This window comes from Gordonia sp. NPDC003376, assembly GCF_053589235.1.
The window spans coordinates 1-55,558 of record NZ_JBSFRM010000019.1 but is presented as its reverse complement, the minus strand read 5'-3'; the positions used below and the strand labels follow the sequence as shown (position 1 = coordinate 55,558).

Here is a 55,558-nt window from a genome sequence, read left to right as displayed (position 1 = left end):
CGTCGGCCAACCGAGGTTTCGATACGCCTTGTCGCTGCGCTCCTGGTCGGGGTGTGGGTGGTCGAGCCGGGACCGAGCCCCTGGGGCGAGGACCCGTGCCGAGGCCTGGTGAGATTGCAGTGTCGGTGACCAACCTCAGGGGTGGTCAGTTGTCGACGTCGGCCAACCGAGGTTTCGACACGCCTTGTCGCTGCGCTCCTCGTCGGCTCAACCATCGTGCACACTCGACCTGTGTGACGAGGGCACAACCGAACTGGGCGAGACGGGGGACCTCAGTTCACCTCGTCGGATCGGATCACCCGGCTGCGCACCGATAACAGCTCCACCTCGGGGCGTCCGGCGGCGAACCGCTCGATCGCCTCGAGGACCTCCACCACGTGTGCCCGATCACCGGATACCACGGCCACCCCGATTCCGGTGCGGCGGTGCACATCCCGATGAGAGACCTCCGATACCGACACCGAGAACCGCTGTTTCATCTCGGCGACGATGGGTCGAACCACCGACCGTTTCTGCTTGAGCGAGTGCACATCTCCGAGGAGATAGTCGAACTCTGCGAAACCGATCCACATCCCCGTGCTGACCCCGTGCCGATCAGTCATGCGATCAGCCGACATCTCCCATCAGGGCGGCGACGTGATCGGTGACGTACCGCGACAACGACCGCGGTGGGCGGTGGTAGTTGCCGGTCTCGATCGGATGTTTGGGCAACGTCACCTGGGGTCGGGCCACCTCGTGATAGTCGATGGTGGAGAGCAGATGCGAGATCATGTTGAGCCGCGCGTGCTTCTTGATGTCGGATTCGACGACGTACCACGGACTCGCCGAGGTGTCGGTGTGGACCATCATCTCGTCCTTGGCCCGCGAGTACTCCTCCCAGCGGTACACCGATTCGAGATCCATCGGGCTGAGCTTCCACTGCCGGACGGGATCGGTCATCCGTGACCGGAATCGGCGGAGCTGCTCGTCGTCGGACACCGAGAACCAGTACTTGCGCAACAGGATCCCGTCGTCGATGAGCATCTGCTCGAAGATGGGTGTCTGCCGCAGGAACCGGGTGTGCTCCTCCGGGGTGCAGAAGCCCATCACCTTCTCGACTCCGGCACGGTTGTACCAGGACCGATCGAACAAGACGATCTCGCCGGGTGCCGGAAGATGCGCGACATAGCGCTGGTAATACCACTGACCCCGTTCGCGATCGGTGGGTGCGGGAAGGGCGGCGACCCGGGCGACACGCGGGCTCAGGTACTCGCTGATCCGCTTGATCGTGCCGCCTTTGCCCGCGGCGTCGCGACCCTCGAAGACCACCACGACGCGGGCGCCCGTCTCGCGCACCCACTCCTGCAGCTTCACCAGTTCGGTCTGGAGTCGGAACAACTCGGCCTCATAGACCTTGTTGCTGATCTTCCGTTCCTTGTCCTTACCGGACTTGTCCTTACCGGACTTGTCCTTACCGGACTTGTCCTTACCGGACTTGCCCCCGCTCGAGGTGCCGCTGCCCGGCTTGTCCTTCTTTGCCATGGGCGAAAGCTTATGCCCCCTCGGGCCTGCGCGCGGCGGGGCGGGACGGGTGTGTCACGAAAGGTGTGTCACGACACGGCGAGTGCCGACACCGCGTCGAGCTCGGCGCGGAGCTCGGCGACCGATGCGTCGATGCGGCCGCGCGAGAACTCGTTGATCGCCAGACCCTCCACCACGTCCCACCGGCCGTCGACCGCACGTGCCGGCACCGAGCAGACCAGGCCCTCCGGGATGCCGTAGGCGCCGGTCGACGGCATTGCGACCGAGGTCCAGTCGCCGTCGGGGGTGCCGAGCACCCAGTCGTGGACATGGTCGATGGTCGCGTTGGCCGCGGAGGCCGCCGACGACGCCCCGCGCGCCTCGATGATGGCGGTACCGCGCTTGGCGACGGTCGGGATGAAGTCGTCGACCAGCCAGGTCCGGTCGGCGGCGATCTCGGCGCCCTGGGTGTCGCCGACGATCGCATGGAAGATGTCGGGGTACTGGGTGGCCGAATGGTTGCCCCAGATCGACACCCTACTGATCCGGCCGACCGGGGTACCGGTGCGCCGGGCCAGCTGTGCGATCGCACGGTTGTGGTCGAGCCGGGTCAGTGCGGTGAAGCGCTCGGCCGGGATGTCGGGGGCGTTCGCCGCGGCGACCGCGGCATTCGTGTTGGCCGGGTTGCCCACCACGATCACCCGCAGGTCGTCGGCGGCCACCTCGTTGAGGATCGAACCCTGGTTCGCGAAGATCGCCGAGTTGGCGGCGAGCAGATCTGCGCGTTCCATCCCCTTGGTGCGAGGTTTGGCGCCGATCAGCAGCGCGAAGTCGGTGCCGTCGAACGCGGCGCGGGCGTCGTCGAAGATGTCGACCGACTCCAGCAGTGGGAACGCGCCGTCCTCGAGCTCCATCGCGGTGCCCTCGGCGGCGGCCACCGCCTGCGGGAGCTCGAGGAGCCGCAGACGCACCGGGCGGTCGTGGCCGAGCATGGCCCCGGCGGCGATCCGGAACAGCGAGGCATAGCCGATACTGCCGGCGGCGCCGGTCACGGTCACGGTGGCGGGAGTGAGGGTCATCGAGGACTCCTGTCTCGATCGGGGGACGGGATCGGATGGGCAGGGGATGGACGAGAACGGGGATGGACGAGAACGGGGATGGACGAGAACGGGGGTCGTCGGTGACGGTGCGCGTGCGGTGGGTGGACCCGTCAGTGGACCTCGGACAGGACCACGGTGGACCGGGCGGACTCGAGGGTGAGAGACGTGCCCTCGCGATGCCACCGGATGGGTGCGGAGGCGAAGTCGGCGAGCCAGCTGTCGGCGCGGTCGTGCGGGGGCGGGCAGGCCATCATCGTCGAGGCCAGTGCACCGAAGACCATCGTGGTCGCGTCGACGGTGACCTCGCCGATGTGCCGGTTGCAGCCGGCGGTCATGGCCACGCGACCGGACTCGGGGAAGACGATCTCGAGTGGTCCGTCACCGGGAATCGCCACCCCCGTGACCTCGGTGGAGCGGTAGGTCGTGCCGATCGGAGGCGGTGTCGGTGCGGTGGCATCGGGGGAGCCCGACGGGTCGTCGGTGAGGACGACGGCGGCGACGGCGACACCGACCGCCACCAGGATCACAGCCATCAGCGCGGTGGCCGCCACGGTCGAAGGAGTTCCCTTCTCGGTCACGGACACCACCGTAACCGAGCGTCCCGGGTGGCCGCATGCCGGGAATAGGCGATGATGATGGCGATGGTCGCGATCATGGCACGAACCGAGTATCAGACCCCGCAGCATCGCATCGCCGGGATCGGCGCGATGCTGCTCGCCGTCGCCGCCCTGGTGGTGCTGGTCGTGTTGAGTGCGGTGGGCGTACCCGGCACCACCGCGGCTGTCACGGTCGGGGTGTTGCTGTCGGGGTCGATGCTCGCCGGGGCTGCTGCCAGGGCCATCAAGCGCCCGGCCGTGGTCTTGGGCGTCGATGACACCGACGTGTACGTGGGTGACGAGCGCTCGGGCATCGTCAGCCGTCCCCTCGACAGCGTGGTGTCGGCCTCACTGGGTACGGCGTCCGCCACGACGACGGTGGGCGGCGGCACGGGGGGAAGCGGATCGTCGCAGGATCTGCTGATCCGTGGGATGCGGTGTGCCGACCTCGTCTTCGCCACACCGGAACCGGAGGCCTGGCGCGTCGCGGTGGCGGTCGGCGACCCGGCCGCCGAGGCGGTGCTCGACGTACTGCGCGCGGCGGCCCCGCGCCGGGCGAAGTCCACCGGAACACCGTCACCGGCGAAGGATTCCTCGGCGGTCGGTGCCACCGAGCCCGAGGCCGCCACGACCGCCACGACGGTCGTCGAGGGCGACGACGTGGATCGAATGGCCGAGGCGGGAAGTGAGGACGCGTCCCGGCGCCTGTGGGAGGAGGCGACGCGTCGCCACGACGGGGTGCTCGGCGAGTACGGAACGTATGAACTCGACCCGGCGATGCTGTTGACCTATCCGGCGGTCATCGACGTCACCCGCACCGCGGTGCAGGACTTCCTGGTCGCGCTGGAGGAGGCCGGCGCACTGCGGACCGATGCCTACCCCGGTGACCGTGCGCGGGCCGACGCATACCGGCAGGCCGTGACCACACTGCGGCGCGCATGGGCGGTGTGTGAGTCGGAGGGCAGGCGGCTCGGTGCCACCTATCTCGACGACCCAGACCGTGATTCGCTGCGGACCGCGCTCAAGCTGTTCCGGCATGCCGAGGGTGGCAGCACCCGGGAGGAGCAGGCCGCCTACATCGGGCGGGTGCGCGACATCGTGGGCGGCCTCGTCGATCGCGGAGCGATACATCCGACGGCGGGTGCGCTCGAACAACTGGAGACGGTGTCGCGCAGGATGATCGAGGCGCCGCGCGAGCGGTGATGCGGACGCTTCGCCCGGCGTCACGTCCCGGCGCGGTCAGTGCACTCCGTCACGCAGGAAGACACCCGTCGGGCTGTATGTGCCCTCGGACCCGTCGGATCTCCCCACCGCGACCTGGATCACGGGGTCGCCGTCCCGTTGGAACGTGGTGGTCATCTGGATGTCCACTGCCGACCGGTCGATCTCCTCGACGTCGCCCCGCCGCATCGCCTGGTCACGCACCTCGTCGAACACGGCAGGCGTGACGTCGGTGAAGGCGAACAGGTCACGGGGAGACCAGGATCGTAGGTCGACGGTCGGGAAGGCGCCCGGCACCACCGACACGTCGCCGCTGGTGCGATCGGTGACGAATTCGGCGAGCACGCCGCCGCTGCTCTGGATGTCACCCGCGTACATCGTCGGGGTCATCGATCCGAGACCTCGGATCTCCAGACGATTGAGCGCCGGCCGGTCGAGCGGGACCCCCGCATCGACGAGTGCCGTGCGCAACACGCCGAAAGCCGCCTCGAAGTCGCCCGGGTCGAAGAACGACGCCACCTTGCCGGCCGGGGTCGCCTGGATGTCGTGTGTCTCGGTGATCTGTTCGGGATTGCGATAGGAGGCGGTGATCAGCACGTCCTTGCCGGTGTCCGGACGATCGACGACCATGTCCTCGAAGACCACATCTCCCGCGAACGCGGTGGTGCGCTCGGTCATCGTGGCGGCCATCCGGGACAGGTCGGTGGTCGCGATCACCGATGTCGCGAATGTGTCGCCGCGCCGTTTGGTGGTGGGGGAACGGCGCTGGTCGACCTCCCCGCCGTCCCGAACGGTCAGGGTGATCGATTGACCGGTCGTCGGATCGTAGATCTCTGCGCGATCGGAGCCGGACGCGTCGAAGGTCATGCTGAGGACGTTGGCCTGGGCATCGGGTCCGGCCTCGCCGATGGCGCGCACCAGGCGATCGCGGCGCCGGCCGAGTACCGCCATCCCCTCGTTGCCGGCGGACCCGGTGCCCGCGCCGCCGGTCGACGACGTCGAGGTGCTGGTCGGGGTGTCGATCCGCCACACCGTTTCGGGGATTCCGAACAACACCACGGCACCGACCACGATGGCGATCAGTGGGGGGAGAAATGCCGACCACCCGGGACCGGCCGCCAGATCCGGGGGCATACCGGTCCGCGACGGCAGATCCTCGGCGGGCAGCAGGGTGCGCGGGTTCTGCACCGTCGTCTGGAATCGGACACGGGTCATCGCGGTGAGCCAGCGGGTGTCGTAGGCCGTGTCGTCAGGTGGCGTGATCCGCGCCGACACCAGCGTCGGCTGTGCGTCGTCGACGCCGAGGGTGGAGCGGTTCAACGCGGTGACCCGCATCGGGACACCGGAACGGGGGCCTCCGGTGGAGAAGACCGGCAGGCCGCTGGTCCGTCCGGCGCGGGGCAGGATCACCAGGCCGCCGACGATCAGCGGGATGCCCAGCAGCATCGCGATCCACCAGACGCTGAACGCGCCGAATCCGATCCCGGCAGCGATCAGGACACCCGCGATCACGGCGCGCAGGGCACGGGTCATCACGATCCTCATCTCGGGTGGCCGACCGGGTATGCCAGATGTTAGCGGCGGGGACACCCGGTGCGCAGCAGCCGCGTACCGTGGAGGCGATTCGGTCCCGGAACCAAACTGTCAGGAGAAGCGCTCGGTGGGAAAGCTGACCAACAGCATGTGGCGGTTGCTGGGAGCCCAGAGCTCGCGCAACCAGTCGAAGTCGATCGGCCTCATCAAGGACGCGGGAACCCATACCGACTGGGCAGCCGGACTCGACGAGGCCGACTTCCGGTCCGAGGCGGAGAAGCTCGACATCGGTTCCGATGCCGGTGACCGCGCGAAGTTCCTGGCGCTTGCCCGCGAGGCGGCCGACCGCAGTCTCGGTCTGCGCCCGTTCGACGTCCAGCTGCAGGGCGCCCTTCGAATGCTCGAAGGTGACGTGGTCGAGATGGCCACCGGCGAGGGCAAGACGCTCGTCGGCGCGATCGCGGCCGTCGGTCACGTCCTCGAAGGCCACCAGGTGCACGTCATCTCGGTCAACGACTATCTCGCGACCCGCGATGCCGAGTGGATGGCACCGCTGTTCGCGGCGTTCGGGATCACCGTGTCGGCGGTGTCGGAGAATTCCACGCGCGCCGAGCGTAACCGCGCCTACGTCGGTGACGTCACCTATGGCTCGGTCAACGAGATCGGCTTCGACGTGCTGCGTGACCAGCTGGTGTTGTCGGAGGACCAACTCGTCTCGCCGACACCGGATGTCGCGATCATCGACGAGGCCGATTCGGTCCTCGTCGACGAGGCGCTGATCCCGCTGGTGCTCGCCGGGTCGACCGACGCCGAGGTCCCCGACCAGGCCATCCACGACGTGGTGTCGCGGATGAAGAACAAGCATTTCGACGTCGACGTCGACGGTCGCAACGTCTCGCTCACCGACGAGGGCGCGGCCTTCGTCGAGGAGGAGCTCGGCGGGATCAACCTCTACGACGAGGAACACGTCGGCACCACCCTGGTGCATGTCAATGTCGCGATGCACGCCCACCACCTGCTCGAACGCGACGTGCACTACATCGTCCGCGACGGTGGCGTACACCTGATCAACGCCTCCCGCGGGCGCGTCGCCCAGTTGCAGCGCTGGCCCGACGGCATGCAGGCGGCCGTCGAGCTCAAGGAGGGACTCGCCCAGACCGACGGCGGCGAGATGATCGACACCATCACCGTGCAGGCACTGATCGGCCGATACCCCGTCGTGTGCGGCATGACCGGCACCGCGATCGCGGCCGGCGAGCAGCTCCGACAGTTCTACGAGCTGCGTGTCTCGCAGATCCCGCCGAACACCCCCAACGTCCGCCAGGACCTGACCGACCGCGTCTACGACACCAAGGCCAACAAGGTCGAAGCCGTCGTCGCCTACGTCAAGGAGGTGCACGAGACCGGGCAGCCGGTGCTGATCGGCACCCACGACGTCGCCGAGTCGGAGGAACTCGCCTACTTCCTGGAGAAGGCGGACGTGCCCTGCGTCGTCCTCAACGCGAAGAACGACGCCGAGGAGGCCAAGATCATCGCCGAGGCCGGCGCGAAGAACGCGGTCACCGTCTCCACCCAGATGGCCGGTCGCGGCACCGACATCCGGCTCGGCGGCTCCGCGGACGACGAGACCGCCCGCGAGGAGATCCTCGAACTCGGCGGGCTCTGCGTCGTGGGCACGGGCCGTCACGACACCGAGCGCCTCGACAACCAGTTACGTGGCCGCGCCGGTCGTCAGGGCGACCCCGGGCAGTCGGTCTTCTTCAGCAGCCTCGAGGACCCTGTGGTCACCCGCAACCTGTCGTTCAAGCGTGACCCGGTGTCGCAGTCGCCCGATGGATCGATGGGGGCCAAGGGCATCGACCTGATCGAACAGGCCCAGCGGGTCGCCGAGGGTGTCATGCTCGAGTTGCATGCCAACACGTGGCGGTACAACAAGCTGGTCAACCAGCAGCGCGAGATCGTCGTCAAGCGCCGGATGGAGTTGCTGCGCACCGACGCGGGGATCGACGAACTGAAAGACCTCGAGGCCGGCCGGTACGCCGAACTGATCGGGGAACGCAAGTCCCGGAACGACTCTGACGCCCCCGATGGCGACGCGGCGGAGACGGACGGGGCGAAGCCCGACGGCGACGCCGAGGGAACCCGGCCCGGTGGTGCCGACACCAGCGCTGCCGACACAGGCGCTGCTGACACCGGCGCCGAAACCGTTGCAGCAGAAGAGAAGTGGATTCCGGTAGAACCGGTGCCCGCCGACGTGCTGGCGCAGGTCGCCCGCGAGATCATGCTGTACCACCTCGACCGCGAGTGGGCCGACCACCTGTCCTTCGTCTCCGACGTCCGGGCCAGTATCCACCTGCGCGCGATCGGTCGCGAGAGTCCGCTCGACGAGTTCCACCGGCTGATCCTCGAAGAGTTCGGCGAACTGCCGCAGCGCGCGATCGAGAAGTCGCGCAAGACTTTCCGTGAGGCCACCATCACCGCGGACGGTATCGACCTGGGTGCCTCCGACATGCATCGCTCGACGCAGACCTGGACCTACATGGTCCACGACAATCTGTTCTCGTCGGGTGGCGCCAAGACGCTACAGGGCATCATCGGCATCTTCCGGTGATGTCCGGACCGGGCATGGCAGGGGAGCAGTCGCCGGAGCGGACGTCGGACGCCACGCCCGGCGACCGAATCCTGACGGTGCCCAACGCGTTGAGCGTCATGCGACTCGCGCTGATCCCGGTTTTCGTGTGGCTGGTGCTCTTCGAGAAATCGGACGGCTGGGCGGTCGTGGTGCTGTTCGTCTCCGGCGTCTCCGACTGGCTGGACGGCAAACTGGCGCGGCTGCTCGACCAGTCGTCGCGTATCGGCGAGTTGCTCGACCCGGCCGCCGACCGCCTCTACGTCATCGTCATCCCGATCTGCTTCGGACTGCGGGACATCGTGCCGTGGTGGCTGATCGGGGTGATCATCGCCCGCGACGTCCTGCTGTTCGCCACGGCGCCACTGTTGCGATCCCGCGGCCTGCTCGCGTTGCCGGTGCTGTACGTCGGCAAGGCCGCGACCTTCGCGCTGATGAGTGCTTTCCCGTGGCTGCTCGCGGGGCAGCTCGATTCGGTCGTCGGGACGATCTGCTATCCGATCGGTTGGGCCTTCCTCGTCTGGGGTGTCGGGATGTACGTGTGGTCGTTCGTGTTGTATTGGGCCCAGACGCTTCTGGTGATCCGTCACATGCCGCCCGTGCCCCGCGTGCCGGTGGGCTGAACCGGAATCCATGTCCTAGAGTCTCGAACGACAGAAAGGGGCACACCCGTGACAGAGACCAACGTGCCGCACGAACTCACCTACACCCCCGAACACGAGTGGGTGACCCGCACCTCGCCGACCACGGTGCGGGTGGGGATCACCGACTACGCCCAGGACGCCCTGGGCGACGTCGTGTTCGTCCAGCTGCCCGAGGTGGGGTCCGACGTCGAGGCCGGAGAGTCCTTCGCCGAGGTCGAGTCCACGAAGAGTGTCTCCGACATCTTCGGACCGCTCAACGGGACCATCTCGGCGGTCAACGACGAACTGGAATCGACCCCCGATCTGGTCAACTCGGAGCCCTACGGTGCCGGCTGGCTCGTCGAGATCTCGGTGGACGAGCCGGGCGTCCTGGACGCCGAGCTCGCCGATCTGCTCGACGCCGACGGATACCGACAGGTCATCGAGGGCTGACCGGCACGACGGCTTCACGGCACAGCCACAATCGGCCCCCAACGCGGGTGGCGACACGGACCGGACGGTTATGATCAGGGCGTGTCATCGTCGAGCCTTCCCCGCAGGGAACGGCCCGACGATCGGTAGGTTGGATCGTGAGCGGCGGCGCGGGGTCTCCATGTGAAACCCGGTGGCGTTGAGTCGGCTCCGACGCACTACCCCGACGGACCCACGGTCGTGACCGTGGGGGACCCGTGCACCACGACAGAGCACTGCGGACGACGAAGGAGAGATAGTGAGCGACAACGACAAGGACTTCGAGGCGCCGGTGGAGACGACATCGGTCTTCCGCGAAGAGTTCATCAACGAACTCGACGCGGGCGCGGTGACCTCGAGTGAGCCTGCCGACACCGGGGTCGAGCGACTCTCGCCCGGAACGGCATTGCTTGTCGTCAAGCGTGGCCCGAACGCCGGCTCGCGGTTCCTGCTCGACCAGCCGACCACCTCCGCCGGCCGGCACCCCGACAGCGACATCTTCCTCGACGACGTCACCGTCAGCCGTCGGCACGCCGAGTTCCGGGTCGCCGACAACCAGTTCCAGGTGGTCGACGTGGGCAGCCTCAACGGCACCTACGTCAACCGCGAGCCGGTCGACACCGCCCACCTCAGCAACGGCGACGAGGTCCAGATCGGCAAGTTCCGACTCGTGTTCCTCAGCGGTCCCTCGGGTTCCTGACGAACGTGCCGGCAACCGCAGCGGGACAGCGCGGCGAGGGATCGATGTCGATCGGATCGGTCCTCGCGTTGCTGCGCGAGGAGTTCCCCGACATCTCGATCTCCAAGATCCGATTCCTCGAATCCGAAGGCCTGATCAGCCCCGAACGGGCCCCCTCGGGGTACCGGCGGTTCAGCACCGCCGACTGTGAGCGATTGCGCTTCGTGCTGACCGCACAACGTGACCGCTACCTCCCGCTGAAGGTCATCAAAGAACAACTCGACGCCATCGACGGGGGGGCTGGGGGAACGTCCTCGGGCAACACCCGGCTCCTCGCGTCGGCACGCGGCACCGTGGCCCCGGCCACCGATTTCGGAACCCGAGGAGACCGCGTGTCCCGCGAATCGCTGATCGAACGCACCGGTGTGGAGGCGGCGTTCGTCACCGAATTGCAGCGCAACGGTCTGCTCACCCCGGGACCCGCCGGCTTCTTCGACGAAGACGCCATCCGGCTCGTCGAGGCCGCCGCGGCGCTCGCCGCCTACGGCGTGGAGACCCGGCACCTGCGGGCGTTCAAGGTGTCGGCCGACCGCGAGGCGGGCCTGGTCGCACAGATCGCCAGCCCCATCGCCAAGGGACGTGGCACCGGCGCCCGCGACCGCGCCGAAGAACTCGTGCGAGAGATCGCCGCGCTGTCGGTGACCCTGCACACCCAGCTCGTCAAGGCCGCCGTGCGCGACGTCCTCGATTGAGTTCCCACGCTCATCACCGCGACCCTTCGCGGTGTAGCGTCGAATGCATCCCGATTGATCGTCTGACGTCCCTGGAGGTGCTTGATGAGCGAGATGCGCGTGGTCGGCATTCGGGTCGAACCGCCCCAGAGTCAGCCGGTCCTGCTGCTGCGTGAGGTGGACGGTGCACGCTACCTCCCCATCTGGATCGGACAAAGTGAAGCCGCGTCGATCGCCTTGCGGCAGAAGGGGATCGAACCGCCGCGGCCCCTCACGCACGATCTGATCGTCAACCTGATCGAGGAATTCGGTCAGACCCTCGTCGAGGTCCGCATCGTCGACATGCAAGAGGGCACCTTCTACGCCGAGATGATCTTCGCCAACGATCTGCGGATCTCGGCACGGCCATCGGACTCGATCGCCGTCGCCATGCGCGCCGAGGTCCCCATCACCGCCGACGAGGAGGTCCTCGCCGAAGCCGGTCTGCTCATCCCCGACGAGGAAGAGAGCGAGACCCCGGACGAGAAAGAAGACGAAGTCGAGAAGTTCAAGGAATTCCTCGACAACGTCTCCCCGGACGACTTTGTGTGAAGGTGCTCGACCGCTTCGTGGAGCCGGAGTTTGATTGTCCGGCGAGCCGGTGCTTGATAGTCCGGCGGACGCCTGCGCGCCCTCAACGCTCGGGTCTTCCCTCGTCGCGGCGACGCTGACAGGCTCGCGGCGTCGCTCCTCGGTCCAGACCCGAGCCGCGCGCTTGGCTCCACCGGGTTGATAACGATTCGGCATTAGCTCGAGTTGAGGTTGAGGGTTTGGGTGTGTCGCGTTGATCCCGCCCCGTCGGCCGAATACCGTCGCAGTCGATCGTCGGCGGACCACCGCGACGACAAGGACATGAACCAGCCCGGGAGCGCGTACCCTTGACCACGAACAGTGGCCGACGGACGACGTGCGCGTCGGGTCGGTCAAGAGGTGGCGAGGAGTCTGCAGTGGGCGATCAGCCGTTTGACGACGATGCGAAGTCCGAGGACCACGACGGACCGCAACGAACGGCGACCCAGGGGACCCTCGAGGAGATCATTCCCGGGCTGTTTCCCAACGACACCGTCCCCGACGAGCTCGTCGGGTACCGCGGGCCGAGTGCCTGCCAGATCGCGGGCATCACCTACCGTCAGCTCGACTACTGGGCCCGCACCTCACTGGTCGTCCCGTCCATCCGGGGCGCGGCCGGTTCCGGCAGCCAGCGGCTGTACTCCTTCAAGGACATCCTGGTCCTGAAGATCGTCAAGCGCCTGCTCGACACCGGGATCTCGTTGCAGAACATCCGCGTCGCCGTCGACCACCTGCGCAAGCGCGGCGTCGAGGACCTCGCCCGGATCACCCTGTTCTCGGACGGGACCACCGTCTACGAGTGCACTTCGGCCGAAGAGGTCGTCGACCTCTTGCAGGGAGGGCAGGGGGTTTTTGGGATAGCGGTCAGCGGAGCGATGCGTGAGCTGACCGGCACGATCTCTGATTTCCCCGGTGAGCGTGCCGACGGCGGTGTCACCGAATCCGCTCCCGAGGACGAACTCGCCGCCCGCCGGAAGAACCGCACCCGTCGCACCGGCTAGCTTCTCGCCCGGGATCGGCGCGTTCGGAGATGTAGCGCCGGACACACTCGGCGCCGACGATGATCGAGATCGGCCTATCGAACGGTAGAATCACGAGTGCGTCGCTGCACTGCGGGAGAGCGTCGCCGCCGGGAACTCGCGTCCCGGCCGGGCGGCCGCCGAAGGAGCAACACCTCCTCGTCAAACTCTCAGGCACCCAGGACCGTGGTGTCGACGGCGTCTCTGGAAAGTGACGAGTGAGCTCGTCCGCCCACGGTGAAAGGTGCGTGTGTCGCCGACGACACGCGCACCGAATCTCTCAGGCGCCGATCGGATCACGATCCGATGGCATGACAGAGGGGGAGGACGAGCCCGATCCGTGGATGCACGGATCCTGCGAGAGGTCGCGCCCCATGTCCCTGATCCCCGGATCCCCCTCGTCGGGTTCCCCGACCGTCGACTCCGTCGCGTTCGTCGACCGCCATGTCGGGCCCGACGCCGACGAGACCGCACGGATCCTCTCGACCCTCGGGGTGGCGTCCCTCGACGAGCTCGCCGCCCGCGTCGTCCCCGCGGTGATCGCCGACGATCCTGCCGACACCGGGTTGTCGGCACTGCCCGCACCGCGCACCGAACACGGGGTGCTCGCCGAACTCGCCGAGCTCGCATCGCGGAACACGGTGCGCCGCTCCATGATCGGCCTCGGCTACTACGACACGCTGACCCCGCCGGTCATCCTCCGCAACGTGCTGGAGAACCCCGCCTGGTACACCGCCTACACGCCGTACCAGCCCGAGATCAGCCAGGGTCGCCTCGAGGCACTGCTGAACTTCCAGACCATGATCGCCGATCTCACCGGACTCGAGATCGCCAATGCGTCGATGCTCGACGAGGCCACCGCCGCCGCAGAGGCCATGACCCTCATGCGACGGGCGGGCAAGTCCACATCGGCGCGCCTCGTCGTCGACGCCGACCTCTTCCCCCAGACCCGCGCACTCATCGAGACCCGCGCCGAGCCGCTCGGCATCGAGATCGTCGAGGCGGCACTGCACCCCGGTCTTCCCGGTACCGGTCTGCCGGACGGCGAGTACTTCGGCGTGATCATGCAGACCCCCGGCGCCTCGGGACGCATCCTCGACGTCGCGCCCGTCGTCGAGGCGGCACACGCGGCCGGTGCGCTCGTCGCGGTGGGTGCCGATCTGCTCGCGCTGACCCTGATCACCCCGCCCGGTGAACAGGGTGCCGACATCGCCTTCGGCACCTCGCAGCGGTTCGGTGTGCCGATGGGCTTCGGGGGACCGCACGCCGGCTACCTGGCCGTGCACACCAAGCACGCCCGGCAGATGCCCGGCCGCCTGGTCGGTGTGTCCAAGGACGTCGACGACAACCTCGCCTACCGACTGGCCCTGCAGACCCGGGAACAGCACATCCGCCGCGAGAAGGCCACGAGCAACATCTGTACCGCGCAGGTGCTGCTGGCGATCATCGCCGCGATGTACGCCGCCTACCACGGCCCGGCCGGGCTGCGCGCCATCGCACGCCGCGTCCACGACCGTGCGGCGCTGCTGGCCAACAGCCTCACCGCTGCCGGTTTCGCGGTGAAGTCGGCCACCTTCTTCGACACCATCACGGTGCGCACCGAAGGCCGAGCCACCCACTACGTGACCGCCGCACGACGAGCCGGATTCAACCTGTGGCAGGTCGACGAGGACACGCTGCACATCGCATGCGACGAGACCACCACCCCCGCCGACATCGACGCGCTGCTCGGGGCGTTCAGTGCCGCCGGCGTGGTGCCCAAGGAGTTCGCACAGCCCATCGAGACCCGCGCGAGTGAGTACCTGACGCACCCCGCGTTCAACCGGTACCGCACCGAGACGTCGATGCTCCGATACCTTCGGGCCTTGTCCGACAAGGACATCGCGCTCGACCGCAGCATGATCCCGCTCGGCTCGTGCACCATGAAGCTCAACGCCACCGCCGAGATGGAACCCATCACGTGGCGCGAGTTCGCCGGATTGCATCCCTTCGCACCCGCCGAGGACACCGCAGGCATCCGCGAGATGATCGCGCGGGTCGAGTCGTGGCTGGTGACCATCACCGGCTACGACCGGATCAGTCTGCAGCCCAACGCCGGATCCCAGGGCGAGTACGCCGGCCTGCTGGCCATCCGTCATTACCACCACAGCCGCGGCGACAGCCGGCGCGATGTCTGCCTGATCCCGTCCAGTGCACACGGCACCAACGCGGCGTCGGCGGCGATGGCCGGGATGCGCGTGGTGGTGGTCGGCTGCCGAGAGAACGGTGACGTCGACGTCGACGACCTGCGCGCCAAGATCGCCGACCACGGCGGGCGACTGGCCGCGATCATGATCACCTACCCGTCCACCCACGGCGTCTTCGAGCACGACATCCGCGACATCTGCGCGGCCGTGCACGATGCCGGCGGACAGGTCTACGTCGACGGTGCCAACCTCAACGCCCTCGTCGGGGTGGCGCGACCGGGCCGCTTCGGCGGCGACGTCAGCCACCTGAATCTGCACAAGACCTTCTGCATCCCGCACGGTGGGGGCGGCCCCGGCGTCGGCCCGGTGGCGGTACGCAGCCACCTCGCCCCGTTCCTGCCCGGGCATCCGCTCGCCCCGGAACTGTCCGGCGACATCACCATCTCCGCGGCACCCTACGGCTCCGCGTCGATCCTGCCGATCACCTATGCCTATATCGCGATGATGGGGGCCCAGGGACTGCGGCGGGCCACCCTCACCGCGATCGCCTCGGCCAACTACATCGCCCGCCGCCTCGGCGAGTACTTCCCGGTGCTCTACACCGGACACGAGGGCGTCGAGAGCGGCACCGACGGCGATGGGTGGGTGGCCCACGAGTGCATCCTCGACCTGCGCGGGCTCACCAAGGCCACCGGCGTCACCGTCGACGACGTGGCAAAGCGGTTGGCCGACTACGGATTCCACGCACCTACGATGAGTTTCCCGGTGGCCGGAACGTTGATGGTGGAGCCCACCGAGAGCGAGAACCTCGACGAACTGGACGCCTTCTGCGACGCGATGATCTCCATCCGCGCCGAGATCGACGAGGTCGCCAAGGGCACGTGGCCCGCCGACGACAACCCGCTGCACGGTGCCCCGCACACCGCGGAATGCCTGGTCGGGGAGTGGGATCACGCCTACTCTCGCGAGGTCGCGGTGTATCCGCAGGGTCTGCCGTCGGCCGGTGCCCGGGCCAAGGTGTGGCCGTCGGTGCGTCGGATCGACGGCACCTACGGCGATCGCAACCTGGTGTGCAGCTGCCCGCCGATCGAGGCATTCGCCGAGTGACGCCCGGTATCGGTCGCGGCTGAGACGACGAGAGTGGCCCCGGGAGGAATCCACGGGGCCACTCTCGTGTCCGCACATTCTCATGTCCGCACATTCTCATGTCCGCACGTGCCGGAGGTGTCCGACGGTGCCCTTGTGCGCCGAGTGGTCCGGCGGGCGGTCAGCTCGCGGGGCCGAACACCAGCCGGTTGATGTCGACGACCGCGGCGGTCTCCGGGCTGGCCATCGGATTGGGCGTCACCGGGAAGGTCACGGTCGGGGTCTTCACCGGCATCGGGGCGTCACCGCGGAATCCGAGTGCGGTCAGCACGGCGAGGTGATCGGGCTCCTCGGCGAACCGGAAGAAGTCGGCGACCGCGGTGGCCGCATACTCCGGTACCTGGTCACCGGTGAGCTTCAGGAACGGGTAGTCGGCCAGCGGCGTCGGACCCGATGGCAGGACCTCGGCGAGTTTCGCGGTGGTGTCGGCCTTGGTCAGCTGGAACAGGCGCTGCTCGGTGATCGGGACCGCGTGGATGGGGGCCGCCTTGGCGTCGGCGGCGTCGGCGATCGCAGTGGCAGCCCCGACCGGGGTGCCGTCCGGTGACCGGGGCGCGGCCTCGGTGAGCGCACCGATACCCGCGGCGACACCCTTCGACGACGCGTCGACGGCGGTCAGCACCCCCGTGGTCCGGGTGATCCGCATCGCGACCGCCTGCGCGGCGAGCGCCGAGGCGTCCGACTGGGCACCGGTCGGCATCGCCATCCGCAGCGAACCCCAGCCGCGCAGACCGAACTCGGTCAGCGAGTCGTCGCGGCGGGCGAGGGTGGGCAGTTGCGCCCAGTCGAGCTTCCCGGTGAGCTGCGCACCGAGTTCGGGAGAGGTGGCCAGCACCACCGGTGAGGTGACCAGCGACTCCGGGGTGCCGTCGACGACCGATGGTCTCGCGGTGACCAGATCCGCCGCCCACACCGACGACTGCGGTATCCACGCCGCCGGATACTGGCCGTTGGCCTGCGGATCCCAGGTGCCGGCGAGGCCCTCGAGGGTGATCTTGGCGTCGCCCGGGCGGACGGCGATCGTGATGCAGTGATCGCGGATCACCGGGTGGGTCTCGGAGTAGGACTTCGCGATCGCCGAGAGGCCCTCGGCGATGTCGGGGTCGGCGATGATCGCCACCGTCGCGGCCCCCTTCCCGCAGGAGGCGGCTGCGGCGTCGCCCTCGCGGCCGACGTGATCGCCGACCTGGAGCCACACCACGACGCTGGAGGCGACGAGCAGTACGGCGAGCAGCATGAAGACGAGCCCCCTGCTCACCCCCCGACGGCGAAGAGAATTCTTGCCATCGGCGACGCGATGATGTGCCACCCGGCCCCTCCGTTAGCGTGCGGTTACACACGATCGCCGGTCCGTGCCCGGGCGGTACCCGTACACGGACCGGCGATCGTCACCTCATGCCTGGGCCGCGGCCTTGAACTCGCGGCGGCGACGATGAAGGATCGGCTCAGTGTAACCACTGGGCTGAGTCGTGCCGTTCAGGATGAGCTCCTTGGCGGCCTGCCACGCGATGTTGGTGTCGAAATCGGGGGCCATCGGCCGGTACTCGGCGTCGCCGGCATTCTGCCGGTCCACCACCGGTGCCATCCGCTTGAGCGCCTCGACCACCTGATCCTCGGTGACGATGCCGTGGCGAATCCAATTGGCCAGCAGCTGGCTGGAGATACGCAGGGTGGCCCGGTCCTCCATCAGCGCGATGTCGTGGATGTCGGGCACCTTCGAGCAGCCGACGCCGTGATCGATCCAGCGCACCACGTAGCCGAGGATCGACTGGCAGTTGTTGTCGAGCTCCTCCTGCTTCTCGGCATCGGACCAGTCGGTCGAGGCGGCCAGCGGGATGGTCAGGATGTCGTCGACCGAGGCGGGCTTGCGCTTGGCGATCTCGTCCTGGCGCTCGAACACGTCCACCAGGTGGTAGTGCGTGGCGTGCAGGGTGGCTGCGGTCGGCGACGGCACCCACGCGGTGGTGGCGCCGGCGCGCGGCTGGCCGATCTTCTGCTCGACCATGTCGGCCATGAGATCGGTCATCGCCCACATGCCCTTACCGATCTGCGCCTTGTGCTGCAGACCGGCCGCCAGGCCGGTGTCGACGTTGAAGTCCTCATAGGCGGCGATCCACTTCTGCTGCTTCATCGCACCCTTGCGGCACATCGCCCCGGCCTCCATGGAGGTGTGGATCTCGTCGCCGGTGCGGTCGAGGAAGCCGGTGTTGATGAACACCACACGGTCGGTCGCGGCCTTGATCGCGGCCTTGAGGTTCACCGTGGTGCGGCGCTCCTCGTCCATGATGCCCACCTTGAGGGTGTTCTCCGGCAGACCGAGCACCTTCTCGACCCGACCGAACAGCTCGGCGGTGAACGCGACCTCGTCGGGGCCGTGCATCTTGGGCTTGACGATGTAGATCGAGCCGGTGCGCGAGTTCTGCAGACCCTCCGTTGCGACTCCCAGGCCACTGGCCTCGGCGCCCGCGGCGGCCAGCCCGTGCATACCGGCCAGCGAGGTGACCAGGGCGTCGATGATGCCCTCGGGGATCTCGTTGCCCTCGGCGTCCAGGATGGCCGGGTTGGTCATCAGGTGACCGACGTTGCGGACGAACAGCAGAGACCGGCCGTGCAGGTCGAACTCGGCGCCGTCGGCGGCGGTGTAGACGCGGTTGGCGTTGAGGGTGCGGGTGAAGGTCTTGCCGCCCTTGCTGACCTCTTCGGCCAGATCACCCTTGTTCAGGCCCAGCCAGTTGCGGTAGCCGAGCACCTTGTCGTCGGCGTCGACCGCGGCGACCGAGTCCTCGAAGTCCATGATCGTGGTGATCGCCGACTCCATCACGACATCCTTGATGCCGGCCGGATCGGTCGAACCGATCGGCGACGTCGGGTCGATCTCGATGTCGAGGTGGAGCCCGTTGTGGCGCAGCAGCACCGAGCTCGGCGAGGCCGGCTCACCCCGGTACCCGGCGAACACCGACGGGTCGGCGAGGGCGACGGTGGTGCCACCGGTCACGCTCACCTGCAGGGTGCCGTCGACGACGGCGAAACCGGTGACGTCGGTGTAGCTGCCCGACTCCAGCGGCACGGCCTTGTCCAGGAAGTCCTTCGCATAGGCGATGACCTTGTCGCCGCGGACCTTGTTGTACGAGCGTCCCTTCTCCGCGCCGTCGGTCTCGGGGATGACGTCGGTGCCGTAGAGGGCGTCGTACAGCGAACCCCAGCGGGCGTTGGACGCGTTGAGTGCGAAGCGTGCGTTCAGGATCGGCACCACGAGCTGCGGGCCGGCGGTCTCGGCGATCTCGGAATCGACGTTCTGGGTGCCGATCTGGAAGTCCTCGGGAACCGGCACCAGGTAGCCGATCTCGGTGAGGAACGACTTGTACTCGGCGCACACCGCGGGATCGCCGAAGTCGGCGCCGTCGTGCGCACGGTGCCACTCGTCGACCTTGGTCTGGAGTTCGTCGCGGACGGTCAGCAGCGCCTTGTTCTTGGGGGCCAGGTCTTTGATGACGGCGGCGGCACCCGACCAGAAAGCATCTTTGTCTACACCGGTGCCGGGCAGCGCCTCGTCGTTGATGAAGTCGTAGAGCACGGGGGCGATCTGCAAGCCGTCGACGGTGATCCGGTCGGACATGTGAGCCTTTCTACGTGGGTTCGTGGCGCCGGGCACACCACCCCGAAGGGCATCGTCGCCGGTCACGGAACCCGTGATGGGTCTGGCAGCCGTCCATGTTACTCGCCGGGAGGGTCTTCCCTCAGCGGGCGGGCGGGTCGTGGACGACCGCGGTGAGCTGGGTGATCCGGTGCAGGATCTCCGCACGGAGGCGAGTGCCGCGCTCGGCGAGCGCGGACTGTTCGCGGACGTAGCGGGCGCGGCCCGCCGACGTCTCCACCGGAACCGGTTCGTAACCGAGTTTCCGCAGGTCATAGGGGCTGGCGCGCATGTCGAGGTCTCGGGCGTCGCGGGCCAACTCGAACGCGTCCAGGGTGAGGGACGCATCCAGTAGGGGTGTCAGTGTGAAACACGCCCGGTACAGGTCCATTGTGGCATGCAGGCAGCCGGGCTGATCACGCCGGAGTCGGTCGGCGGGCGTCAGGTCCAGTTCGTTGCGGGGTCGGGCGTCGTCGGTGAAGAACCGGAATGCGTCGAAGTGTGTGCAGCGCAGCGGCATCGATTCCACCACGGCGTCGGTTCCGGCCGCTCCGAGCCGGAGCGGGAGGTCGTGGCGGGTCTCGTCGGTGTGGTAGACCATCGCCCACTCGTGCAACCCGAAACAGCCCAGTCGCGGGGTGCGTCCCGCCGTCGCCGAGAGCAGGGCGGACGTGGTCGTCAGTGCCCGCGACCGGCTCGCCAGGAACGCCGGGTCGACGGTGACCCCGGCGTCGATGCGGTGATACCCGCGGGTGCGCAGGAAGTCGGCGGTCGCGGTATCGGGGCCGGCGAGAACCACACCGAATCCGGGGTGCCAGCGCCGGATGTGTGAGGGGCGCGACGAATAGTAGGTGAACAGGAAGTCCAGCACCGGATGCCGGGCACCGATGCGCCGGGCCTGCAGATACGGGCCGATCAGCTGCTCGACCCGGTCGGTGTGGGCGGCGCGACGGGCGGTCCAGTCGTCGACGGTGACGGCGACCGGTTCGGTGGTGGTCACTCGGCCACTCGATGTGTCTCGTCGCGGACGGTGCCGACGAACTCCTCGACCAGGTCGGCGAGGGCGACGATCCCGACGGTCCGGCCGGTGCCGTCGACCACCGCACCCAGATGCGAGCTGGTGCGGCGCAGGGTTCCGGTGGCCTCGTCGAGTGGGGTGTCGTCGGCGATCACCGGCAGCGGCCGCACCTGATCGACCCCGATGATCGAATCCGGTCCGATGGTCTCGTCGAGGATGTCGTCGAGCACGTCTTTGAGATGCAGATAGCCGGTGTAGGTCCCGTCCGGTCCGCGGACCGGGAAGCGGGAGAAGCCGGTGTCGGTGACCGCTCGTTCCACTGCACCCAGACTCGGGCCGCTGCCGCCGGTCACCGGGTCGCGTTCGACGTCGACGCTGCGCATCCGGTCGAGCGGGATCAGCACCTCGGCCACGGTGCGGTTCACCGACCGCAGCGCCCGGTTCAGCCGGGCATGCTCCTCGGCGTCGATCAACCCTTCCTCGCGGGACTCACCGAGCATCTGGGCCAGCTCGACCGGGGACACCGTCGAGTCCAGCTCGTCCTTCGGTTCCACCCGCAGCGCCCGCAGGGTGAGGTTGGCCAGCAGGTTGTAGAACGAGATCAGTGGACGCGCGACCTTGATGAACGCCAGATGCACCGGCACCATCAGCATCGCCGCACGCTCCGGCCCGGCGAGTGCGATGTTCTTCGGGACCATCTCACCGAGCAGGATGTGCAGCACCGCGACCAGGCTCAACGCGATCGCGAACGCCACCGGGTGCAGCAGTCCGGCGGGCAGATGCGCCAGATGCAGCGGCCGTTCGATGAGATGGGCCACTGCCGGTTCGCCGACCCGGCCGAGCAGGATCGAACAGATGGTGATGCCCAGCTGTGCCCCCGCGAGCATCAGCGACAGGTGTTCACCGGCGTGGATCACGGTGCGGGCCCGGGTCTTGCCTTCGTCGGCCAGCGCCTCCAGCCGATCTCGGCGTGCCGAGATCAGCGAGAACTCGGCGCCGACGAAGAACGCATTGCCCGCGAGCAATGCCACGGTCAGGACGACACCCCCGACGTCGCTCATCGGCCCGGCTCCTCGTCGGTCTGGTCCCCTTCGGTCGGATCCTCGTCGGGGACCGGCTGCAGGGACACCACGTCCACGCGGCGGCCGTCCATCCGGGTGACGGTCGCCCGCCAGCGCCGTTCGGCGTCGGGGTCGGTGGAGTCGGTGTCGTCGGGTTCCTCGTCGTCGGTGACGTCGATCGGCGTGCGGGTCGGCAGGTCGACGGTGTCGCCGACCTCCGGGATGCGGCCGAGGACGAACATCACGAGTCCACCGAGGGTGTCGTAGGAGCCGTCGGGCGCTCGATAGCCGGTGGCCTCGGCGACCTCGTCGGTGCGCAGCAGGCCCGAGCAGAGGAACCCGTCGCCGTCGACCTGCACGTCCGGGTACTCGTCGTCGTGTTCGTCGGTCACGTCACCGAGGATCTCCTCGATGAGGTCCTCGGTGGTGACGATGCCGGCGGCCCCGCCGTACTCGTCGATGACGACGCACAGCTGCATGCCGTCGGCGCGGATGCGATCCATCAGGGCGTCGCCGTCGAGGCTGGTGGGGACCCTCGGCACGGGACGGGCGATCTCGGCGACCGATGTGGTGGCCTGCCGGTCCGGGGCGACGGTGAATGCCTGCTTGATGTGCACCACGCCGACCAACTCGTCGAGGTCGCCGTGGCCGACCACCGGGAAACGGGAGTGCCCGGTGCGGGCGCAGGTGACGACGAGATCGCGGACGGTGTCCTCGACGTCGAGCGATTCCACCCGCACCCGCGGGGTCATCAGGTCCTCGGCGGTCAGTTCGCCGAACCGCAGCGACCGATCGACGAGGGTCGCGGTGTCGGCGTCGATGGCACCCTGCCGTGCGGAGTTGCGGACCAGCGACGCGAGTTCCTGCGGGGAGCGACCCGACCGCAGCTCTTCGGCGGGTTCTATGCCCATCCGCCGGACCACCCAGTTCGCGGTGCCGTTGAGTCCGTTGATCACCGGCGTGAACACCGTGGAGAAGATCGTCATCGGGCCGGCCGTCGCACGAGCCGCGGCCAGCGGATGGGCGATCGCGAGGTTCTTGGGCACCAGTTCACCGAGCACCATCGACAACGACGTCGCGATGATCAGGGCCAGCGCGAGCGAGATCCCGGCCGCGGTGGAGGCGCCGAGACCGATCGCCTCGAGTCCCGGCGTGATGAGACTCGCCAGCACCGGTTCGGCGATATAACCGGTGATCAGGGTGGTGATGGTGATGCCGAGCTGCGCGCCCGACAGCTGGAACGACAAACTCCGGTGGGCCCGCTGGACCATCCGGGACCGCCGGTCACCGCGTGCGGTGACGTCGGCGTCGACGGCCGACCGTTCCAGCGCGGTGAGAGAGAACTCGGCAGCGACGAACAGGGCGGTGCCCAGGGTCAGTGCGACGAATCCGATCAGGCCGGCGATGTAGAGAACGATCTCCACCATCGGGCGGTCACCACCCACCCGGGAGGGGACGGCCCTCGGCGAATCCGGCCGGGGACTGCACACCGAGTACCACCCGATCGTGCAGCTCGGCCAGAGTGCGCGCGCCGGTGTAGGTCGCGGTGCTGCGGACGCCGGAGCAGATGTGGTCCACCAGGTCCTCGACGCTGGGACGTTCCGGATCGAGCGGGATGCGGGACGACGAGATGCCCTCCTCGAACAGGCTCTTGCGGGCGCGGTCATAGGCGGTGTCCGACGACGCCCGCGCGACCACCGCGCGCTTGGAGGCCATTCCGAAGCTCACCTTGTATTCGCCGTGGGCATCACGCATCAGGTCGCCGGGGGACTCGAAGGTACCGGCGAACCACGAGCCGATCATGACGTTCGACGCCCCTGCGGCCAAGGCGAGTGCCACGTCCCGGGGATGCCGAACACCGCCGTCGGCCCAGACGTGCGCGCCGTGTTCGCGTGCAGCGGCCGCGCAGTCGGCGACCGCGGAGAACTGCGGCCGGCCGACACCGGTCATCATCCGCGTGGTGCACATCGCGCCCGGCCCCACCCCCACCTTGACGATCGTGGCGCCGACCGCGATCAGATCGAGGGTGCCCTCGGCCGACACCACGTTGCCGGCCACGATGGGCACCCCCAGATCGGCATCGGCGACCGCGGCGACCGCACGCAGCATGCGGTCCTGATGGCCGTGGGCGGTGTCGACGACGAGGATGTCGGCGCCGGCGTCGACGAGCCCGCGGGCCTTGGTGGCGACGTCGCCGTTGATGCCGACCGCGGCGCCGATCCGCAGGTGACCGTCGGCGTCGAGATTGGGTCGGTACACACCGTGCCGGAGCGCCCCGACGCGCGTCAGGACGCCCGCGAGGGTGCCGTCGGGGTGGGTGAGGACCGCGAGATCCTGATGGACATCGGTGAGCGCGTCGAAGACGTCGCGGGACGCGGTGTCGACGGGCAGGACGATCACCGCCGGATCCAGCACCGCCCGCACCCGGGCGAAGCGGTCGACGTCGGCGCAGGCCTGTTCGGTGACCACACCGATCGGGATGCCGCCGTCGACGACCACCGCGGCGCCGTGGGCGCGCTTGTGCAGCAGGGCCAGGGCATCGGAGACCGAGTCCTCGGGGGTCAGCGTGACCGGGGTGTCGGCAACGAGGTGCCGGGACTTGACGAAGGCGATCGATTCCACGACGGCCGACAGCGGCAGGTCCTGGGGGAGAACGGCCAGCCCTCCGCGGCGGGCCAGGGTCTCGGCCATCCGCTTGCCGGTCACCGACGTCATGTTGGCCGCGACCAGCGGGATCGTCGCCCCCGACCCGTCGGACGTGGACAGGTCGACGTCGAACCTGGAGGTGACATCGGACCGGGACGGTACGACGAACACGTCACTGTATGTGAGGTCGTGCGGGGGTTGATGGCCGGTGATGAAACGCACGGGTGCGTCGGGCTCCTGTCGGTTGGGGTTCGTGGTGGGGCGTGGTCACCGCCGGTCGGTGGCCACGCCCCACCGGGGACCGTTACTGCTCGACCTCGGTGCGATCGCCGCTCCAGAGGGTGTGGAACGTGCCGGGCTTGTCCACACGCTGGTAGGTGTGTGCGCCGAAGAAGTCGCGCAGACCCTGGGTCAGCGCCGCCGGGAGACGGTCGCTCCGCAGGCCGTCGTAGTACGACAACGACGAGGCGAAGGCCGGTACCGGTACGCCCATGGTGGTGGCGGTGGCCACCACGCGACGCCAGCTGTCCACACCGGACTCCACGGCCTCGCGGAAGTAGGGGTCGAGGAGCAGGCTCGGGAGCTTCGGGTTCTCGGCGTAGGCCTCACGGATGCGGTTGAGGAACTGGGCGCGGATGATGCAGCCGCCCCGCCAGATGGTGGCCAGCGAGCCGGGGTCGACGTCCCAGCCGTACTCGGCGCTCCCGGCGGCGATCTGGTCGAAGCCCTGGGCGTAGGCGACCACCTTGGACGCATACAGCGCGGCCCGGATGTCGTCGATGAAGGTCGCCTTGTCGGTGGGCGCGGTGCCCGGGGTGCCTCCGGCCAGTCCGCGCGCGGCGACACGTTGCTCGGTGGAGCTCGACAGCGCGCGCGCGAACACGGCCTCGGCGATGCCGGTGACCGGGATGCCGAGGTCGAGGGCGGACTTCACCGTCCAGCGTCCGGTGCCCTTCTGGCCGGCGGCGTCGACGACGACGTCCACCAGCGGCTGGCCGGTCTCGGCGTCGACCTGTGCGAGGACCTGTGCGGTGATCTCGACGAGGTAGCTCTCCAGATCGCCGGTGTTCCAGCCGGCGAAGACCTCACCGATCTCGGCGGCGGGAAGGTCGAGGACACGCCGCATGAGGTCGTAGGCCTCGCCGATCAGCTGCATGTCGGCGTATTCGATGCCGTTGTGCACCATCTTGACGAAGTGGCCGCTGCCGTCCGGGCCGATGTGGGTGCAGCATGGGGTGCCGTCGACCTTTGCCGAGATCGACTCGAGCAGCGGGCCGAGCGACTCGTAGGACTTGGCCGGGCCGCCGGGCATGATCGACGGGCCGTTGAGGGCGCCTTCCTCGCCACCGGAGATGCCGGCGCCGACGAAGTGCAGGGTGCGCTCGGCCATCGCCTTCTCGCGCCGGATCGTGTCGGTGTACAGCGAGTTGCCGCCGTCGATGATGATGTCGCCGGGCTCCATCGCATCGGCGAGCTCGTTGATCACCGCATCGGTGGCGTCGCCGGCCTTGACCATGATCAGCACACGGCGCGGACGTTCGAGCGCCTCGATGAACTCGGCGATGCTCTCGGTACGGACGAAGGAGCCCTCGTCACCGTGGTCGGCGAGGAGGGCGTCGGTCTTGGCGACACTGCGGTTGTGCAGTGCGACGGTATAGCCGTGTCGGGCGAAGTTGCGGGCGATGTTCGATCCCATGACGGCCAGTCCGGTCACGCCGATCTGGGCCTTTGCGGTCGAGGAACTCGAGGCGGCAGTAGTCATGGGACAAGACTATGGGGTCGGGCTGACGCGCGAGTACTCGACATCGAGGTGCCCCGGGGACAGGTCGCCCACGGGGTCGGCGGCTCGAATGAGCGCGCACTCACGATGGGCCGGTGAGCAGGCGGGAGATCTCGGTGAGCCAGGGGATCGCGACGGCCAGGGTCGGGACCACCAGGATCGTCACGGCGACGGTGTAGGCGGTGGCGGCGAGCAGTCGGGTCGGGCGGTCGTGGCGCAGGCGTTGGACCCGGGCCAGGGTGGTCGGGCCGCCAACTGCCATCGCGCCCCGCGGTGCGGTGGCGTCGGCACAGGCGACGAGTGCGCGCCCGAGCGTGGTCGGCGCGGTGGCCCGGACGGCCTGGTCGTCGGCGAGGGCCTCGACGAGCAGTATCACGGCCCCGAGCGCCGACTGACTCCGGACGAATCGGGGGAATGCCTCGTGCAGGGCGATGAAGGCCTCGAGAACCAGATCGTGCCGCGCGCGCAGGTGGGCACGTTCGTGGGCGATCACCGCGATCAGTTCGTCGCGGGACAGGCGGGCGACGACGCCTTCGCTCAGCACCACCCGCTGCCGCAGACCGGGCAGACAGTAGGCCAGGGGCTCTTGGACCCCGAGCATCCGGATGTCGCGTGCGAACAGGGGATGGGAGTGATCCGAGCGGTCGCAGTTGTCCAGGATGTCGATCAACTGGCGATGGTTGGCTCGTCGCGCCCGGGTGCGCACACCGACGCGGATGACGGTGAAGAACAGTCGGGCCCCGACCAGCAGGGTGAGTGCGAAGACGCCGACGTACAGACACCACAGCGGGAGACCCAGGCGCTCGATCTCGTGCAGCGGATGCGTCGTCGGGGTTCCGTCACTGCCCGGGGCGAGCAGATTGGCGGCGATGGCCAGACCGCAGCTGAACGCCGAGAGCACCGCGGCGAGAGCGATCGCCTGCCACAGGGTCATCGCGGCGCGCGGGGCCCGGATCGGCCACTCGGCCCGCGACAGTGCCTCGGCGACAGGACCGACCAACAGCAAGGTCAGGATGCCGAATAGCAGGGCGGTCATCGTTGGCTGTCCTCGCGGGGGTCGGGCTGTGGGCGGGTCGGGCTGTGTGCTGTCAGGGAGTGCCGTCGGGGTGACGTGGACTCAACCGGTTCTGATGGTGAATCTAACCGGTTTCGGCGGCGCCGCGTGCGGCTTCGAGTTCATCGAGTGCGTGACGAAGTGCGGCGGCCTCGTCGGCACCGACCCGTCCGACGAACGACACGAGTGCCGCATGCCGCGATCCCGGGGCGTCTGCCTCGCTCAACGCGTCCACCATCAAGGACGCGACGAGATCCTCGCGCGGGTGTGTGGGGACATAGGTGTGTGCCCGATCCTCGCGGATCTGGGTGACCAGGTTCTTCTTGGCCAACCGCTGCAGCACGGTCATCACGGTGGTGTAGGCGAGAGATCGACTCTCGGACAACGTCGCATGGACCTGGCGGACCGTCTGCGGGGTCGGACTGGCCCACAGGGTGTCCATCACTGCCCGCTCCAGGTCTCCCAATCCGTTCATCTTTCGCATTTTACTGCCGATTCTCCTCGATGCCGCATCCGCCACATCTTCCGTGCGTGGCGGTCGGCTCCTGTGCCGGGTCGTTGTGTCTTCTCGTGGTATCTGACGTGCAGTTATGTCGTTCTATTCCCATCCTGCTTGACAGGATTGGTAAGGCTAGCCTACATTAATCCTCGTTGGACCGCGCGAGAGTCCTGAGGGCTGCAGAGACCCCCGGTCCACGCACCGATAGGCCCCATGTCCCCAACGGGACATGGGGCCTATCGGTTCCCCTCGGGTCCTTTCTGGGCCTTCCTGCTCCTGGATCGAACGGTGCGCCACAGGTGGCAGTCCGATCTGACACCTGCCGCCCTTGACTGTCTCCGTGCCGCAGGTCGTGTCACGCTAGTCGCATGGCAGTGAACACAGATGAATTCGTGAAGACCTCGGGGACCGTGGGCTTCGATGCGGAACTCGGCACCGTGGTGCAGTCGGTGAACGCCGACGAGATGATCGCCACCATCGAGCTCGATCCGAAGCTGCATCAGCCGTTCGGCATCGTCCACGGAGGCGTGTACTGCGCGCTCGCGGAGTCGGTGGCGAGCATGAGCGCGTTCTATTGGTTGCAGGACACCGGCATCGGTGGGCACGCCGTGGGCGTCAACAACAGCACCGACTTCCTGCGCTCGGTCTCCGAGGGCACGATCACCGCCAGGTCCACCCCGATCCATCGGGGTCGCCGACAGCAGCTGTGGCAGGTCGACATGACCGGTGACGACGGTCGGCTGGTCGCTCGCAGCCAGGTTCGTCTGCAGAATCTCGAGGCCCCGGCAGAGTGACGACCGACCGAGTCGACCCCGAGCGAGAACTCACGCCGGCGGTGCGCGCGGCGATCGAGGACGTCCTGGGCCCCGTCGACAGCGACCTCGATCACTGGTTCCCCGGCGACCGCCCGGAACCGCAGCCGGTGCACACGGTCTACGTCGGCGCCGCCGACGCCGACGTCGACACCCCGCAGCGCTGGGGAGCGGCGGCGCTCGAGCTCGCCGACACCGCACCCGCCTTCGCCGACCTCGCCGACGACGAGGTCCGCGCGATCGTTCGCGCCCGACTGTTGGGCAATCCCATCGAGGATCTCCGGATCGACCTCGAGGACGGCTACGGGTGGCGCGGCGACGAGCGGGAGGATGCCGACGCCCGCCGGGCGGGGCAGACCCTCGCCGCGTGGACGACGCGCCGGCCCCACAGTCCGCGCATCGCCGGTGTGCGGGCGAAGGGGCTGGGGGCCGTCGAACGCGCCCGTGGGCTGCGCACGCTGGAGCTCGTCCTCGACGCGGCCGGTGGGATCCCGGACGGCTTCGTGGTGACCGTCCCGAAGCTGCGTGATGCCCGCCAGATCGACGCGGTCAACCTGATCTGTGCCGAGTTCGAACGCGTTCACGGGGTCGCCGACGGTTCGCTGCGGGTGGAGTTGCAGATCGAGATCCCGCAGGCGGTCCTCGGGCCCGACGGCCGGGCCACGGTGGCCGAGGCGATCCACCGCGGGGCACCACGCGTCGTCGGGCTGCACTACGGGACCTACGACTACAGCGCAGCATGCGGCATCGTCTCCGCGCAGCAATCGCTCGAACATCCCGTCGCCGACCATGCCAAGGCCGTCATGCAGGCGGCCGCTGCACAGACCGGGGTGTGGATCAGCGACGGCTCCACCCAGGTGATGCCGACGGGCACCGCCGAGCAGATCGACAGTGCCGTGCGCCGCCACCACCGACTCGTCACCCGCTCCCTCCAGCGTGGCTTCTACCAGGGCTGGGACATGCATCCGGGACATCTGGTCACCCGATGGCTCGCGGTCACCGGGTTCTTCCGCGCGGCCATGCCGACCGCGGCGAGCAGACTGCAGTCCTACTTTGACCGGCAGTCCGGTGACGTCGTCGACGAGCCGGCCACGGCGATGTCGCTGGCCGGGGTGATCCGCCGGGGTCTGGCCGCCGGGGCGTTCACGGCGACCGAGGTGGAGACGGTCGGACCGGCCTGCACCGCGGCGCGGCTGGCCGAGCTCACCGCCGGCGGAGGCGCGCTGATCACTCCTTGACATCCCGCCGCGTGGTGACCGACACGGCTCGTCGCTCGCCGCGCCGGGGCCCTCGGACCGTGGCAGGATGACAGACCCGGCACCCGTGTTGGTGCCGGGTCTGCGTGTCGAATGACGAAGAGAGGGTCCGGTGCGACTGTCGCCGCATGAACAGGAACGTCTGCTGATCTCCTACGCCGCCGAACTGGCGCGCCGTCGGCAGGCCCGCGGCCTCGAGCTCAACCACCCCGAGGCGGTGGCGGTGATCACCGATCACGTCCTCGAGGGTGCCCGTGACGGCCGATCGGTGGCCGAACTGATGACCAGTGGCCGTGAGGTCCTGACCCGCGACGACGTCATGCCCGGTATCCCGGAGATGCTGCACGACGTGCAGGTCGAGGCGACCTTCCCGGACGGCACCAAGTTGGTCACCGTGCACAACCCGATCGGGTGACCGGCGGCGCCCCGAACCGGATCGCCGCCGAACCGAAGTCGCACAAGTCAGCCGAGCAGACGAGAAGGACAGAAGGCCACATGTCGGAGAAGACGTCGGCGGTGATACCGGGCGAGGTGATCGCCGCCGAGGGCACCATCGAACTCAACCAGGGTGCCGAGACCATCGAACTCACGGTGGTCAACACCGGTGACCGACCGGTGCAGGTGGGCAGCCACGTGCACTTCCCCCAGTCGAACCCCGCCCTCGACTTCGACCGCGCCGCCGCTCGCGGCCGCCGCCTCGACATCGCCGCGGGCACCGCGGTGCGCTTCGAACCGGGGATCGCGATGACGGTGACCCTGGTACCGCTCGGCGGTACTCGTGAGGTGCACGGCATCTCCCTCGACGCTCCCGGAAGGATCGACTGACGATGGCAACGCTGGGACGCGACCGATACGCGCAGCTGTTCGGACCCACCACGGGTGACCTGATCCGGCTCGCCGACACCGACCTGCTGATCGAGGTCACCGAGGACCGCAGCGGCGGCCCCGGCCTGGCCGGCGACGAGGCGGTGTTCGGCGGCGGCAAGGTGATCCGCGAGTCGATGGGGCAGAGCCGCGCCTCTCGCGCCGACGGCGCCCCCGACACCGTGATCACCGGCGTCGTGGTCCTCGACCACTGGGGCATCATCAAGGCCGACGTCGGACTGCGCGACGGGCGGATCGTTGCCCTCGGCAAGGCCGGCAACCCCGACACCATGAACGGGATCCACCCGGACCTGGTGATCGGCCCGTCCACCGAGATCATCGCCGGTAACGGCAAGATCCTCACCGCCGGCGGTATCGACTGCCACGTCCACTTCATCTGTCCGCAGATCATGGACGAGGCCCTCGGCAACGGCATCACCACCCTGATCGGCGGCGGCACCGGACCCGCCGAGGGCAGCAAGGCCACCACCGTCACCCCCGGTGCGTGGCACCTCGCGTCGATCCTCGCGGCCACCGATCACTGGCCGATGAACATCGCGCTCCTCGGCAAGGGCAACACGGTCAGCGCCGAAGCCATGCGGGAGCAGATCCGGGCCGGTGCATCGGGATTCAAACTCCACGAGGACTGGGGTTCCACCCCCGCGGCGATCGACGCCTGCCTGCGCGTCGCCGACGAGACCGGCGTCCAGGTGGCGTTGCACTCCGACACCCTCAACGAGACGGGGTTCGTCGAGTCCACCCTGGGCGCGATCGCCGGGCGGAGCATCCACGCGTATCACACCGAGGGTGCCGGCGGCGGCCACGCACCGGACATCATCACCGTCGCCGCTGCGCCCAATGTGCTGCCGAGCTCGACCAACCCGACGCGTCCGCACACGGTGAACACCCTCGACGAGCACCTCGACATGCTGATGGTGTGTCACCACCTCAACCCGACGGTGCCCGAGGACCTCGCCTTCGCCGAGAGTCGGATCCGGCCGTCGACCATCGCCGCGGAGGATCTGCTGCACGATCTCGGCGCCATCTCGATGATCGGCTCCGACGCGCAGGCGATGGGCCGGATCGGCGAGGTCGTGCTGCGCACGTGGCAGACCGCGCACGTGATGAAACGCAAGCGGGGCTCGCTCGCCGGTGACTCGCACGCCGACAACAACCGGGCACAGCGCTACGTCGCCAAGTACACGATCTGCCCGGCCATCGCCCACGGCTTCGACGACGAGGTCGGCTCGGTCGAGGTCGGCAAACTGGCCGACCTGGTGCTGTGGGACCCGGCGTTCTTCGGCGTCAAACCCGACCTGGTGATCAAGGGTGGCGCGATCGCGTGGGCCCAGATGGGCGACGCCAATGCGTCCATCCCCACTCCGCAGCCGGTGCTGCCGCGTCCGATGTTCGGTGCCGCCGCACCGGTTGCCGCGGCCACGTCGATCAGTTTCGTCGCACCGGGCGCCGACCCGGATCTGGCCGAGCGGATCGGTGTCCGCCGACGCCTCGAGCCGGTCAAGAACACGCGCTCGATCGGCAAGGCCGACATGCCGCTCAACGACGCCACCCCGCGTATCGAGGTCGATCCGGACACCTTCACCGTCCGCATCGACGGCGAGGTGTGGGACTCCGAGCCGGTGTCCGAGCTGCCGATGGCCCAGCGCTACTTCCTGTTCTGAGTCGGCCGCATGTCACCGTCCCCGAACCCTCCTGTCCCTCCGGAACGGACCGAACCGGGTGGCCCGCTCCCGTCGTCGTCGCCTGCAGTGTCGTCGCCGTTGGCGATGATGCTGGCCCTGGCCGACTCACGGCTGCCGGTGGGCGGACACGTGCACTCCGGGGGTGTGGAGCAGGCAGTCACCGACGGCATGATCCGCACCGCCGCCGGTCTGGCCGACTTCCTGTACCGGCGGCTCACCACCAGCGGGCTGGTGTCGGCGTCGATCGCTGCGGCGGTTGCCGACGGCACTCTCGACGTCCCGAGCGCCCAGCTCGAGACCGACGCCCGCACGCCGTCGCCCGCGGCGCGCAAGGCATCGCTGGCGCAGGGCCGAGGGATGGCGCGCCTGGCCCGGCGCATGTGGGCCGACACCGACTGGTCGGCACATTCGCCGACCACACATCTGCCGGTGATCAGTGGATCGGTCGGAGCTGCATCGGGCTTGTCCGGCTTCCACACCGCACTGGTACTCGGCTACACCACGGTCAGCGGGTCCGCGACCGCCGGACAACGGCTGTTGGCCCTCGACCCCGCCGACGTCGCGATCATGATCACCGACCTCGGCCCCGAATGCGAGCGGGTGGCGGCGCAGGCGGCCGTCGGTCTGGCCGACCTGTCCGACCCCGTGCTCGACGTCCTCGCCGAACGTCACGAACGACGCCCCATGCCGCTGTTCGTGTCCTGACGTCCGGGGCGACTGCAGCACGCCCTGCCCGTGCCCGCGCCATCACCGATTCCGTCCGACCGATTCCGTTGTTCCACCCGACCCCGAGGAGAGGATTCCCCATGCCCCCGCATCTGATCGACGGCGAACCCCACGGTCACCACCACGATCGGCCCCGACGCGACCGCCGTCCGGGTGAGGCGTTGCGCGTCGGGATCGGCGGGCCGGTGGGATCGGGCAAGACCGCCCTGGTCGCCGCGCTGTGCCGGCAGCTGCGCGACGAGCTGTCGGTGGCCGTCCTGACCAACGACATCTACACCACCGAGGACGCCGACTTCCTGCGCCGCCACGCGGTGCTGCCCGACGAGCGGATCACCGCTGTGCAGACCGGCGGCTGCCCGCACACCGCCATCCGCGACGACATCACCGCCAACCTCGATGCCATCGACGACCTGGTGGCCGCCAACCCGCCGCTGGACCTGATCCTCGTCGAATCCGGCGGTGACAATCTGACCGCGACCTTCTCGACCGGTCTGATCGACGTGCAGATCTTCGTCATCGATGTCGCCGGTGGTGACAAGGTCCCACGCAAGGGCGGTCCGGGGGTCACCTTCTCTGATCTGCTGGTGATCAACAAGACCGACCTGGCGCCGCTGGTCGGCGCCGACCTCGAGGTGATGCGTACCGACGCCGAGCGTGTCCGTGAGGGCCGCCCGACCGCGATGATCTCGCTCACCGACGACCCGGCGGCGTCCACCGTCCTGGCATGGATCCGGGAGCAACTGGCCGAGGCCGCTGCGGTGACCGGATAGTGCGTACCGAGGTCGAGATCGTCGTCGACGCCGGGCGGTCCCCGCGCCTGCGGGCCACCGGTGGGCTCGCGGTCCGGCAGACCGGCGTGTCGTCGGCCCACCTGATCGGGACCGCGGCCACCCCGCTCGGCGGCGACCACATCGAGGTCGTCATCCGGATCGGGGCGGGCGCGTTCCTGGACCTGGGATCGGTGGCGGCCACCATCGCGTTACCGGCCGCCGACCGTCCGGACTCGACCGCCCGCTGGCATATCGAGGTGGGCGCGGGCGCCCGGCTGCGGGTCGACCCCCAGCCGACCGTCGTCGCCGGCGGCGCCCACCACCGGTCCGACATCGTCGTGGTGCTCGACCCGGACGCCACCCTCGACCTGCATGAGCACGTCCAGATCGGCCGGTCGGGGCGCTTCGCCGACACCGATGCCGGCGGCCGCTGGCAGGGCGGGCTGCGGGTCGATCTGCCCGGGCTCCCGGTGCTGCGGCATCGGGTGGCCCTCGGCCCGGCAACCACCGGCCCGGAACCCGCCAGCACAGCATCGGGTATGCGCCGCAGCGAACTCCAGGCGGTCAGCAGTGTGTTCCGCTACCCGGATGTCCGTGCGGCGGATGTCGACGCGGTGAACTATGCCGCGCGCCTGACCCTGCCGGGCGACGCGACCCTGACCACCGCACTCGCAGAGTCGGTCCCGGCTGCCCGGGCGCTGTGTGACGCTCTCGACGTCGTCGCCCTGTCCCACGCGTGACGGTCATCCGCCGGGCCGGCCGGTCGAGCGGAGACGGTTCGACCGACCGACGGTGGGCCGGTCACCCAGGGTGACCGGCCCACCGTCGGGTTGTGCGGTCGGCAGCTCAGCCGGCCGCCGCATCCGTGGTGCCGGTGTCCGCGGCGTCGTCCGCCCCGGCGGACTCGGCCTCGACCTCGGCGATCGTCTTCTTCTCCAGCTCCGACAACTGACCGATCGCGGTACGCGCGTACACCTGCTGCTCGGTGACGGCCAGCTGCGTGCGACCGCGGGTGCTGAACGCGAAGAACCAGTTGACCAGGGTGTTGAGGCGGTTGCGGAAGCCCACCAGGTACACCAGGTGCAGGGCCAGCCAGCCGAGCCACGCGAAGTAGCCCTCGGTCTCGAACTTCTTCTTGGTGCCCGGAATCGGCACCTGCATGACGGCGCTGAACCGGGAGATCGTCGCCATCGAACCCTTGTCGTAGTAACTGAAGGGCTTGCGCTGATCAGGGGTCTGTCCCTTCAGCTCGGCCTTGATCGCGTCGGCGGCGTACCGGCCTCCCTGGATCGCGCCCTGCGCCACACCGGGCACACCGTCGACGGCCATCATGTCGCCGACCACGAACACATCCGGGTTGTCCGGGATGGTCAGGTCGGGACGCACCTTCACCCGGCCGGCGCGATCGAGTTCGACACCCGATTGCTCGGACAGCTGTTTGCCCAGCGGGCTGGCCTGCACACCGGCCGACCACACCTTGCACTGGGATTCGATCCGGCGGGTCGAGCCGTCCTTCTCCTTGACGACGAGGCCGTCGTAGTCGAGGTCGACGACCATTGCGTTGAGTTGGATCTCGACGCCGAGCTTCTCCAGTCGGGCCGCGGCCTTCTGGCCCAGCTTGGGGCCGAACGGGGGCAGCACCGCAGGTGCGGCGTCCAGCAGGATCACCCGGGCCTCGGTGGGATCGATGTTGCGGAAGGCACCCTTGAGGGTCTTGTCGCTCATTTCGGCGATCTGCCCGGCGAGTTCCACACCGGTCGGGCCGGCACCGACCACCACGAAGGTGAGCAGACGTGCGCGCTCCTCCGGGTCGTCGGACAGCTCGGCCTGCTCGAAGGCGCCCAGGATCCGACCGCGCAGTTCCAGCGCGTGGTCGATGGTCTTCATGCCGGGCGCGTACTCGGCGAAATGATCGTTGCCGAAGTACGACTGGTCGGCGCCGGCGGCGATGATCAGCTTGTCGAAGGGGGTGACGGTGATCCGCTCGAGGAGACGCGACGTCACTTTCTTTCCGGCCAGGTCGATCTCGAAGACGTCACCCATCAGCACGGTGGCGTTCTTCTGGTCACGCAGGACCACACGGGTGGCCGGCGCGATCTCGCCTTCGGCGACGATGCCGGTCGCCACCTGGTACAGCATCGGCTGGAACAGGTGGTGGGTGGTCTTGGCGATGAGCGTGACGTCGACATCGGCTTTGGCCAGGCGCTGGGCGGCGAAGAGCCCGCCGAAACCCGACCCGATGATGACGACGTGTGGACGGGCCGATGTCGGAGTGGGACTGCTCATCCGAGGAGGTCTCCTTCTGGCTGGGGAGCGCATGTCTGGGGCATCTCATACGGTAGTCCCCGCCGGGACATCGGTCGCGATGAGGCGTGGACTCTCGGCGCGTCCTGGGCGCGAGCGCTGCTCCGGTGATCGCGTCACCACGCCGTGATGTCGGCGTGTGGTGGGTCAGGCGGTCAGGTCCGTCGACGGCGCGTCCGCCGTCCGGCGGCGCAGGGCCCGGATCTCCCAGTGCTCGCGCAGGAGGTCGTATTCGACCTCACCGATCCCGTCGATCGCGCGCTCGTCGGAGACATGGATTCCCGACACCCGCATCCCGAGCTTCTCGATCACCCGTCGCGACGACGTGTTGGTCGACGACGCGCTGGCGAACACCCGCGCGGCACCGAGATCGGTGAACGCGAGGTCCACGATGGCGCGCGCCGCCTCGGTCGCCAGCCCCCGACCCCAGTACTCCCGCCGCAACCGATAGCTGAGTTCGAGTTCGGGTCGTCGGGAGTGACGGGGGGCGCGCAGCGACACCCAGCCGAAGAACTCGCCGTACCGCCGGTCGATCGTCACCCACGTGCCGCCGCGCCCGATCTGGAGTTCGGCCTGCGCACGCGGGACCACCCAGTCCTCGATCGTGGCGCGGGCGGTGGGGAGTCCGCCGTTGACATGGCGCATCACGTGCGGATCGGCGTCGAGCCGGACGAGATCGGTGACATCATCGCGCTGCACGGGTCGCAACACCATCCGCGATGTCTGAACGATCACGCGACCCCCACCACTCTGACTCTTCCGACATCGACCCGACAGGCAACCACCCGGCACGCGTTCACCCGACCCGGCCACGCGTCGGATGGCCCACCCACCGAGAAACCCCGACCGCCCGGCGAAGCAGGGGTGGACGATGCATGGTGCGCCTGTGCGGTCACGAGTGTACGGAGTCGGTCCGACCGATACCGCCGACGTCACCCCCGCGTGTTGCCGGTGATGTCGCGACCGGGCGTTAGGCTTGCCGTCGTGCTCGCCGATACACCCGATTCCGCTCCTGTCGCGCCCGCAGCCCTCTCGCCTGCCGATGACGTGATCGTCGTCGAGGCGCAGCTGCGCTGGGGTGACATGGACGTCAACCATCACATCAACAACGTGCAGGTGGCGCGGCTGTTCGAAGAGGGGCGGGTCCGCGCGTTCAGTCGTTGGTTCCGCGGCCGCGGCGAGCAGGTGCACCTGCTGGTGGCGCGCCAGGACATCGAGTTCCGTGCACCCATCCTCTACACCGAGGCGCCGGTGACCGTGGCGATGGCCATCACCCGTCTCGGGACCAGCTCGTACACCATCGGGGCCGCGATCACCGCCGCCGACGGCGTTCTCTCGGCCGTCGCCGGCACCACCATGGTCGTGATCGACCCCGACACCGGCCGGCCGATTCCGATCCCGGACGATGTGCGCACGGTGCTCTCCGGCTATCAGGGTGAGGTCCCGACCCTGCGGCCGGCTCGCTGACCCCGGACACCGGACACCCATGTTCGTCCTGCACCGCGCCGAGCGCACCGACACCCTCGCCGACGCCCTCGGCGACATCCTGCTCGACCCGCTCGACGACCCGCTGGCCACCGAGATCGTCGCGGTGCCCGCGCGGGGCGTCGAACGCTGGCTGCAGCAGCGCCTCGCCACCCGTCTCGGTGCCGGCCCTGCCGGCGACGGTATCGCCGCCAACATCGACTTCTCGTCACCCGCGGCGGTGACCGACCGTGTCATCGACGCGGTGCTCGCCCGCGAGCCCGGGTACGCCGCCGACCGTGCATCGGCCTGGGGTGGGAGTGAATTGGTCTGGTCGGTGCTCGCCGTGCTGGACGATCTGATCACCCATCCGGCCCTGCGGATGCTGGCCCGCCACATCGGGGTCGGCGGAACCGATCCCGACGGGGCCGGTGCAGCCGATGCCGACGACCTGCGTGCCGGACGCCGCTATGCCACCGCCCGCCACATCGCCGACCTCTTCGAGCGATACGCCCGGCAGCGTCCGGGGATGCTCGCCGGATGGGCGCGCGGCGACGAGGGGGACGGCGCCGGTGGGGTCCTGCCCGACGACATGTCCTGGCAGCCCCTCCTCTGGCGTGAGGTCCGGGCCCGCACCGGCGTGCCGCATCCGGTGGAGGCGCTCGACGACGTCTGTGCGCAACTGCGGGCCGACGCCCACGTCATCGACCTGCCGTCCCGCTCGGCGGTCTTCGGTCCGACCCGCCTGTCCGAGTCGTTCCGTCAGGTGGCCGCGGCGGTGTCCACCCACCGTGACGTGCACCTGTTCACCCCACATGCCTCCCCGGCGCTGTGGGGCCGAATCGGCGCCGCCACCCGTCTCGCCGATCGCAGGCGCACCGCACACACCGCACCCGCGCTGCGGAACCCGTTGCTGGCAGGTCTGTCCCACGACATCCGCGAACTGCAGATCAACCTGCTCCCGATGGTCGACCGGGACCTCCATCACGTGCCCGCCGGCGAGGACACGCCGGACGGGCCGAGGCTCCTGCGCCATGTGCAGCGCGGTATCCGTGACGACGTGGCCCCCCGCGAGATCGCGACACCGCCCGTCGCCGACACCTCGGTGGAGATCCATGCCTGCCACGGTCCGGAACGACAGGTGGAGGTCCTGCGAGACCGACTGCTGCACCTGTTCGACGCCGATCCCACCCTGCAGCCACGCGACGTGATCGTCATGTGCCCCGACGTCGAGACGTTCGCCCCGCTGATCCGCGGGTCGTTCGGTCGGTCCGGGCTCGACCACCCGGCGGCCCGGTTGCGCGTCCGACTCGCCGACCGCGGGCTCCGCCATGTCAACCCGGTCCTCGACGTCGTCGCCACCGTGGTCGAACTCGGTGTCGGCCGGGTCACCGCGAGCGAGGTGGCCGACCTGCTGTCGCGACCACCGGTGAGATACCACTTCGCGATGTCTGACGACGATCTCGAATGGGTTCGGGAATGGTTGTCGCGCAGTGGAATCCGATGGGGGATCGACGATACCCAACGGGCCCGGTTCGAGCTCGCCGGATTCGCGCAGGGAACCTTCGGCGCCGGTCTCGACCGTATCGCCCTCGGTGCCGTTGCCGAGGAGGACGACGGCCGATGGCTGGGCACCGCCCTGCCGATCGAGGGACTCGAGAGCACCCAGATCGATCTCGCGGGACGTCTGATGGAATTCGTCGACCGGCTCGGCGACCTGCTCACCCGGCTGACCGGGACCCACCCGGCCTCGGTCTGGGCCCAGACGCTCATCGACATCGTCGACGACCTCACCGGCACCGCGACCGGCGACGAGTGGCAGGTAGCCCAGACCATCCGGATGGTCACCGAGACACTCGGGGCGGGCGAGCCCGCCCGCCCGCTCCGGCTCTCCGACGTGCGTGACCTCGTCGCCCTGATGATCGCGGGCCGACCCACCCGCGCCAACTTCCGTACCGGGGAGCTCACCGTGTGCACCCTCGTCCCGATGCGCTCGGTGCCGCACCGGGTGGTGGTGCTGCTCGGCGTCGACGCCGAGTCGTTCCCGCGTGCACTGCGCGTCGACGGCGACGACGTCCTCGGCCGGGTCCCGCTGGTCGGTGAGCGCAATCCGCGCGACGAGGACCGTCAGCTCTTCCTCGACGCCATCATGGCCGCCGAGGAGCACCTGTTGGTCTGTTACACCGGCGCGGACCCGGTCAGTGGTACGCCCGTACCGCCGGCGGTGGTGGTCAGCGAGCTCGTCGACACCCTGGCCGTGTTGCGCGGTACCGATGCCGACGAGGTGATCGTCCGGCACACCTTGCACGGCTTCGACGAGCGCAACTTCGTCCCGGGCGCGATCGCCGGTGTCGCCGGTCCGTTCGGGTTCGACACCGGACTCCTCGACGGCGCCCGCGCCCTGCGCGGACCGCAGACCCCGGCCGTCCGGATCGCCGACGCGGTGATCGATCCGGGCGCACCCCCGGACGTCGCCGAGCTCGCCGATGCCGACTCCGACATCGAGCTCACATCGTTGATCTCGTTCTTCACCAACCCGATCGAGGGTTTCGTCCGGCAACGCCTGGGTGCCCGCATGCCCGACGACGACACCGCCGACGAAGACGGCCTGGACGTCGCCCTCGGCGGTCTCGCGGAGTGGGCGATCGGTAACCGGCTGTTGCACCGCACCCTCGCCGGGGCCGACCTGCGGGACTGCCTGATGGCCGAGCTCCGCCGTGGGACGTTGCCGCCCGCCGAGTTCGGTCGCCGTGAGCTCGAACGGATCTCCGGTCAGGTCCGTGCGGTCGGCTCGACCGCCGCATCCCTCCGACCCGACGACGGCGCGACGCGCGACTTCGTCCTCGAACTGCCCGGTGGTCGACGCCTGCACGGCAGCGTCGGCGACGTCTTCGGTACCTCCATCGTCGAGGCCACCTATTCCAAGATCCGGGCCAAACAGCGGTTGTCCCTGTGGATCCGGTTGCTCGCCCTGACCGCGGCCGTACAGTCCGGGGCCGGTGCCGGTCCGGTACCGACCGCGGGGATCGTCGTGGGCCGCGCCCCGCAGAAGGCGCCGGGCGTGTCGTCGGTACACCTGCGGGCACCCGACGACGCGACGTCGTTGCTCGCCGACCTCGTCGAGATCCGCCGACTCGGGCTCCTCGAGGTTCTGCCGCTGCCGCTCGACGCCGGTGAGGTCTACGCCGGCCGACTGGCCGACGGCGGTTCCCCGTCCATCGCATTGCGTGCGGCGGCACAGCGTTTCGACGGCATGTACGGCGACAACACCGATCCCTACCTCCGATTCGTCTACGGCAACGACGTCACCGCCACGGTCGGTTTCGACGACGTCACGGCGGCGACGGTCAGCGACCATTCCCGCTGGGCCGGGCTGGGCCTGGCGGTCGGGGAGAAGCTGTTCGGTGCTCTGGCCCACCGCGTCTGGACGCCGATCGTCGAACACGAGGTGACGCCCCGATGACCCCGTCTCCCACACGCACAGATCCGGCCACGACAAGCGATTCCGCCGCGCGGGCCGGCATCCCGCGCCCGTTCGACCTCGCGGCCGACCTCGGTGAGGGCACCACCGTGCTCGAGGCCAGCGCCGGAACCGGCAAGACATACGCCATCGTCGGGATCGCCGCACGGCAGATCGCCGAGGGCATCCCGATCGACAAGCTGCTCCTGGTCACCTTCAGCCGTTCGGCCACCGCCGAACTGCGGGACCGGATGCGCACCCGGCTCGCCGAGCTCGTCCGCTTACTCGACACCGATGAGCCGAGCGGCGACGACGTGTTGCTCCGGGTGCTGCGGACCGGCACCGAGGCCGAGATCGCCACGCGCCGTGACCGACTCACGCGTGCCCTCTCGGATTTCGATGCGTCCACGATCGCCACCACCCACACCTTCTGCAATCGCATGCTCGAGGCGCTGGGCTTTCTCGGTGAGCGGGAACTCGTGCACGAGATCGTGGAGGACGTCGACGATCTCGTGGAAGAAGCCGCACTCGACCTCTACCTGCGCGGATTCGCCCGTGACGCCGAGGAGCCGGCGTTCGGCTTCGGCGATGCGGTGACCATCGCCAAGGAGGCGGTGCGCAGTCCCGGTGCGATCCTCGCCCCGGCGCCGGGTACCGGCACCAGCGCGGCCGACACCGTCGCGACCCGGCGGGTACGGTTCGGCGCCAGGGTCCGCGAGATCGTCGAGCGTCGCAAACGTGTCTCGCGTCTGCGAACCTACGACGACCTGCAGATGATCCTGCACGGCATCGTCACCGATCCGACCATTGGTGCCGAGGCCTGTGGCCGCATCCGTGACGCCTTCGACCTGGTGCTGGTCGACGAGTTCCAGGACACCGACCCCTACCAGTGGGAGATCCTGCGCCGCTGCTTCCACAACTCCGGGGCCGACACCGAGGACGCCGCCCGCCGCGTGCGGCTGGTGCTGGTCGGCGACCCGAAGCAGTCGATCTACGCCTTCCGGGGCGCCGAGGTGCTCAGCTACCTGCAGGCGGTGCGGGTGGCCGACGATCTGCTCGCCCTCGACACCAACTGGCGCTCCGACGAAGAGCTGGTCACCGCCCTGTTCCGGGTGTACGGCGGTGCCAACCTGGGGCATCCCGACATCACCGTGCACCAGGTCAGGGCCGGACGGTCCGGCAGCCGGCTGACGGGCGCGCCGGCACTCCGGTTGCGGTGGTTCACCCACGACGACTTCCCGGTGCGGTCGGGGAGAGGCGAGTTCGCCTCGATCGGCCCGGTCCGCGACCGGGTGATCGCGGACGTGGCCGCCGACATCGCCACTCTGCTGGCCTCCGATACGCGGCTGGACGCCGACGACGACACCGGTCCGCGGCCGGTCCACCCCGGCGACATCGCGATCCTGGTGTCGGCCAACAAGACGATCGAGCCCCTGCAACGTGCCCTGGCCGGGTACGGCATCGGATCGGTGGTCGGCACCGGCACCAGCGTGTTCAGTACCATGAGCGCACTGCATTGGCTGTGGCTGCTCCGCGCCATCGAACAGCCGTCACGCGCTGATCGGGTCGCCCTGGCCGCCCTCACCCCGCTGATCGGCTGGACTCCGGCCGAGCTGGCCTCGGCCGGTGACGACCGGCTGACCACCCTCGCCGCCGACCTCGCCGATCTCGCCCGGGTGTTCACCGACGGCGGGTTCGCCGCGATGGCCGGTCAGGTGCTCTCCCGGGGTGGCGTCGCCGCCCGGGTCCTCGCCACCGATGACGGAGAACGCACCCTGACCGACCTGATGCAGGTGTCGACGGTCTGCAATCGCCATGTGGTGGAGCAGGATTGCGGCCTCACCTCGCTGCAGGAGTGGCTCGCCGACCGGATCGCCGACGTCTCCCGATGGCGCCGCTCGGAGGAGCAGACCCGCCGCCTCGACCGCGACACCCACGTCGTGCAGATCATGACCGTGCACGCCAGCAAGGGGCTGCAGTTCCCGATCGTCTACGTCCCGTTCGGCTGGGACGGGTCACGCTATCGTCAGCCGCCCACCTTCCATTACCACGACGACGAGGGGCACCGGCATCTCGACGTCGGCGGACAGGGATCGACCGGCCGTGGAGAGCGATTGTCGCGCAGCATCTCCGAGGATGCAGGTGAGGACCTCCGCAAGTTCTACGTCGCCCTGACCCGCGCCGCGTCGCAGGTGGTGATGTGGTGGGCGCCGTCGTATGGGACCGCCGAGTCGTCGCTGCACCGGCTGCTGTTCGCCCGCCAGACCGTCGGGTTCCTGCCGATGGGCACCGACCTGCCCGAGAAGGTGCCGGTACCCGCACCCGACGAGTGCGCCACGCGGCTGCAGCAGTTCGCGGCGGGCACCGACACCATCAGCGTCGAACCGGCCGGCGGGCTGACCCCGCCCCGCAGGCCACCCACCGAGACCGACGGGGACCAGATCGGACTCGCGGCCGCGTCGTTCACCGGCACCATCGATCGCGGGTGGCGGCGCACATCGTACTCGGCGATCGTCGCCGCCGCGGGTCACGGCCATGCCGAACCGGCGGCCGGCAGTGAACCGGAGTCCGAGACGGTCACCGACGAGCCGGTCGACCTCGGCGGCGAGCCGGCCGAGCAGGGTGCGGGCACCGACGGCCGGCGACCGTCGCCCATGAACGGGATGCCGTTCGGTGCGGCCTTCGGCACCTTGGTGCACGAAGTCCTCGAATACGTCGACACCGCCCAGGCCGATCGGACCGCACATATTCGGGACCTGTGCAGCGAGTCGGCCGCCCGCTTCGCCTCACCGGTGGACATCGACGCGCTCACCGCCGCACTCGAGGGTGTGCTGACCACCCCGTTGGGCTTCGGCGACCTGTGGGGGATCGGGCCGCGGGATCGGCTGGCCGAGTTGGATTTCGAGCTCCCACTCGGTGACGGGCATGGCAATGGTGCCACCCTCGCCGCCATCGCCGGGCACGTCGAACGGCTCCTGCCCGCCGACGACCTGCTGGCCGGCTACGCCGACGTGCTGCGCACCGTTCCCGACCAGCAGCTGCGTGGATTCCTCACCGGCAGTATCGATTCGGTGTTGCGCACACCCGACGGGCGGTTCGTGGTGGTGGACTACAAGACCAACCGGCTGCACCCCGGCGAGCTGGCCGTCGAGGACTTCTCCGCCGATGCCATGGCCGCCGAGATGATCCGATCCCACTACCCCTTGCAAGCACTGCTGTATTCGGTTGCGCTGCACCGATACCTGCGCTGGCGCCTGCCCGGCTACCGCCCGGCCACCCATCTGGGTCCGGTGCAATACCACTTCGTCCGCGGCATGGCCGGACCTGACACCCCACCCGGTTGTGGCGTGTTCGAGTGGGGTGTCCCGGCCGAGCTGGTGACGACGCTGTCGGATCTGTTGGCCGGGGGAGACCGATGACCACCACGCACGACCCGCTCGCGGGCGGCGGCACCCCCGACGGTGGCGTCACACCCGCGGTGACCGACGACCGCAACGGCATGCGGGTGCGGTCGGCCACCGGAATCCTTCGCGAGGCCAACCTCGCCGGAATTCTCGATGCCGCCGATATCCACATCACCGGCAGGCTGGTTCGGATGTCCGGTGACCGGGTGGGCGAGATCGAACAGCTCGCCACGGCGCTCGCGGTCCGAGCGGTCCGGCAGGGCTCCACCTGTCTGGCCCTCGCCGACATCTCGGTACCCGATGACGACAACGGTGAACCGGTGCTGGCGTTACCGACCACCGAGGCGATGCTCACGGCGTTGCGGGCCGGCCCGCTGATCGTCGGTGCCAGTGGCGGACCGTTGCGGCCGCTGGTGGTGATGGACTCCGACGACGGGCCACTTCTGTACCTGCGCAAGTATTTCCAACAGGAGCAGGTGATCCGCACCATCCTCGCCGAGCGCGGCGCACAGCGCCCGGACGTCGACGCCGACGCGGTCCGGGCCGCGGTGGACGCCGCGTTCGCCTCCAGCCCGGATGCCTCACCGCGGCAACGTCTTGCCGCCGCGGTGGCCGCCTCGCGGTGGACCTCGGTACTCACCGGCGGGCCCGGCACGGGCAAGACCTACACCGTCGCCCGCATCCTGTCGGTCCTCGAGCAGATCGCCGGTGGCCAGGCGCACGTCGCGGTGTGTGCGCCCACCGGGCGGGCCGTCGCCCAGTTGCAGGCATCCCTGGACGGTCTGCGTCGCGCGGACGCCACCGGGCACAGCGACAACTCCGGGCACAGCGCCAACACCGGGCACAGCGCCAACACCGGGCACACGCCGACGGTGCACGCGGTCACCGTCCACGGACTCCTCGGCTGGCGGCCCGGGTCGGCGCCGCGGTACCGGCGCGGCAACCTGCTGCCGCATGACGTCGTGGTCGTCGACGAGACGTCGATGCTGTCGATCACCGCGATGAGTCACCTCCTCGAGGCGATCCGCCCGGACGCCCGCCTGATCTTCGTCGGTGATCCGCATCAACTGGCGTCGGTGGAGGCCGGTGCCGTGCTCGCCGACCTCGTCGAGCGTGCCCCGACCGGAGCGGTGCCGGCGACAGATCTCGCCGATCTCGCGACCGCCGCGGAGCTGACCGGGCCGGAGCTGCCGCGCCTCGGTGACGGGATCGTCGCGCTGACCCGCAACTACCGCAACCGCGGCGGCATCGCCCACATCGCGGCCGCGGTGAACGGCGGCGATGCCGACGCCGTCCTGGATCTGCTGGCCTCCCCGGAGATCGGCGACGTCGAACTGGTCGAACCCGGTGATCCGGCGATCGCCCGCGACGTGGTGGCATGGGGTCGCGCGCTGTGGGAGGCGGGCCGCACCGGTTCGGCGGTCGATGCGCTCGACGCCCTCGACGGGCACCGTGTGTTGTGCGCGCACCGTGAGGGAAGCTGGGGTGTCCAGGGCTGGTCACGTCAGATCATGGAGTGGCTGTCGGAGGTCCCCGGTCATCCGCCGGTGGCACCCGACATGATCGGCTGGGAGCCGGGGACGCCGATCCTGGTGACCGCCAACGATCGACAGAACAAGGTCTTCAACGGCGACTGCGGCGTGGTGATCCGACGCCTCGACGACGGTGAGCCGAGCGTGTCGGTGGCGTTCCGACGCAGCGAGTTCAGCGACCCGGTTCAGGTGTCACCGGCCCGGCTGGCCGAGACGATGTGGGCGTACGCGATGACCATCCACCGGAGTCAGGGCAGCCAGTTCGGTGCCGTGACGGTGGTCCTGCCGCCGGCGGACTCACCCTTGCTGACCCGTGAACTCCTCTACACCGCGATCACCCGCGCCAAGACACGCGTGCGCATCGTCGGGACGGCGGAGAGTCTGCGGGCCGCGGTGGAACGTCGTGTCCACCGCGCCAGCGGACTGCGATCGGAATTGCATCCCTACCCCGACGCCCCGTACGAGTCCGGCGCCCCGTAGAAGACCGACCCGATCCACCGGGATCGGTCTACAGCTCGCTCCCGCCGGGGACGAGGTCGCGCCGGATGTAGCATTCGGTGCCCAGCAGCCGGCTCAGTCGCGGTTCGGGCAGCTTCATCAGCGACGAGATCATGTAGCTGCGTTCCACCTCGCTGCGGTGCGAGAGTATCGCCTTGGTCTTCTGCGGAATCCACTCCGACACATCGAGACTCAGATCCACCAGCGCCGTCGGCGTACCGGGCAGCGCATAGCGGGAGATGGTGGGGAAGAAGTCGTCGGCGACGTCCTCGATCATCCATTCCGGGATGGTCGACAGATACAGCGACCGCACCCGCCATGACGGACCGGTACTGCGGTGCAACATCGGGATGGCTGCGGCATCGGCAGCCGCACAGGCGAGGCGATTGGTGTGGACGTGGTCGCGGTGACCGTAGATCCCGGCCGGGTCGTAGGTGATGATGATCTCCGGCTTGAACCGCCGGATGTGCGTCACGAGCTCGCGGACCTGCTTGTCGAACCGCCCCTCACAGAACCGGGGACTCTTCGGCGCCGACAGCGGCACACCCTCGTCGGCGTATCCCAGCATGATCGGCTCGCGGGTCACCCCGAGCTCGCCGAGCGCCTGACGCAACTCCGCGTGCCGGGAGGTTCCCGGCGCCCAGGTCGTGGTCACCACCGACACGTTCCCGCCGAGCGCCACATGTCGGGCAATGGTCCCGCCGGTCCACAGCGACTCGTCGTCGGGATGGGCGTGCACACACATCAAGCGCGGGACTGTCATCGGCCCGACGTCCTCCTGTTTCCCGGTATCCGATACCCGGTGGTCGGTCGTTCTGGGTGCGGCACCCTGTTCCAGCCTACTGGGTGCGCCTCGATAGACTTTGCGCCGTCAGAAGCTGTGTCGTCGACCTGCTGCCCGCGGTCGTGTGGGCCGGGCGGGCGCCGCAGGTCGAGCCGTAGCCCGATCAGTGATCATTGTGGAGGTCGCCGATGAGTACCGAATCCGAAGTCAGGGAATTCCAGGCCGAGACCCGGCAACTGCTGGATCTGATGGTCCATTCGATCTACTCGAACAAGGACAGCTTCCTGCGCGAGTTGATCTCGAACGCCTCCGACGCGCTCGACAAACTGCGCCTGGAGTCGTTGCTGGACAAGGATCTCGACGTCGACACGTCGGATCTGCACATCACCCTCGACACCGAGACCGTCGGCGACGCCCGCACACTCGTCGTGCGCGACAACGGGATCGGCATGTCGCGTGAGGACGTCGTCGGACTGATCGGCACCGTGGCCAAGTCGGGCACCGCCGAGCTGCGCAAGAAGCTCGCCGAGGCCAAGGACTCCTCGACCACCGAGGAGCTCATCGGGCAGTTCGGTATCGGTTTCTACTCGACGTTCATGGTCGCCGACACCGTCACCCTGATCACCCGCAAGGCCGGCGAGCAGACCGGTACCCGCTGGAGCTCCACCGGCGACGGCACCTACACCATCGCCGACGTCGACGATGCCCCGCAGGGCACCTCGGTGATCCTGACCCTCAAGCCGGTCGACACCGAGAATCACCTGCATGACTACACCGACGTGGCCACGCTGCGCTCGCTGGTGAAGAAGTACTCGGACTTCATCGGCTGGCCGATCCGGATGGACGTGGAGAAGACCACGACGACCCCGGCGGAGGAGGAGGACGGTGAGCCGACCACGGTCACCACCGTCGAGACCGAGACCGTCAACTCGATGAAGGCGCTGTGGGCGCGTTCCCGCGACGAGGTCTCCGACGAGGAGTACGAGGAGTTCTACCGGCACGTCGGGCACGCGTGGGACAAGCCGCTGGAGATCATCACCCTCAAGGCCGAGGGCACCTTCGAGTACCAGGCACTGCTGTTCATCCCCACCCAGGCGCCGTTCGACCTGTTCATGCGGGAACGCAACTCCGGCATCCACCTCTACGTCAAGCGTGTGTTCATCATGGACGACTGCGAGGAACTCATGCCCGAGTACCTGCGCTTCGTCAAGGGTGTGGTCGACGCCGCCGATCTCTCGCTCAATGTCTCCCGCGAGATCCTGCAGCAGGACCGGCAGATCCGGGCGATCCGCCGGCGCCTCACCAAGAAGGTCATCTCCATCATCACCGAGATGCGCGGCTCGCGGGCCGAGGACTACCAGACCTTCTGGTCCACCTTCGGGCGGGTGTTCAAGGAAGGTCTGGTCAACGACTTCGACAACCGTGACGCCGTGCTCAAGGCGTCGTCGTTTTCGTCGACCCACAGTGAGACCGAACTGGTCACCCTCGCCGACTATGTCGGCCGGATGCCGGAAAAGCAGGACTCGATCTACTACATGACCGGCGAGTCGCGGCAGCAGATCGAGAACTCGCCGCACCTCGAGGCGTTCCGCGCCAAGGGGATCGAGGTCCTGATCCTGTCCGACCCGGTCGACGAGATGTGGGTGACCTCGGGCTTGGAGTTCGAGGGCAAGGCGTTCCGGTCGATCGCCAAGGGTTCGGTCGATCTCGACGAGCTCGACGATGCCGAGAAGGCCGACGACGCCGAGGAACAAGCCCAGACCGAGGAGTTCGAGGGTCTGCTCGGGTGGCTCGGTGAGGCACTGGCCGACGACATCACCGAGGCCCGCCTGTCCAAGCGGCTCACCGAGTCGGCCGCCTGCCTCGTCGGTGACGACTTCTCGATGTCCCCGCAACTGGAGAAGCTGTATCGGGCGTCGGGTCAGGAACTGCCCAAGTCCAAGCGTGCGTTGGAGCTCAACCCGGACCACCCGCTGGTCGCCGGACTGAACAAGGCGTTCGCGGCCTCCGACGACCACGCGCCGCTGGTGCCGACCGCGAGGCTCGTCCACGGCATGGCACTGATCGCCGAGGGCGGCGAACTCGACGACCCGGCCGGGTTCGCCCGGCTGCTGGCCGACGAACTGACCTCGTCGCTGGGTGGGACCGCCACCGCGGAGTGACCGTTCCCGAACGGCGGCGCCCGTCCCCATCCGTCACCTGGGTGGTGGCGGGTGTCGCCGTTTTCGTCACCGTCGTGTTGGTGGCGGTGGTCGGGACCATCGTGTTCTGGCCCTCGTCGGGTTCCGACGACGCCCGGGACACCCCGCAGCACACCGTGCGGACGTTCCTGCGGGCGCTCGCCGATGCCGACGGAAACCTGGCCCGGCAACTGATCGTGACACCATCGTCGGCGGTGTTCCTGTCCGACACCGCGATCGCCGTCCAGCGTGGGGCCGCACCGATCACCGCGATCGAGGTGGTCACACCCGATCCCGACACCACCGGAGCCGGTGGCGCCGAGTCGGGCGGGCCGATCGCGGTGACCGCTCGATTCCGCTCGGGTACCGAGCCGGTGGAGGTGACCTACCGCCTGTCCGGGGCTCCCGGGCGCTGGGTGATCGACGGTGCGGTCATCCCGGTCACCATCCCGCAGGACACCCAACGCGCACTCGCCGGCCTGTCCCTGCTCGGTCACGCCACCGCCGGAATCCGCACCGCCCACGTTTTCCCGGGCCCGCTGGTGTGGGGGAGCGGTACCCGCCATCTCGCCATCGCCGACTCCGGTGGTCAGGCGGTCGGCGGTGCGAGGTCGGAGCCCGTCACCCCCGACCTGTCGGTGAGCCTGACCGACGCCGGCACGCACGCCGTCGACGACGCGTTGACCGCCTATTTCGCCGAGTGCGCCCGGTCGCGGCAAGCCGACGCCTCCACCGATCGTCCCGGCTGCACTCAGCGTCTGTTCCGTTCGGCCACAACCGATTCCGTGCAATGGACTCCGCCCGACGATCTCGACGCGCTGCTGATCGAGATCGACAAGCCCACGCCGTTACGGGTGCCGGTGTTCGGAAGCGTCACCTGGACTGCCGAGTATGCGGCCACCTTCGGTGGTGACCATTCGGCGACCGTCGACCAGATCGTGGACGGCACCGTCGATCTCGGGGCGCGGCCGGATCCGCGGTTCACCCCCTCCGTGCGCTAGATTCACGATCAGACGCATTCCGTGGTCGGCCGACTCGTGGGAGACGAAGTGCTGGATCGAAGACCCTCTGACCGGACCCCGCCGGCCCGGAATCCGACGGGGGGGACCTCAGCCGGGCGTACTGAACGTGGGTCGGCGGTATCGCCCGGCCCGGTTCGGCCGGCGTCGTGGCTCGGCGAGATGATGCGGATCGAGCCCGCGGCGATCCCGATCGGCCACTCGATCCGATCCGGCATCGCCGTCGGCGGACCGTTCGTCATCGGGTCGTTGACCGGCCATGTGCTCATCGGTATGTGGATCGGACTGGCCACGTTGTTGCTCGCCGCCGGTGAACGCGAGGGCACGTACCGGCTGAACTTCCGGATCATTGCGATCTCCACGCCGATAGCGGCGTGCGGTTACCTCCTCGGGTTCGTGCAGAACATCCCGCTGGCCGCGTTGATCCCGGTGATGGCGGCCGTCGCCCTGCTTGCGGGACTGATCGCCGGATTCGGGCCGGAGTTCTCCGTCGCGGGGATGCAGTTCTTGTTGGTTGCGTCCATCGCGATCGGTGTCGACGGCATCGACTGGTGGACCCCGATCTGGCTGTACTTGGTCGGCGGCGCGCTGTATGCCGCGCTGCTCGCGATCGAGATGCTCGTCGAACCGCGTCGGCCGCAACGGATCGTGTTGGTCGCGCTGCTGCAGTCGCTGGCCGATCTGGCCACCGCGCGGATTGCTGACCTCGCCGACCCCGAGGATCGGAATGGGAGCGATCGGACGGGGCGGGCCCGGATCGCCGCAACAACCGCCCACCGCAACGCCGCCGGCCGGGTCTCCGAGGTCCGCGTCCACCGGATGGGATCGGCAGGCGACTGGTCGCTCGACGCCGATGTCGTGGGTGCCGCCGATCGCGTGCAGGCGCTGGTGCTGGCCTCGACCGACACCTCGGAGCTGGCGGCCGTCGGCGGGCATCTCACCGATTTGGCCGGATCGGTTGGCCGACGGCAGAAGGAGCCGACACCACCACCTGCGGTGGTGCAGACCTCGACGTCCCCACTCTGCCGACGAGTCCGTGCCCTCGATCATGCGCTGGGTGGTACGCATCGCTCGGTTCTGGCGCCCCGTCGCGGGTTCACCTTCCATGCCATCGGCTCCGAGGTCGTTTTCGCGGCCGTGCGGTTGTCCCTCTGCTTTGGGATCGCGGTGGGCGCCAAGGCGTATTTTCCGTTCAGCCACTGGTTCTGGGTCCCGCTCACCGTCTGTCTGGTGATGAAGCCGGATTTCGGATCGGTGTTCGACAGGGCCATCCTGCGGGTCGTCGGAACGGTGATCGGCGTCGCGATCGCCACGGTGGTGATCCTGCTGGTGCCGAAGGGGTGGGAAATCGGCGTCGCGATCGGGCTGCTGTCGGCGTGCGTGCCATGGTTCATGATGCGGTCGTATGCGCTCCAGGCGGTCGCGATCGCGCCGGTGGTCATCTTGCTCGTCGACGTGATCAGCCCCGGCGACGTTTCTGCGAACTACGGCTGGCAACGCATAGGCGCCACTGTCGTCGGCGGGTTCGTGGTAATCGTCTTCGGCTACCTGATCTGGCCGCATTCACGCCGTGCCTGGGTCGCCGAGACCTTCGCCACCGCGATGTCGGGTGTCGCAGCGCATCTGCGGATCGCCGCCACCCCGATTCCCGACGAGGCGAGCGCCGCGCGACGACGTCACGACGAACTCGTGGCCGCGCGTCGTGACGCGTACCGGGCGCTGTCGGATCTGCAGACCCGGATGCAGCGGGCATCGGCCGAGCCGCCACCGGCCGGAACCACTGCGATGGCGTGGATTCCGGTGGCCACGGCCACCGGCCGGCTTGCCGATGCGGTAACCGTGTACGCCGGGCAACGATTGGCGGGGACTTACCCGCCCGATGTCGACCGTGTTGCCGTGCTCGCCGAACGGATCGTCGGACTGGGTTCCGGTGACGGACTCGACGTGACCTGTGATCGGGATTCGGATGCCGCGGGTTCGGTGGATCGGGGTTCGGAACTGAACGAGATCGACGACGAACTGTCCCGGTTACGAGGCCTGCTCGAACGGACCTGACGACTCGATCCCGGAGTCGGGACCCAACGGGACCAGCGCGAGATCGTTGGCCCGGAACAACGGATGGATCGGTACGCGGTGCCTGGCCGCGCCGTCGGTGATCACCTGCGCCCATCCACGGTCACGCGCGGTGATGCCGTCGGAACCGGGTCGTGTGTACAGGCATGCGACGCTGACCCGTGTGAACTGCTCGGTCGCCCGCGCGAATTCCGCCATCAGACCGTCGATCAGGTGGACGTTGGGTGTGGTCGGCAGCGGTATCTGGTTGATCGTCTGCATGAACTCGCGGTCGTCGAGGACGAACACGAACCAGAGCAGCGACTCGGAGAAGCCGAGCGGGCCCATCAGCGCGCGCCATCGCTGCCGGAGTTCGTCGGCTCCGTCGAAGGGCAGGCGGGCGGTGTCGATGTGCGGGATGGGTTCGGCCGGCGGGATGTGGTGGGCGTGGACGTGATGTGGTGTCATGCACCGATCGTGCGGCCGTACCACCGCGACCGGCGATCGTTGCTCCACACCTGTGGAGGGCGCCGTTGACAGGTCACGGCGACCCGGGGAGTATCGACGGTCGGACCTGTGCCACATCTGAGGCATGACGGACCGGCATGACAGACTGGTCGGTATGGGTCTGCTCACCCCCGTTGCGATCCGGGTCGGTTCGATCGCGTGGCTGCCGAAGTACCTTCCGCGGATCGTCCAGTGTGACAACGCGATCCGCAAGATCACCCGGGAGCGCTACGGATTGCTCGACATCGCGGGGCTGCCCAATACGACGGTGGTGGTGGCCGGCCGCAAGAGCGGTGTGGTGCGGCGGACGCGACTGCTCGCGGTACCGCGTGACGACGGCTCCTGGCTGGTCGCGGGCTCGTATTTCGGTGGGCCGAACACCCCGCAGTGGGTGTTCAACCTCCGTGCCACCGACACCGCCGCGATCATCGACCAAGGGGTGACCCGCACGGTGCGGGTGCGGGAACTACACGACGCGGACCGCGCGGCGGCCTGGCAGACCCTCCGGTCGGTGTGGCCGAACTTCGATCTGTACGAACGCCGCACGGACCGGACGATCCCGGTCTTCGAACTGATCCCGGTGACCTGAGGGTCGGGGGTCTGGACGACCTGGGTGCCCTCAGGTCCGGAGCTCAGGAACCGCTGAACTTGGGCTTGCGTTTCTCGAACACCGCGGCCACGGCCTCGCCGATGTCGTTGCTCGGCAGGAAGGCGGAGTTCCATGCGGCCACATAGCGCAGGCTGTCGGCCTGGGCGGGGGCACGGCTGTGGTCGAGAACGGTCTTGACGCCCTGTACAACCAGCGGTGGGTTGTCGGCGATCTCGCGGGCGGTCGCACGAGCGGCCTCGAGGAGTTCCTCGGGAGTCGCGTATACGTCGTTGACCAGGCCGATCTTCTCCGCGCGGGCGGCGTCGATGTCCTTTCCGGTGAGCGCGAGCTCCCGGAGGTGGCCGTCGCCGATCAGGCCGGGCAGGCGGGCGAGGCTGCCCACGTCGGCGACCATGGCGACCCGCACCTCGCGCACGCTGAACTGGGCATCGGCGCTCGCGTAGCGGATGTCGGCGGCGGTGATCAGGTCGACGCCACCACCGATGCACCAGCCGCTGATCGCGGCGATCACCGGCTTGCGGCAGTCGGCGACCGCGGTGATGGCACCCTGCATGCTGCGCACCATGTCATGGAAGTCGGTGCGGGGCTTGGCCTTCGCGTTGTCGGCGAGGACGGGTGCGAGATCGCCGGCCATCGACACGAGGTCCAGGCCGAAGGAGAAGTGCTTGCCGGCACCGCGCAGGATCACCACTCGCACCGCGTCGTCGGTGTCGAGGCCCTTGAACAACTCCGGCAGTTCCCGCCAGAAGTCGGGGCCCATGGCGTTGCCCTTACCGGGGCCGATCAGCGACACCTCGGCGATGCCGTCGTCGACTGTGACGTCGAATGCGTTCCACTGTTCGCTCATACGAGGGAGGTTACTCGTTGGTAGTACCAACTGGACACGAGACGGGTCGGTCCGCGGTCGGCCTGTTAGAACTGAGGGATGCGGTACCGATTCCGGCCCACCCGACGAGCGGAGCACTGAGACCATGAGCGGTTACTTCACCGAGGACATCGGGGCCCAGGAGCTGCAGGAACGCACTGCCGTCGCCACCGACATCGCGGAGGCGGTGCGCACCCTGATCGCCGACACGGTGCTGACCGAGGTGGACGCATCGGCGGCGGCCACCGCGATCGAACACATCGAGGCCGCGACGGAGATCCTGCGTTCGCGACAACTGCCGGACGACTCCTTCGGCGTGCGTTTCAACACCGACGGCACCAAGCGCACGTGGGGCAATGCCGTCATCGGAACCCGCAACCCGATCGCACCACCGCTGGATGTCGTCTTCGACGAGGACGGCCTCGCATGGGCGGAGTTCGAGATGGGCCCGGCGTACGAGGGTCCCGCCGGTCTGGTGCATGGCGGCATCCTGGCCGCGATCCTCGACCAGATCCTGGGATCGGCCGCCGAGCGTGCCGGTGCACCCGGGATGACCGGCACCCTCACCATCCGGTACCGGCAGGGCACCAAACTCGGCAAGGTGCGCGCCGAGGCGCGCCTCGATCGCGTCGAGGGGGTCAAGTCGATCGCCGTCGGTCGGATCAGCACCGCCGACGGCACCACCGCCGAGGCCGAGGGGATCTTCATCCTGCCTCGGTGGGCCCGCGAGAGCGGTGCCGCCGACCAGATCCGCAAGGCCCTGTCCGACGGCTGACCATTCGCGGGGTGCGCGATCAATCCCTACTCAATCAGCAACCGGGCGTTGCTGGTTGAGCCGCTGAGGAGCGGAGCGACGAGGCGTGTGTGTGGTGGTTGAGATTGAGCCGCTGAGGAGCGGAGCGACGAGGCGTGTCGAAACCTCGGTCGGCCAAATTCGGTACGTGACTACCTCGGAGGTGGTCGCTGTCGTGCGTGGGTTGCGGTGATTTCGACTCGGGTCCTCGCGATGCTGG

Annotated in this window: 45 protein-coding genes and 1 riboswitch; of the genes, 26 read left to right on the top strand and 19 right to left on the bottom strand. The window is 68.8% G+C overall.

The genetic code is table 11. The features are described from left to right. Positions 1 to 272: 272 nt before the first annotated feature. From ACWDUA_RS18100 to ACWDUA_RS18085, 4 genes are all read right to left on the bottom strand, one after another. Positions 273 to 572, bottom strand: coding sequence for a DUF503 domain-containing protein (locus tag ACWDUA_RS18100; protein ID WP_449752438.1), 300 nt, complete (start codon positions 570 to 572; stop codon positions 273 to 275). Between the two features lie 34 nt (positions 573 to 606). After that, positions 607 to 1,521, bottom strand: a complete 915-nt coding sequence (ppk2, locus tag ACWDUA_RS18095) for a polyphosphate kinase 2 (protein WP_449752387.1) — start codon at positions 1,519 to 1,521, stop codon at positions 607 to 609. Between the two features lie 68 nt (positions 1,522 to 1,589). Further along, a complete protein-coding gene (locus ACWDUA_RS18090) occupies positions 1,590 to 2,579 on the bottom strand; it encodes a malate dehydrogenase (RefSeq protein WP_449752386.1) in 990 nt (329 codons plus the stop codon). Positions 2,580 to 2,710: 131 nt separating this feature from the next. Beyond that, entirely contained in the window at positions 2,711 to 3,178 is a 468-nt protein-coding gene (locus ACWDUA_RS18085; RefSeq protein ID WP_449752385.1) for an META domain-containing protein, read from the bottom strand. 75 nt (positions 3,179 to 3,253) lie between these two features. Here ACWDUA_RS18085 and ACWDUA_RS18080 point away from each other — a divergent pair, with 75 nt between their 5' ends. Further along, positions 3,254 to 4,399 (top strand): hypothetical protein, encoded by a 1,146-nt coding sequence (locus tag ACWDUA_RS18080; RefSeq protein WP_449752384.1) that lies wholly within the window; start codon positions 3,254 to 3,256, stop codon positions 4,397 to 4,399. 36 nt (positions 4,400 to 4,435) lie between these two features. Here ACWDUA_RS18080 and ACWDUA_RS18075 read toward each other — a convergent pair whose 3' ends face one another. Further along, entirely contained in the window at positions 4,436 to 5,950 is a 1,515-nt protein-coding gene (locus tag ACWDUA_RS18075) for a hypothetical protein (protein ID WP_449752383.1), read from the bottom strand. Positions 5,951 to 6,077: 127 nt separating this feature from the next. On the opposite strand from ACWDUA_RS18075, the gene secA2 reads away from it, so the two are divergent. The 8 genes from secA2 (at position 6,078) to gcvP (ending at position 16,004) form a co-directional block, all read left to right on the top strand. After that, positions 6,078 to 8,561: an accessory Sec system translocase SecA2 gene (gene secA2, locus ACWDUA_RS18070; RefSeq protein ID WP_449752382.1), complete on the top strand. Its 2,484-nt coding sequence runs from the start codon at positions 6,078 to 6,080 to the stop codon at positions 8,559 to 8,561. A 14-nt stretch (positions 8,562 to 8,575) separates the two neighbouring features. Continuing rightward, the gene (locus tag ACWDUA_RS18065) at positions 8,576 to 9,202 is read left to right on the top strand and encodes a CDP-alcohol phosphatidyltransferase family protein (protein WP_449752437.1); all 627 of its coding nucleotides are present in this window, start codon (positions 8,576 to 8,578) and stop codon (positions 9,200 to 9,202) included. Positions 9,203 to 9,250: 48 nt separating this feature from the next. Next, positions 9,251 to 9,655 carry a glycine cleavage system protein GcvH gene (gcvH, locus tag ACWDUA_RS18060; RefSeq protein WP_449752381.1) on the top strand — a complete coding sequence of 135 codons (405 nt, stop codon included), beginning with the start codon at positions 9,251 to 9,253 and terminating at the stop codon, positions 9,653 to 9,655. A gap of 274 nt (positions 9,656 to 9,929) precedes the next feature. Continuing rightward, positions 9,930 to 10,373: a glycogen accumulation regulator GarA gene (gene garA / locus ACWDUA_RS18055; RefSeq protein WP_449752436.1), complete on the top strand. Its 444-nt coding sequence runs from the start codon at positions 9,930 to 9,932 to the stop codon at positions 10,371 to 10,373. Positions 10,374 to 10,417: 44 nt separating this feature from the next. Continuing rightward, the gene (ftsR, locus tag ACWDUA_RS18050) at positions 10,418 to 11,104 is read left to right on the top strand and encodes a transcriptional regulator FtsR (RefSeq protein WP_449752380.1); all 687 of its coding nucleotides are present in this window, start codon (positions 10,418 to 10,420) and stop codon (positions 11,102 to 11,104) included. Between the two features lie 84 nt (positions 11,105 to 11,188). Continuing rightward, complete coding sequence (locus ACWDUA_RS18045; RefSeq protein ID WP_449752379.1) at positions 11,189 to 11,674, top strand: bifunctional nuclease family protein; 486 nt, start codon at positions 11,189 to 11,191, stop codon at positions 11,672 to 11,674. A gap of 395 nt (positions 11,675 to 12,069) precedes the next feature. Continuing rightward, complete coding sequence (locus ACWDUA_RS18040; RefSeq protein ID WP_449752378.1) at positions 12,070 to 12,693, top strand: MerR family transcriptional regulator; 624 nt, start codon at positions 12,070 to 12,072, stop codon at positions 12,691 to 12,693. Between the two features lie 102 nt (positions 12,694 to 12,795). After that, positions 12,796 to 12,908: riboswitch (glycine riboswitch) on the top strand. A gap of 177 nt (positions 12,909 to 13,085) precedes the next feature. Beyond that, a complete protein-coding gene (gene gcvP / locus ACWDUA_RS18035) occupies positions 13,086 to 16,004 on the top strand; it encodes an aminomethyl-transferring glycine dehydrogenase (protein WP_449752377.1) in 2,919 nt (972 codons plus the stop codon). 160 nt (positions 16,005 to 16,164) lie between these two features. Here gcvP and ACWDUA_RS18030 read toward each other — a convergent pair whose 3' ends face one another. The 9 genes from ACWDUA_RS18030 to ACWDUA_RS17990 form a co-directional block, all read right to left on the bottom strand. Then, entirely contained in the window at positions 16,165 to 17,352 is a 1,188-nt protein-coding gene (locus tag ACWDUA_RS18030) for a hypothetical protein (RefSeq protein WP_449752376.1), read from the bottom strand. 84 nt (positions 17,353 to 17,436) lie between these two features. Continuing rightward, complete coding sequence (locus ACWDUA_RS18025; RefSeq protein WP_449752375.1) at positions 17,437 to 19,659, bottom strand: malate synthase G; 2,223 nt, start codon at positions 19,657 to 19,659, stop codon at positions 17,437 to 17,439. Between the two features lie 121 nt (positions 19,660 to 19,780). Then, the gene (locus ACWDUA_RS18020; RefSeq protein ID WP_449752374.1) at positions 19,781 to 20,677 is read right to left on the bottom strand and encodes a 3-methyladenine DNA glycosylase; all 897 of its coding nucleotides are present in this window, start codon (positions 20,675 to 20,677) and stop codon (positions 19,781 to 19,783) included. Next, positions 20,674 to 21,756 (bottom strand): hemolysin family protein, encoded by a 1,083-nt coding sequence (locus ACWDUA_RS18015; protein WP_449752373.1) that lies wholly within the window; start codon positions 21,754 to 21,756, stop codon positions 20,674 to 20,676. Before ACWDUA_RS18015 ends, ACWDUA_RS18020 begins: the two co-directional genes overlap by 4 nt. Then, a complete protein-coding gene (locus ACWDUA_RS18010; protein ID WP_449752435.1) occupies positions 21,753 to 23,180 on the bottom strand; it encodes a hemolysin family protein in 1,428 nt (475 codons plus the stop codon). Before ACWDUA_RS18010 ends, ACWDUA_RS18015 begins: the two co-directional genes overlap by 4 nt. A 10-nt stretch (positions 23,181 to 23,190) precedes the next feature. Beyond that, positions 23,191 to 24,624 (bottom strand): GMP reductase, encoded by a 1,434-nt coding sequence (guaB1, locus tag ACWDUA_RS18005; RefSeq protein ID WP_449752372.1) that lies wholly within the window; start codon positions 24,622 to 24,624, stop codon positions 23,191 to 23,193. Positions 24,625 to 24,706: 82 nt separating this feature from the next. After that, on the bottom strand, positions 24,707 to 26,164 hold the full coding sequence (gene gndA / locus ACWDUA_RS18000; protein WP_449752371.1) for an NADP-dependent phosphogluconate dehydrogenase: 1,458 nt from the start codon (positions 26,162 to 26,164) through the stop codon (positions 24,707 to 24,709). 100 nt (positions 26,165 to 26,264) lie between these two features. Then, the gene (locus tag ACWDUA_RS17995; protein WP_449752370.1) at positions 26,265 to 27,218 is read right to left on the bottom strand and encodes a M56 family metallopeptidase; all 954 of its coding nucleotides are present in this window, start codon (positions 27,216 to 27,218) and stop codon (positions 26,265 to 26,267) included. 103 nt (positions 27,219 to 27,321) lie between these two features. Continuing rightward, a complete protein-coding gene (locus ACWDUA_RS17990) occupies positions 27,322 to 27,720 on the bottom strand; it encodes a BlaI/MecI/CopY family transcriptional regulator (RefSeq protein WP_449752369.1) in 399 nt (132 codons plus the stop codon). Between the two features lie 383 nt (positions 27,721 to 28,103). Between ACWDUA_RS17990 and ACWDUA_RS17985 the strand changes: the two genes are divergently transcribed. The 8 genes from ACWDUA_RS17985 (at position 28,104) to ACWDUA_RS17950 (ending at position 34,606) form a co-directional block, all read left to right on the top strand. After that, positions 28,104 to 28,529 (top strand): PaaI family thioesterase, encoded by a 426-nt coding sequence (locus ACWDUA_RS17985; protein WP_449752368.1) that lies wholly within the window; start codon positions 28,104 to 28,106, stop codon positions 28,527 to 28,529. Beyond that, the gene (locus ACWDUA_RS17980; RefSeq protein ID WP_449752367.1) at positions 28,526 to 29,785 is read left to right on the top strand and encodes a DUF6986 family protein; all 1,260 of its coding nucleotides are present in this window, start codon (positions 28,526 to 28,528) and stop codon (positions 29,783 to 29,785) included. Before ACWDUA_RS17985 ends, ACWDUA_RS17980 begins: the two co-directional genes overlap by 4 nt. A 130-nt stretch (positions 29,786 to 29,915) precedes the next feature. Continuing rightward, the gene (locus tag ACWDUA_RS17975; RefSeq protein ID WP_449752366.1) at positions 29,916 to 30,218 is read left to right on the top strand and encodes an urease subunit gamma; all 303 of its coding nucleotides are present in this window, start codon (positions 29,916 to 29,918) and stop codon (positions 30,216 to 30,218) included. 80 nt (positions 30,219 to 30,298) lie between these two features. Continuing rightward, positions 30,299 to 30,628, top strand: a complete 330-nt coding sequence (locus tag ACWDUA_RS17970; RefSeq protein ID WP_449752365.1) for an urease subunit beta — start codon at positions 30,299 to 30,301, stop codon at positions 30,626 to 30,628. A gap of 2 nt (positions 30,629 to 30,630) precedes the next feature. Continuing rightward, entirely contained in the window at positions 30,631 to 32,349 is a 1,719-nt protein-coding gene (locus tag ACWDUA_RS17965) for an urease subunit alpha (protein WP_449752364.1), read from the top strand. 105 nt (positions 32,350 to 32,454) lie between these two features. Next, a complete protein-coding gene (locus tag ACWDUA_RS17960; RefSeq protein ID WP_449752434.1) occupies positions 32,455 to 33,075 on the top strand; it encodes an urease accessory protein UreF in 621 nt (206 codons plus the stop codon). A gap of 101 nt (positions 33,076 to 33,176) precedes the next feature. Further along, positions 33,177 to 33,866: an urease accessory protein UreG gene (gene ureG / locus ACWDUA_RS17955; protein ID WP_449752363.1), complete on the top strand. Its 690-nt coding sequence runs from the start codon at positions 33,177 to 33,179 to the stop codon at positions 33,864 to 33,866. Next, positions 33,866 to 34,606, top strand: a complete 741-nt coding sequence (locus ACWDUA_RS17950) for an urease accessory protein UreD (protein ID WP_449752362.1) — start codon at positions 33,866 to 33,868, stop codon at positions 34,604 to 34,606. Before ureG ends, ACWDUA_RS17950 begins: the two co-directional genes overlap by 1 nt. A 106-nt stretch (positions 34,607 to 34,712) precedes the next feature. Here the strand turns inward: ACWDUA_RS17950 and ACWDUA_RS17945 are convergent, their stop codons facing one another. Beyond that, positions 34,713 to 36,152 (bottom strand): NAD(P)/FAD-dependent oxidoreductase, encoded by a 1,440-nt coding sequence (locus ACWDUA_RS17945; RefSeq protein WP_449752361.1) that lies wholly within the window; start codon positions 36,150 to 36,152, stop codon positions 34,713 to 34,715. Between the two features lie 165 nt (positions 36,153 to 36,317). Next, positions 36,318 to 36,905 (bottom strand): GNAT family N-acetyltransferase, encoded by a 588-nt coding sequence (locus tag ACWDUA_RS17940; protein WP_449752360.1) that lies wholly within the window; start codon positions 36,903 to 36,905, stop codon positions 36,318 to 36,320. A 249-nt stretch (positions 36,906 to 37,154) separates the two neighbouring features. Here ACWDUA_RS17940 and ACWDUA_RS17935 point away from each other — a divergent pair, with 249 nt between their 5' ends. The 4 genes from ACWDUA_RS17935 to recD are packed head-to-tail and all read left to right on the top strand — an operon-like array spanning position 37,155 to position 46,510. Beyond that, on the top strand, positions 37,155 to 37,637 hold the full coding sequence (locus ACWDUA_RS17935) for an acyl-CoA thioesterase (protein ID WP_449752359.1): 483 nt from the start codon (positions 37,155 to 37,157) through the stop codon (positions 37,635 to 37,637). Between the two features lie 19 nt (positions 37,638 to 37,656). After that, positions 37,657 to 41,097 (top strand): exodeoxyribonuclease V subunit gamma, encoded by a 3,441-nt coding sequence (gene recC / locus ACWDUA_RS17930; RefSeq protein WP_449752358.1) that lies wholly within the window; start codon positions 37,657 to 37,659, stop codon positions 41,095 to 41,097. Continuing rightward, entirely contained in the window at positions 41,094 to 44,513 is a 3,420-nt protein-coding gene (locus ACWDUA_RS17925) for a UvrD-helicase domain-containing protein (protein ID WP_449752357.1), read from the top strand. The genes recC and ACWDUA_RS17925 overlap by 4 nt, the downstream gene beginning before the upstream one ends. Then, positions 44,510 to 46,510, top strand: coding sequence for an exodeoxyribonuclease V subunit alpha (recD, locus tag ACWDUA_RS17920; protein ID WP_449752356.1), 2,001 nt, complete (start codon positions 44,510 to 44,512; stop codon positions 46,508 to 46,510). Before ACWDUA_RS17925 ends, recD begins: the two co-directional genes overlap by 4 nt. Positions 46,511 to 46,538: 28 nt before the next feature. Here recD and ACWDUA_RS17915 read toward each other — a convergent pair whose 3' ends face one another. Next, positions 46,539 to 47,291 (bottom strand): PIG-L deacetylase family protein, encoded by a 753-nt coding sequence (locus tag ACWDUA_RS17915; RefSeq protein WP_449752355.1) that lies wholly within the window; start codon positions 47,289 to 47,291, stop codon positions 46,539 to 46,541. A gap of 209 nt (positions 47,292 to 47,500) precedes the next feature. On the opposite strand from ACWDUA_RS17915, the gene htpG reads away from it, so the two are divergent. The 3 genes from htpG (at position 47,501) to ACWDUA_RS17900 (ending at position 52,566) form a co-directional block, all read left to right on the top strand. Further along, positions 47,501 to 49,474: a molecular chaperone HtpG gene (gene htpG / locus ACWDUA_RS17910; protein WP_449752354.1), complete on the top strand. Its 1,974-nt coding sequence runs from the start codon at positions 47,501 to 47,503 to the stop codon at positions 49,472 to 49,474. After that, entirely contained in the window at positions 49,471 to 50,493 is a 1,023-nt protein-coding gene (locus ACWDUA_RS17905) for a hypothetical protein (protein WP_449752353.1), read from the top strand. Before htpG ends, ACWDUA_RS17905 begins: the two co-directional genes overlap by 4 nt. Before the next feature lie 183 nt (positions 50,494 to 50,676). Further along, a complete protein-coding gene (locus ACWDUA_RS17900; RefSeq protein WP_449752352.1) occupies positions 50,677 to 52,566 on the top strand; it encodes an FUSC family protein in 1,890 nt (629 codons plus the stop codon). On the opposite strand, the gene ACWDUA_RS17895 is transcribed toward ACWDUA_RS17900, so the two are convergent. Beyond that, a complete protein-coding gene (locus tag ACWDUA_RS17895) occupies positions 52,540 to 53,031 on the bottom strand; it encodes a hypothetical protein (RefSeq protein WP_449752351.1) in 492 nt (163 codons plus the stop codon). The two genes, ACWDUA_RS17900 and ACWDUA_RS17895, sit on opposite strands and share 27 nt — an antisense overlap. Before the next feature lie 154 nt (positions 53,032 to 53,185). On the opposite strand from ACWDUA_RS17895, the gene ACWDUA_RS17890 reads away from it, so the two are divergent. Next, positions 53,186 to 53,659 (top strand): nitroreductase family deazaflavin-dependent oxidoreductase, encoded by a 474-nt coding sequence (locus tag ACWDUA_RS17890; protein WP_449752350.1) that lies wholly within the window; start codon positions 53,186 to 53,188, stop codon positions 53,657 to 53,659. Between the two features lie 43 nt (positions 53,660 to 53,702). Here ACWDUA_RS17890 and ACWDUA_RS17885 read toward each other — a convergent pair whose 3' ends face one another. Beyond that, entirely contained in the window at positions 53,703 to 54,527 is an 825-nt protein-coding gene (locus ACWDUA_RS17885) for a crotonase/enoyl-CoA hydratase family protein (protein WP_449752349.1), read from the bottom strand. 124 nt (positions 54,528 to 54,651) lie between these two features. Between ACWDUA_RS17885 and ACWDUA_RS17880 the strand changes: the two genes are divergently transcribed. After that, positions 54,652 to 55,320, top strand: coding sequence for a PaaI family thioesterase (locus ACWDUA_RS17880; protein ID WP_449752348.1), 669 nt, complete (start codon positions 54,652 to 54,654; stop codon positions 55,318 to 55,320). The last annotated feature ends 238 nt before the right edge of the window (positions 55,321 to 55,558 follow it).

What these genes read in the sequence shown, in the direction of transcription:
- ACWDUA_RS18100 (WP_449752438.1), bottom strand. Translation starts at nt 572, where the DNA reads ATGTGGATCGGTTTCGCAGAGTTCGACTATCTCCTCGGAGATGTGCAC.
- ppk2 (WP_449752387.1), bottom strand. Translation starts at nt 1,521, where the DNA reads ATGGCAAAGAAGGACAAGCCGGGCAGCGGCACCTCGAGCGGGGGCAAG.
- ACWDUA_RS18090 (WP_449752386.1), bottom strand. Translation starts at nt 2,579, where the DNA reads ATGACCCTCACTCCCGCCACCGTGACCGTGACCGGCGCCGCCGGCAGT.
- ACWDUA_RS18080 (WP_449752384.1), top strand. Translation starts at nt 3,254, where the DNA reads ATGGCACGAACCGAGTATCAGACCCCGCAGCATCGCATCGCCGGGATC.
- ACWDUA_RS18075 (WP_449752383.1), bottom strand. Translation starts at nt 5,950, where the DNA reads ATGACCCGTGCCCTGCGCGCCGTGATCGCGGGTGTCCTGATCGCTGCC.
- ACWDUA_RS18065 (WP_449752437.1), top strand. Translation starts at nt 8,576, where the DNA reads ATGGCAGGGGAGCAGTCGCCGGAGCGGACGTCGGACGCCACGCCCGGC.
- ftsR (WP_449752380.1), top strand. Translation starts at nt 10,418, where the DNA reads ATGTCGATCGGATCGGTCCTCGCGTTGCTGCGCGAGGAGTTCCCCGAC.
- ACWDUA_RS18045 (WP_449752379.1), top strand. Translation starts at nt 11,189, where the DNA reads ATGAGCGAGATGCGCGTGGTCGGCATTCGGGTCGAACCGCCCCAGAGT.
- gcvP (WP_449752377.1), top strand. Translation starts at nt 13,086, where the DNA reads ATGTCCCTGATCCCCGGATCCCCCTCGTCGGGTTCCCCGACCGTCGAC.
- ACWDUA_RS18025 (WP_449752375.1), bottom strand. Translation starts at nt 19,659, where the DNA reads ATGTCCGACCGGATCACCGTCGACGGCTTGCAGATCGCCCCCGTGCTC.
- ACWDUA_RS18015 (WP_449752373.1), bottom strand. Translation starts at nt 21,756, where the DNA reads ATGAGCGACGTCGGGGGTGTCGTCCTGACCGTGGCATTGCTCGCGGGC.
- gndA (WP_449752371.1), bottom strand. Translation starts at nt 26,164, where the DNA reads ATGACTACTGCCGCCTCGAGTTCCTCGACCGCAAAGGCCCAGATCGGC.
- ACWDUA_RS17995 (WP_449752370.1), bottom strand. Translation starts at nt 27,218, where the DNA reads ATGACCGCCCTGCTATTCGGCATCCTGACCTTGCTGTTGGTCGGTCCT.
- ACWDUA_RS17990 (WP_449752369.1), bottom strand. Translation starts at nt 27,720, where the DNA reads ATGCGAAAGATGAACGGATTGGGAGACCTGGAGCGGGCAGTGATGGAC.
- ACWDUA_RS17985 (WP_449752368.1), top strand. Translation starts at nt 28,104, where the DNA reads ATGGCAGTGAACACAGATGAATTCGTGAAGACCTCGGGGACCGTGGGC.
- ACWDUA_RS17970 (WP_449752365.1), top strand. Translation starts at nt 30,299, where the DNA reads ATGTCGGAGAAGACGTCGGCGGTGATACCGGGCGAGGTGATCGCCGCC.
- ACWDUA_RS17965 (WP_449752364.1), top strand. Translation starts at nt 30,631, where the DNA reads ATGGCAACGCTGGGACGCGACCGATACGCGCAGCTGTTCGGACCCACC.
- ACWDUA_RS17960 (WP_449752434.1), top strand. Translation starts at nt 32,455, where the DNA reads ATGATGCTGGCCCTGGCCGACTCACGGCTGCCGGTGGGCGGACACGTG.
- ureG (WP_449752363.1), top strand. Translation starts at nt 33,177, where the DNA reads ATGCCCCCGCATCTGATCGACGGCGAACCCCACGGTCACCACCACGAT.
- ACWDUA_RS17945 (WP_449752361.1), bottom strand. Translation starts at nt 36,152, where the DNA reads ATGAGCAGTCCCACTCCGACATCGGCCCGTCCACACGTCGTCATCATC.
- recC (WP_449752358.1), top strand. Translation starts at nt 37,657, where the DNA reads ATGTTCGTCCTGCACCGCGCCGAGCGCACCGACACCCTCGCCGACGCC.
- ACWDUA_RS17925 (WP_449752357.1), top strand. Translation starts at nt 41,094, where the DNA reads ATGACCCCGTCTCCCACACGCACAGATCCGGCCACGACAAGCGATTCC.
- recD (WP_449752356.1), top strand. Translation starts at nt 44,510, where the DNA reads ATGACCACCACGCACGACCCGCTCGCGGGCGGCGGCACCCCCGACGGT.
- ACWDUA_RS17915 (WP_449752355.1), bottom strand. Translation starts at nt 47,291, where the DNA reads ATGACAGTCCCGCGCTTGATGTGTGTGCACGCCCATCCCGACGACGAG.
- htpG (WP_449752354.1), top strand. Translation starts at nt 47,501, where the DNA reads ATGAGTACCGAATCCGAAGTCAGGGAATTCCAGGCCGAGACCCGGCAA.
- ACWDUA_RS17900 (WP_449752352.1), top strand. Translation starts at nt 50,677, where the DNA reads ATGCGGATCGAGCCCGCGGCGATCCCGATCGGCCACTCGATCCGATCC.
- ACWDUA_RS17895 (WP_449752351.1), bottom strand. Translation starts at nt 53,031, where the DNA reads ATGACACCACATCACGTCCACGCCCACCACATCCCGCCGGCCGAACCC.
- ACWDUA_RS17890 (WP_449752350.1), top strand. Translation starts at nt 53,186, where the DNA reads ATGGGTCTGCTCACCCCCGTTGCGATCCGGGTCGGTTCGATCGCGTGG.
- ACWDUA_RS17885 (WP_449752349.1), bottom strand. Translation starts at nt 54,527, where the DNA reads ATGAGCGAACAGTGGAACGCATTCGACGTCACAGTCGACGACGGCATC.
- ACWDUA_RS17880 (WP_449752348.1), top strand. Translation starts at nt 54,652, where the DNA reads ATGAGCGGTTACTTCACCGAGGACATCGGGGCCCAGGAGCTGCAGGAA.